This is a genomic window from Corallococcus sp. NCSPR001, from assembly GCF_017309135.1.
Lineage (GTDB): Bacteria > Myxococcota > Myxococcia > Myxococcales > Myxococcaceae > Corallococcus.
In genome coordinates this window covers 224,959-281,484 of sequence record NZ_JAFIMS010000001.1, presented here as the reverse complement: position 1 = coordinate 281,484, position 56,526 = coordinate 224,959, and the positions used below count along the sequence as shown (strand labels likewise).

Annotated in this window: 47 protein-coding genes and 1 tRNA gene (2 of these 48 cut by a window edge); 20 read left to right on the top strand and 28 right to left on the bottom strand. The window is 71.3% G+C overall.

The features are described 5' to 3' along the window. Positions 1-2,305, bottom strand: the 5' portion of a protein-coding gene (locus JYJ93_RS01205; RefSeq protein WP_206785922.1) for a hypothetical protein. 644 nt of this gene lie to the left of the window's left edge; the window shows 2,305 of its 2,949 coding nt (coding positions 1-2,305); the start codon lies at positions 2,303-2,305; its stop codon lies beyond the left edge, outside the window. A 199-nt stretch (positions 2,306-2,504) separates the two neighbouring features. Between JYJ93_RS01205 and JYJ93_RS01200 the strand changes: the two genes are divergently transcribed. From JYJ93_RS01200 to JYJ93_RS01190, 3 genes are all read left to right on the top strand, one after another. Beyond that, positions 2,505-3,041, top strand: a complete 537-nt coding sequence (locus tag JYJ93_RS01200; protein WP_206785920.1) for a hypothetical protein — start codon at positions 2,505-2,507, stop codon at positions 3,039-3,041. A 129-nt stretch (positions 3,042-3,170) separates the two neighbouring features. Continuing rightward, positions 3,171-3,479, top strand: coding sequence for a CBS domain-containing protein (locus JYJ93_RS01195; RefSeq protein ID WP_206786100.1), 309 nt, complete (start codon positions 3,171-3,173; stop codon positions 3,477-3,479). A 228-nt stretch (positions 3,480-3,707) separates the two neighbouring features. Beyond that, entirely contained in the window at positions 3,708-4,397 is a 690-nt protein-coding gene (locus JYJ93_RS01190; RefSeq protein WP_206785918.1) for an NTP transferase domain-containing protein, read from the top strand. 83 nt (positions 4,398-4,480) lie between these two features. Here JYJ93_RS01190 and JYJ93_RS01185 read toward each other — a convergent pair whose 3' ends face one another. The 4 genes from JYJ93_RS01185 to JYJ93_RS01170 all read right to left on the bottom strand — a co-directional run bounded on the left by JYJ93_RS01185 (position 4,481) and on the right by JYJ93_RS01170 (position 9,960). Further along, on the bottom strand, positions 4,481-5,314 hold the full coding sequence (locus JYJ93_RS01185; RefSeq protein WP_206785916.1) for a hypothetical protein: 834 nt from the start codon (positions 5,312-5,314) through the stop codon (positions 4,481-4,483). 164 nt (positions 5,315-5,478) lie between these two features. Beyond that, positions 5,479-6,345, bottom strand: a complete 867-nt coding sequence (locus JYJ93_RS01180; RefSeq protein WP_206785914.1) for a hypothetical protein — start codon at positions 6,343-6,345, stop codon at positions 5,479-5,481. A gap of 81 nt (positions 6,346-6,426) precedes the next feature. Next, complete coding sequence (locus JYJ93_RS01175; RefSeq protein ID WP_206785912.1) at positions 6,427-7,293, bottom strand: OmpA family protein; 867 nt, start codon at positions 7,291-7,293, stop codon at positions 6,427-6,429. A gap of 84 nt (positions 7,294-7,377) precedes the next feature. Continuing rightward, complete coding sequence (locus JYJ93_RS01170) at positions 7,378-9,960, bottom strand: PAS domain-containing protein (RefSeq protein WP_206785910.1); 2,583 nt, start codon at positions 9,958-9,960, stop codon at positions 7,378-7,380. Between the two features lie 217 nt (positions 9,961-10,177). On the opposite strand from JYJ93_RS01170, the gene JYJ93_RS01165 reads away from it, so the two are divergent. After that, positions 10,178-11,026, top strand: coding sequence for an HAD family hydrolase (locus JYJ93_RS01165; protein ID WP_206785909.1), 849 nt, complete (start codon positions 10,178-10,180; stop codon positions 11,024-11,026). Between the two features lie 78 nt (positions 11,027-11,104). Here JYJ93_RS01165 and atpA read toward each other — a convergent pair whose 3' ends face one another. The 3 genes from atpA to atpH all read right to left on the bottom strand — a co-directional run bounded on the left by atpA (position 11,105) and on the right by atpH (position 15,074). Next, the gene (gene atpA / locus JYJ93_RS01160) at positions 11,105-12,652 is read right to left on the bottom strand and encodes a F0F1 ATP synthase subunit alpha (protein WP_206785908.1); all 1,548 of its coding nucleotides are present in this window, start codon (positions 12,650-12,652) and stop codon (positions 11,105-11,107) included. Between the two features lie 246 nt (positions 12,653-12,898). Continuing rightward, positions 12,899-14,383 carry a PAS domain S-box protein gene (locus tag JYJ93_RS01155; protein ID WP_206785907.1) on the bottom strand — a complete coding sequence of 495 codons (1,485 nt, stop codon included), beginning with the start codon at positions 14,381-14,383 and terminating at the stop codon, positions 12,899-12,901. Positions 14,384-14,531: 148 nt separating this feature from the next. Continuing rightward, positions 14,532-15,074 carry an ATP synthase F1 subunit delta gene (gene atpH / locus JYJ93_RS01150; RefSeq protein WP_206785906.1) on the bottom strand — a complete coding sequence of 181 codons (543 nt, stop codon included), beginning with the start codon at positions 15,072-15,074 and terminating at the stop codon, positions 14,532-14,534. A 272-nt stretch (positions 15,075-15,346) separates the two neighbouring features. On the opposite strand from atpH, the gene JYJ93_RS01145 reads away from it, so the two are divergent. From JYJ93_RS01145 to JYJ93_RS01125, 5 genes are all read left to right on the top strand, one after another. Continuing rightward, on the top strand, positions 15,347-17,173 hold the full coding sequence (locus tag JYJ93_RS01145; RefSeq protein ID WP_206785905.1) for an Hsp70 family protein: 1,827 nt from the start codon (positions 15,347-15,349) through the stop codon (positions 17,171-17,173). Between the two features lie 93 nt (positions 17,174-17,266). Beyond that, positions 17,267-18,439 carry a TIGR02266 family protein gene (locus JYJ93_RS01140; protein ID WP_206785904.1) on the top strand — a complete coding sequence of 391 codons (1,173 nt, stop codon included), beginning with the start codon at positions 17,267-17,269 and terminating at the stop codon, positions 18,437-18,439. A 126-nt stretch (positions 18,440-18,565) separates the two neighbouring features. After that, the gene (locus tag JYJ93_RS01135; protein WP_206785903.1) at positions 18,566-20,698 is read left to right on the top strand and encodes a beta-propeller domain-containing protein; all 2,133 of its coding nucleotides are present in this window, start codon (positions 18,566-18,568) and stop codon (positions 20,696-20,698) included. 84 nt (positions 20,699-20,782) lie between these two features. Further along, complete coding sequence (locus JYJ93_RS01130) at positions 20,783-22,189, top strand: MATE family efflux transporter (RefSeq protein WP_206785902.1); 1,407 nt, start codon at positions 20,783-20,785, stop codon at positions 22,187-22,189. 103 nt (positions 22,190-22,292) lie between these two features. Further along, positions 22,293-22,931: a LysM peptidoglycan-binding domain-containing protein gene (locus JYJ93_RS01125; RefSeq protein WP_206785900.1), complete on the top strand. Its 639-nt coding sequence runs from the start codon at positions 22,293-22,295 to the stop codon at positions 22,929-22,931. Between the two features lie 85 nt (positions 22,932-23,016). On the opposite strand, the gene JYJ93_RS01120 is transcribed toward JYJ93_RS01125, so the two are convergent. The 3 genes from JYJ93_RS01120 to JYJ93_RS01110 form a co-directional block, all read right to left on the bottom strand. Further along, positions 23,017-23,730: an alpha/beta hydrolase-fold protein gene (locus JYJ93_RS01120; RefSeq protein ID WP_206785899.1), complete on the bottom strand. Its 714-nt coding sequence runs from the start codon at positions 23,728-23,730 to the stop codon at positions 23,017-23,019. A 62-nt stretch (positions 23,731-23,792) separates the two neighbouring features. Further along, on the bottom strand, positions 23,793-24,506 hold the full coding sequence (locus JYJ93_RS01115) for a YqiA/YcfP family alpha/beta fold hydrolase (RefSeq protein ID WP_206785897.1): 714 nt from the start codon (positions 24,504-24,506) through the stop codon (positions 23,793-23,795). A gap of 20 nt (positions 24,507-24,526) precedes the next feature. Beyond that, a complete protein-coding gene (locus JYJ93_RS01110; RefSeq protein ID WP_206785895.1) occupies positions 24,527-25,147 on the bottom strand; it encodes a hypothetical protein in 621 nt (206 codons plus the stop codon). Between the two features lie 45 nt (positions 25,148-25,192). Between JYJ93_RS01110 and JYJ93_RS01105 the strand changes: the two genes are divergently transcribed. From JYJ93_RS01105 to JYJ93_RS01095, 3 genes are all read left to right on the top strand, one after another. Continuing rightward, positions 25,193-26,350: an AAA family ATPase gene (locus JYJ93_RS01105; RefSeq protein WP_206785893.1), complete on the top strand. Its 1,158-nt coding sequence runs from the start codon at positions 25,193-25,195 to the stop codon at positions 26,348-26,350. Between the two features lie 131 nt (positions 26,351-26,481). Beyond that, positions 26,482-27,081, top strand: coding sequence for a hypothetical protein (locus tag JYJ93_RS01100; protein ID WP_206785891.1), 600 nt, complete (start codon positions 26,482-26,484; stop codon positions 27,079-27,081). Positions 27,082-27,101: 20 nt separating this feature from the next. Next, entirely contained in the window at positions 27,102-27,857 is a 756-nt protein-coding gene (locus JYJ93_RS01095) for a hypothetical protein (RefSeq protein WP_206785889.1), read from the top strand. Here JYJ93_RS01095 and JYJ93_RS01090 read toward each other — a convergent pair. Then, on the bottom strand, positions 27,849-28,319 hold the full coding sequence (locus tag JYJ93_RS01090) for an SRPBCC family protein (protein WP_242543557.1): 471 nt from the start codon (positions 28,317-28,319) through the stop codon (positions 27,849-27,851). The two genes, JYJ93_RS01095 and JYJ93_RS01090, sit on opposite strands and share 9 nt — an antisense overlap. A gap of 97 nt (positions 28,320-28,416) precedes the next feature. Between JYJ93_RS01090 and JYJ93_RS01085 the strand changes: the two genes are divergently transcribed. Genes JYJ93_RS01085 through JYJ93_RS01075 form a run of 3 tightly spaced genes read left to right on the top strand, consistent with a single transcriptional unit; the run spans position 28,417 to position 33,565 of the window. Then, the gene (locus JYJ93_RS01085; protein ID WP_206785886.1) at positions 28,417-28,878 is read left to right on the top strand and encodes a hypothetical protein; all 462 of its coding nucleotides are present in this window, start codon (positions 28,417-28,419) and stop codon (positions 28,876-28,878) included. Further along, on the top strand, positions 28,875-30,695 hold the full coding sequence (locus tag JYJ93_RS01080) for an LpqB family beta-propeller domain-containing protein (RefSeq protein ID WP_206785885.1): 1,821 nt from the start codon (positions 28,875-28,877) through the stop codon (positions 30,693-30,695). Before JYJ93_RS01085 ends, JYJ93_RS01080 begins: the two co-directional genes overlap by 4 nt. After that, on the top strand, positions 30,692-33,565 hold the full coding sequence (locus JYJ93_RS01075; RefSeq protein WP_206785884.1) for a bpX6 domain-containing protein: 2,874 nt from the start codon (positions 30,692-30,694) through the stop codon (positions 33,563-33,565). Before JYJ93_RS01080 ends, JYJ93_RS01075 begins: the two co-directional genes overlap by 4 nt. On the opposite strand, the gene JYJ93_RS01070 is transcribed toward JYJ93_RS01075, so the two are convergent. Further along, positions 33,566-34,252, bottom strand: a complete 687-nt coding sequence (locus JYJ93_RS01070) for a response regulator (protein ID WP_242543555.1) — start codon at positions 34,250-34,252, stop codon at positions 33,566-33,568. Positions 34,253-34,441: 189 nt separating this feature from the next. On the opposite strand from JYJ93_RS01070, the gene JYJ93_RS01065 reads away from it, so the two are divergent. Then, the gene (locus tag JYJ93_RS01065) at positions 34,442-34,702 is read left to right on the top strand and encodes a hypothetical protein (protein ID WP_206785882.1); all 261 of its coding nucleotides are present in this window, start codon (positions 34,442-34,444) and stop codon (positions 34,700-34,702) included. Between the two features lie 123 nt (positions 34,703-34,825). After that, the gene (locus JYJ93_RS01060) at positions 34,826-36,745 is read left to right on the top strand and encodes a PAS domain-containing sensor histidine kinase (RefSeq protein ID WP_269012938.1); all 1,920 of its coding nucleotides are present in this window, start codon (positions 34,826-34,828) and stop codon (positions 36,743-36,745) included. On the opposite strand, the gene JYJ93_RS01055 is transcribed toward JYJ93_RS01060, so the two are convergent. The 3 genes from JYJ93_RS01055 to JYJ93_RS01045 all read right to left on the bottom strand — a co-directional run bounded on the left by JYJ93_RS01055 (position 36,739) and on the right by JYJ93_RS01045 (position 38,616). Then, positions 36,739-37,125 (bottom strand): response regulator, encoded by a 387-nt coding sequence (locus tag JYJ93_RS01055; RefSeq protein WP_206785880.1) that lies wholly within the window; start codon positions 37,123-37,125, stop codon positions 36,739-36,741. The two genes, JYJ93_RS01060 and JYJ93_RS01055, sit on opposite strands and share 7 nt — an antisense overlap. Positions 37,126-37,358: 233 nt before the next feature. Then, on the bottom strand, positions 37,359-38,063 hold the full coding sequence (locus JYJ93_RS01050) for a LysM peptidoglycan-binding domain-containing protein (protein WP_206785878.1): 705 nt from the start codon (positions 38,061-38,063) through the stop codon (positions 37,359-37,361). Between the two features lie 238 nt (positions 38,064-38,301). Beyond that, entirely contained in the window at positions 38,302-38,616 is a 315-nt protein-coding gene (locus tag JYJ93_RS01045) for a hypothetical protein (RefSeq protein ID WP_206785877.1), read from the bottom strand. A gap of 206 nt (positions 38,617-38,822) precedes the next feature. Here JYJ93_RS01045 and JYJ93_RS01040 point away from each other — a divergent pair, with 206 nt between their 5' ends. Beyond that, positions 38,823-39,914 (top strand): hypothetical protein, encoded by a 1,092-nt coding sequence (locus tag JYJ93_RS01040; protein WP_206785876.1) that lies wholly within the window; start codon positions 38,823-38,825, stop codon positions 39,912-39,914. On the opposite strand, the gene JYJ93_RS01035 is transcribed toward JYJ93_RS01040, so the two are convergent. Continuing rightward, positions 39,905-41,575 carry a hypothetical protein gene (locus JYJ93_RS01035; protein WP_206785875.1) on the bottom strand — a complete coding sequence of 557 codons (1,671 nt, stop codon included), beginning with the start codon at positions 41,573-41,575 and terminating at the stop codon, positions 39,905-39,907. The two genes, JYJ93_RS01040 and JYJ93_RS01035, sit on opposite strands and share 10 nt — an antisense overlap. Before the next feature lie 155 nt (positions 41,576-41,730). Here JYJ93_RS01035 and JYJ93_RS01030 point away from each other — a divergent pair, with 155 nt between their 5' ends. Then, positions 41,731-42,573, top strand: a complete 843-nt coding sequence (locus tag JYJ93_RS01030; protein ID WP_206785874.1) for a hypothetical protein — start codon at positions 41,731-41,733, stop codon at positions 42,571-42,573. Between the two features lie 8 nt (positions 42,574-42,581). On the opposite strand, the gene JYJ93_RS01025 is transcribed toward JYJ93_RS01030, so the two are convergent. The 8 genes from JYJ93_RS01025 to JYJ93_RS00990 form a co-directional block, all read right to left on the bottom strand. After that, positions 42,582-43,244: a glutathione S-transferase family protein gene (locus JYJ93_RS01025; RefSeq protein ID WP_206785873.1), complete on the bottom strand. Its 663-nt coding sequence runs from the start codon at positions 43,242-43,244 to the stop codon at positions 42,582-42,584. A 71-nt stretch (positions 43,245-43,315) separates the two neighbouring features. Beyond that, on the bottom strand, positions 43,316-45,130 hold the full coding sequence (locus tag JYJ93_RS01020; RefSeq protein WP_206785872.1) for an acyl-CoA dehydrogenase: 1,815 nt from the start codon (positions 45,128-45,130) through the stop codon (positions 43,316-43,318). 101 nt (positions 45,131-45,231) lie between these two features. Next, positions 45,232-47,733 (bottom strand): VIT domain-containing protein, encoded by a 2,502-nt coding sequence (locus JYJ93_RS01015; RefSeq protein WP_206785871.1) that lies wholly within the window; start codon positions 47,731-47,733, stop codon positions 45,232-45,234. A gap of 112 nt (positions 47,734-47,845) precedes the next feature. Beyond that, complete coding sequence (locus JYJ93_RS01010; RefSeq protein WP_206785870.1) at positions 47,846-48,970, bottom strand: slipin family protein; 1,125 nt, start codon at positions 48,968-48,970, stop codon at positions 47,846-47,848. 269 nt (positions 48,971-49,239) lie between these two features. Further along, positions 49,240-49,309, bottom strand: a tRNA-Asp gene (locus JYJ93_RS01005). Positions 49,310-49,890: 581 nt separating this feature from the next. Next, positions 49,891-50,556, bottom strand: coding sequence for a class I SAM-dependent methyltransferase (locus JYJ93_RS01000; RefSeq protein WP_206785868.1), 666 nt, complete (start codon positions 50,554-50,556; stop codon positions 49,891-49,893). 36 nt (positions 50,557-50,592) lie between these two features. Further along, on the bottom strand, positions 50,593-52,737 hold the full coding sequence (glgX, locus tag JYJ93_RS00995; protein WP_206785867.1) for a glycogen debranching protein GlgX: 2,145 nt from the start codon (positions 52,735-52,737) through the stop codon (positions 50,593-50,595). A 137-nt stretch (positions 52,738-52,874) separates the two neighbouring features. Beyond that, a complete protein-coding gene (locus JYJ93_RS00990; protein ID WP_206785866.1) occupies positions 52,875-54,143 on the bottom strand; it encodes a hypothetical protein in 1,269 nt (422 codons plus the stop codon). A gap of 181 nt (positions 54,144-54,324) precedes the next feature. On the opposite strand from JYJ93_RS00990, the gene JYJ93_RS00985 reads away from it, so the two are divergent. Then, positions 54,325-54,537: a hypothetical protein gene (locus JYJ93_RS00985; RefSeq protein ID WP_206785865.1), complete on the top strand. Its 213-nt coding sequence runs from the start codon at positions 54,325-54,327 to the stop codon at positions 54,535-54,537. A gap of 149 nt (positions 54,538-54,686) precedes the next feature. Here the strand turns inward: JYJ93_RS00985 and JYJ93_RS00980 are convergent, their stop codons facing one another. From JYJ93_RS00980 to JYJ93_RS00970, 3 genes are all read right to left on the bottom strand, one after another. Then, positions 54,687-55,265 (bottom strand): hypothetical protein, encoded by a 579-nt coding sequence (locus JYJ93_RS00980; RefSeq protein WP_206785864.1) that lies wholly within the window; start codon positions 55,263-55,265, stop codon positions 54,687-54,689. 223 nt (positions 55,266-55,488) lie between these two features. Continuing rightward, entirely contained in the window at positions 55,489-56,160 is a 672-nt protein-coding gene (locus JYJ93_RS00975; protein WP_206785863.1) for a hypothetical protein, read from the bottom strand. 80 nt (positions 56,161-56,240) lie between these two features. Continuing rightward, positions 56,241-56,526 carry the 3' portion of an MMPL family transporter gene (locus JYJ93_RS00970; protein ID WP_242543606.1) on the bottom strand. The gene runs 2,162 nt beyond the window's last position, so only the last 286 of its 2,448 coding nucleotides appear in the window; the start codon falls outside the window, past its right edge; the stop codon is at positions 56,241-56,243.

Below are 56,526 nucleotides of genomic sequence, written 5' to 3'. Positions count from 1 at the left end.
CCACGTGGTGGCGGAAGTTGTCGCGCGTGGTGAACAGGTTGCCCAGGTTCAGGAAGTTCCAGCCGGAGATGGCCGGGACGCCCTGGGCGTTGCGCAGGAAGTCGCCGCCCTCGCACTTGTTGTCCGCCATGCACTGGCCCTGGTTGGCGATGTTGGAGCAGTACACCTGGCCGTTGGGCACGCCCTGCGGCAGCGACTCGGCGCTGCAGTCCGCGCGGGCGGCTTCCGTGCGCGCCACGCAGCGGCCGTAGGACAGGCTGGCCGGGTTGTTCTCACAGCGCTGGGTCTGGGGGTTGGCGCACGCGGCGTCATCGCCCACCGGGTTCGGCGTGGGGAGCACCGCGGCGGCGCCCACGCAGCTGGTGCGCTCACCGTGGTAGACGGCGTCCATCGCGGCGACCGCGTAGCCCGCGCCGGTCAGCTTGTTGGCCACGCCGAGCACCGCGGTGCGGTTGCTGGTCAGGCCGTGGCCGAACACCACCACCGGCCAGCCGCCCGTGGGCGCCTCGGTGGCGGGGGTGAACAGCATGAACGGGTAGCGCGTGGGACGGGGCTCGGTGGGGTTCAGCGTGCCGAAGGGGCCCGTGAGCAGCCACGGCGTGTTGGCCCGCACCTCGTAGACCGCGCCGACGTTGGTGGACGCGAAGCCGGCACCGGCCATCGCGGACTTCACCTGCGACGTGATGGGGAAGATGGACGTGGGCGCCGTGGGCGTCCCGTACACGCCGCCCGGCAGCGTGTAGAGCTGCTGCAGGATGGACGTGGTGCTCTGGGTGGTGAACGCCCAGCCCAGCGCGACCTTGGAGCGCGGCAGGCCGGCCTTGGCCAGCGCGTCGAAGAACGGCTTGTGGGCCGCGCGCACCGGCTCCAGCACCTGCGCCAGCTCGTTCGGCACGGAGGAGATGGTGCTCTTGCCGTTGACGAACACCGGGTTGGCCAGGCGCAGCAGCGCGAAGGCCGTGGCCGGAGCGACGTTGCGGCCACGGGTGTCCTTCAGGTCCGTGGTCAGCACCGCGCCGTACTGGGTGGCGCCATCCAGCGGCGCCTTCGGGACGATCTGCAGCTGCTGCGGGACGTCGACGATGCCCGCCGTGCCCACGCTGGTGCCGCAGTCACCGGTCTTCTCCACCAGGCAGGGCACCACGTCCGGCTGGGTGCCCTTGTCCAGGTTGGACAGCTTGAAGAACTTCACGCCCGCGGCCAGCGAGTCCTTGTCCACGCGGGGGGCCGGACCGTCCGCCGCCTCGCGGAACTGGGTGCCGTCCAGCACGCCCTGCGCGTCGCCGTTCTCCGACACGAGCGCGCCCGTGGTGGAGAAGCCGTCCAGCGTGTTCAGGCCCGTGAACAGGTCCTGCTGCAGGCCCGGCGTCGTGGGGACGGGGAAGTTCAGGTGCGCCGCCGCGGTGGCCGTGGCCGGCACGCGCAGCAGGTCGTTGGGGAAGGGGATGATGGTGGGGACGCGCGCGTTGCCCGCCAGGTTGATGGTGGCCTCCGGCTGGTCGACGATGCTGAAGGTCCAGATGAGGACGATGTCCTCACGCTTGAACCCCTGCGGCGCCAGGGCCTTGTCGAAGACCTGCTTGTAGCCCAGGCGCAGCTGCTCCAGCTGCAGGGACTTGGCGGTCTGGTCCGCCAGGCGCTTGGCCGGATCCGTCTCCGTGGAGGGGATGAGCTCCGTGGCCGGGCCGCAGTCCGGCGAGGTCAGGTCCTCGCAGGTGACCAGCGACTTGTCGGAGTTGATGAAGGCCCACGTGGCCGAACCGATGATGGACTGGCCCGAGTTCGTCTTCAGGCCGTTCTCACCGCCGACCAGCGCCACCGCGTAGCGCGAGCCCTTCGGCCACGCCGGCAGGCCCGTGTTCGGATCCACCGGGGGGATGATGTTGAGGAGGTCCGTGTCCTCGTTGTACGCGAGCGTCGGCGTCACCGGCTTCGTCGCCAGCGGCGTGCCCGCGTACATGTCGATGAAGATGACCGTCTTCGGGCTCACCGTGCGCGGATCAAGGTCCTTGATCTTGGTGTTCGCGATGGCGGACGTGGGGAAGCCGTTGAGCGAGTTCAGGTAGTCGCGCGTGAACTCCTGCTCCGCCGCGGACGCCGCCGGGTTGATGGGCGCGTTCACCCGCTTCGTCTGCGGGTCGATGGTGATGATGGCCAGGTCGTTGGGGGAGGGGACCACGGCGGGAGACGCCGAAGGGTCGAACTCCGCGAGGCCGACGTTCAGGTTCGGAGCGTCCTGCGCAATCTCCGGCGTGCAGGCGACGGCTCCCAGGGCCATGGCCCCGAGGAACAACTGTTTCTTCATGGTGGGAATCCCCTCCAGCCCAAGGTGAACTGCTGGAAACAATGCAGTGAGTAGCACGCCGTCCCCCGGTCACAAAGTGAGAGGGATTGACGCGCCGAGTCAGGCATGGGGCCCGCGCGTGCACGTGAGTGGACGTCTCACGCGGCGTGCGCGGTCGCGAGGGCGTGACGCGCGGAGGAACGCGGATACGCTGCCGTCCATGAAACGACTGCTGACTGTGTTGGCGATGACCGTGGCGATGAGCGCGAGCGCGGAGGAGGCCGGAGGGCTGACGTGGAGCGCGCCGCCGGAGTGGGCCGCCCAGCCTCCCCGTCCGATGCGCGCCGCGACGTACAAGGTGCCCGCCGCGAAGGGAGACGCGGAAGACGCGGAACTGGCTGTCTTCTACTTCGGGCAGGGGCAGGGCGGCGCGGTGGACGCGAACGTGAAGCGCTGGGTGGCGCAGTTCCAGAAGCCCGACGGCAAGCCCCTGGAGGACAAGGACGCGAAGACGAAGCAGGAGAAGGTGAACGGGCTGCCCGTCACCACGGTGGAGGTGAAGGGCACGTACGCGGGCGGCGGTCCCATGATGGGGCCCTCCACGCCCAAGCCGCACTTCAAGCTGCGCGGCGCCATCGTGGAGGGGCCGGAGGGCGCCCTCTTCTACAAGCTCACCGGGCCGGAGAAGACGGTGAGCGGCGCGGAGAAGGGCTTCCGCAAGATGGTGGAGTCCGTGAAGCCCGCGCCCAAGAAGTAGGGCGGGCAGGCGGATCCGCGGGGGCCCTGGAGAAGCTCCGGGCCCCTTCGCGGGACGTCGGCAAGCGGATTGCTAAGGCCTCCCGGCACACGGCGCCCGAACGCCGAGCACCGGAGGCCTCACGTGTCGATGTGCCGCAGCCCTGAGTTCCAGAACCTCGTCTCCCGCGCCATCACCCTGTTCCCGGAGGACACCGTCCTGGGAGCGCTCCAGCAGATGTACCGCCACGGCGTGCACGTGCTGCCGGTGGTGGAGGGGCGTGGGGGCGACCTGTTGGGCGAGGTGACGGAGGACGAACTGCACCGCGTGGCCCGCCGCCGCCCGCTGGCCCGGCTGGCTGAAATTCTGACCGTGAAGGCGCTGGCGGTGCCGGAAGAAACGACCGTGGAGACGGCCGCCCCGCTGCGGCTGGCGGCCTCCAGCGGCTGGCTGCACTGAAAGGCCCGCGGGTGCCCATCCGGCGCGGGGGAGGGGAAGCCCTGGGGCCCACCCGTCTGAGCGCTGGTGGACACCCGGCCTTGCCCAAAGGGCTGGCAGCGAACACCTCCTCGTGTGACTGGCGGCTGTCTGACGACTCGTACTGGCGGGCGGGCTGCAATCCCGGAAGGAGGTCAACAGCCTGTTGGCGGTGCCCCCGGCTTTTCGTCGAGGGCGAGGAGGCGGGTCATGAAGGCAGTGGCGATCATCCTTGCGGCGGGCAAGGCCCGGCGGATGTCCCACCCCAAGGCGCTCATCGAGCATGAAGGGGGCAAGAGCTTCCTCCAGTCGCTGGCGTCCACCTTCGGAAAGGCGGGGTGCGGGGTGCTGGGTGTGGTGGGCAGCGACGAGGCCGCGGTGCGCGAGCAGCACCCGAGCCTGGAGCTGGTGACGAATCCGAACTGGGAGCGCAGCCTGCTCTCGTCGGTGAAGGCCGGGTTGGAGGCGGCCATGGCCGAGGACGCGGACGTGGTGCTGCTGCATCCGGTGGACATGCCCGCGCTGCGGGTCACCACCGTGAAGTCCATGCTCAAGGACATGGAGCGCGGCGGCTCCGACGGCGTCATGGCGCTCAGGCCGGAGTACGACAACGCCACGGGCTGGCCGGTGGTGCTGTCCAAGGGCGCGGCGCGCAAGCTCCTGGAGGCCGAGGGCGAGGACCTGGAGGCGGCGCTCAAGGTCATCAACCCGCGCCGCCTGAACGTGAAGGACCCCGGCGTCATCGTGAACATCAACACGCCTGAAATCTACGGGCGCGTCTTCAGCATGGAGCCCAAGCTGGCCCCGCCGCCCAAGCGGCGCATGAAGCGCGCGGGCGCGTCCAACGGCTCCGGGGCGGAGACCACCCCGGCGTCCTACGCGGCGTCGTCGGAGGAGTAGCCCCGGCGCGAAGACTCCCGGGGCCCGCACGGTGCGCGGCAACCCCGGGAGTTTTTACTTCAGGCTTCCAGGCCTTCGGTTCCTCAGAACGACAGGCCCAGGCCCAGGTAGGGGCCGGTGAAGCTGTCCGCGTGCACCACGCCGTCCAGGTGGCCGCCGTCGCTGAGGTACAGCGTGCGCCAGCCGCCGCGCAGGTTGAGGGCGCCCAGGTGCAGCGCCAGGCCGGCCTGCATGTCCACCTGGCGGTGCGGGAAGGGCACCACCTGGATGCGCGCCTCCACGTCGAAGGGCGACGGGCCGATGCACGCCTCCAGCGACGCGGCGAAGCTGGGGCCCACGAAGATGGCGTCCGGCGCGTGCGCGCTGGCGATGCCGGCCTCCATGCGGAAGCGGCCGCGCTCGGTGGACCAGGGCGAGATGGTGAGGTGCGCGTCCAGCAGCGTCAGCCGGTCCGTGTCCGGCGAGCCGTCATCCGCCTCCAGGGCGATGCCGCTCACGCGCGCGTCCATGCCCCAGCGCTGGCCGTCCAGGGCCATGAAGAGGTCCAGCGCGCCGCCCACGTCGCCAAAGCTGTTGCCCTGGAGGTTCAGGTGCACGAGCGGCGCGGGCCGGGGCGCGCGCTGGCCGCGGGGCGCCTCCGCGCGAGCGCGGCGGTGGTAGCTGGCCGGGCCCGAGATGAAGAGGACGTCGAACCAGCCGAGGCCCACGCCGGACGAGCGCACGCTGGAGCGCACCGGCGCGTCCGAGGCGCGGCCCACCGGCGTGGCGCGGTGCTCGTGCTTGCCGTCCTTGTCGTCGGAGTCCTTGGCGTCGGAGGTGTTCGGCTTGGAGCGCTTGCCGAAGCGGGCCTCGGCGGGGGCGGACCCCAGCAGGACAGCGACAGCGAGCGCGGCACACAGCGTCTTCCAGAAGCCCACGGCGACCCCTCCTCTTCTTCATGGGCCCACGGGATGGGCCGCGGCATGTGGACGCCTGCTCGCCCGGAATATTCAACCCTCATCACCCCCGGTGGAACCAGGGCCCCGGGGACGGGGGCCGCTGTCCGGAAGGGCGCATGTGCACCCCCGGACATGCGGGGGCTTCAGAAGGCCAGGCCGACGCCCGCGTAGGGGCCCACGAAGCTGTCGATGTGCTGGATGCCGTCCACCTGGCCCGCGTCGTCCAGAACGAGGCCGCGCACGCCGCCGCGCACGTTGAGGGCGCCCAGGTGCAGCGCTAGGCCGGCGCTCGCGTCCAGCTGCCGGTAGGTGCCGGCGGTGCCCTGCACGCGCGCCTCCAGGTCCAGCGGGCCCGCCACGCAGACCTCCAGGGACGTGGCGAGGCTGGGGCCCACGAAGAAGACGTCCGGCGCGTGGGCGGTGGAGAGGCCGCCCTCCAGCCGCCAGCGCACGCGCTCCGTGGACACGGGCGCCCAGGTGAGGTGCATCGTCGCCAGGCGGAGGTCGTCCGTGCCGGGCGAGCCGTCGTCGGTGGGCAGCACCAGCTGCGTGCCCTGCACGGCGATGCCCAGCGCCTCGCCCTCGATGCCCAGGAACGCGTCCCCGGCGACGCCGCCGCCCATGGCGCCCGCGTTGAGGCCCACGCGCAGGTTGAGCGGCTGGACCGCGCGCTGCTCGCGGACGGCCATGGAGGGCCCCGGGTCGGAGGTCTCCGCGACGACGGCCAGCACCTCCGCGGCCGCCACGATGGCGTCACCGTAGAGGTGGGCGGAGTACGAGGGCCGCTCGCGCGGGGGCGAGCGGTAGGAGCGGGATTCGCTCCGCGAGCTGGAGCGGATGGGCGTGGCGGCGTGCACCTTCGAGCTTCGGTCGTCGTCGCGCTTCGCGTCGTCCTTCTTGTTCTCGGACGTGTCCGGGGACTTCTTGCCGAAGCGGGCCTCCGCGGGAGACGCGGCCAGGAGCAGGCCGGCGGCGAAGGTGGCGCACAGCGCGGGGCGGAAGGCGGACACGGGAGGCTCCGAGGCGGGGCGGGGTGAAACCCCCTGCACCCCTGGACGGACCGCCAGGCGTTCTATTCACCTGCGCGTGCGTCAGCGCTGCGCCGTCTTCTTCGCCTTGGCCTTCGCCTGGCGCTTCATGGGCCGCGGCGGCGGCTCCGTGCGCGCCACGGCCGCGCTCTCCGGCGTCACCGGCGTGGGGGACACCCGCAGCGTGATGCGCCGGTTGCTGGCGCGGTGGGGCGGGCTGTCGTTGGGCACCCGCGGCCGGTACGCGGCGTGGCCCGTGGCGCTCAGCCGCTCCGGAGCCAGCCCCTCGCGCTCACCCAGCCGCCGCACCACCACCACGGCCCGCGCGGCGGACAGCTCCCACGCGGTGGTGGCCGGAGCGCCGGGCGCGGCGGGGAGGACTTCATCGGTGTGGGCCTCCACCGCCACGCGGTGGTCCGCGAGCGGGCCCCGGAGCACCGCCGCGGCCTGCTTCAACACGCCAGCGCCCTCCGGCGTGAGCGACGTGGTGGCGGGAGCGAAGAGGAGCCGCTCGGACACCTCCACGCTCAGGGCGTCGTCCTCCAGCGCCACGGTCACGTCGCCCGCCTTGAGCGCGTCCTGAAGCGTCCTGCCCAGCGTCTCGAGCGCCGCCTCGCGCTTCGTGCGCTGCGCCTCCGCGCTCTTCGCCTGGAGCTCCGCCGCCGCGCCGCCCCACTCCTGCGCCTGCTGCTCACGCTCCAGCGCGCGCAGCCGCCGCTCCATGGCCTGCCGCAGCGTCTGCAACTGCGCGACGTGGGCCTCCGACTCGGCGGCTTCGCGCTCCAACTGCGCGCTCCGGGTCTCCAGCGCGTGGAGCGAGCGCGAGCCCAGCCACGCGCCCGTGGAGGCCACCGCCACCGCGACGGCCAGCAGCCCCCAGGGCAGCCACCGCCAGCGTCCGAGCGCTGCTGTCGTCCGCGCGTCGTCCATGGCCCTGAAGGGTAATGGCCCCCGGGGTGTGGGCGGCAAGGTGGCGCCGTGCGACATGTGCCCGCCTGCTTCAGCCGGGGCCGCTCAGGACGGTTTCTTCCACCGGGGCAGGTGCAGCACGAAGCGCGAGCCGGGCCCGCCCTCCGGCGGCGTCTCCACGAGCAGGTCGCCGCCGTGCGCGCGGGCGAGCTGCCGGGAGATGTAGAGGCCCAGGCCCAGGCTCGCTCTCGCGTGCTCGCCGGTGTTGCGCGCGAAGCGCTCGAAGACGCGCTCGCGCGCCTCCGGGGGGATGCCGGGGCCCCAGTCGCGCACGGCGATGATGGCCTTCTCCGCGTCGCGCTCCACGTACAGCTCCACCGGCAGGCCCGGCGCGTACTTCATCGCGTTGGTGAGCAGGTTCATCAGCACCTGCTCCACGCGCGGCCGGTCCGCCAGCGCCACCACCGGCTGGTCCGCGTGCACCACCGCCACGCAGCCCGCGGTGGCCAGCGCCTCCTCCATCCGCGCCACCAGCGCGTGCACCAGCGAGGACAGCTCCACCGCGCCCAGCTCCAGCGCCATCTGCCCCGTGCCCAGCCGGGCCACGTCGAACAGGTGCGCCACCAGCCGCGTCAGCCGGTCCGCCTGCCGCAGCGCCCCTGACAGCCCCTGGCCCAGCCGCTCGGATTCCTCCGACGCGAGCTTGTCCACCGTGCGCTGCAGCGACGACAGCTGCAGGTGCAGCGCGGACAGGGGCGTGCGCAGCTCGTGCGTCGCCACCGCCACGAACTCGTCGCGCGCGGCCACGGCCTGCTCCGCCTGCCGGTACAGCCGCGCGTTGTCCACGGCCAGCGCCGCGCGCCAGGCCAGGTCCTCCAGCTGTGACAGGTCCCGCGTGCTGAAGCGCCGCGTGGCGGAACATGTCGCCGCGCTCACGATGCCCAGCGTGCGCCCGCGCGCCATCAGCGGGACGATCATCACCGAGCGAGGGCTCAGCCCCTCCAGCACCTCCCGGTGCACGTCGTTGACGGAGAAGGCGCGCATGGCGGTTTCGTCCACCTCCGCCACCAGCTCCGAGCGCCCCGTCTCCAGCACCTTGCGCAGCAGGGTGGTGGCGCCGGGTTGCGGCGCGTAGGGCATGGACTTCTCCAACTGGGCCTGGAGCCTGTCATTCCGGGCGCGGCGCTCCACGCGCTCCAGGTGCTGGCCGTCCTCGCCCAGCATGTCCACCAGGCAGTAGTCCGCCATCTGCGCCACCACCAGCTCCGCCACGTTGCGCACGGTGGTGCGCCAGTCCAGGGACGTGGCCAGCCGGGTGGTGGCGTCCGTGAGGAAGCGCAGGTGCGTCTCCATGCGGCGCTGCTCGGTGATTTCGCGCACCACCCCGCCCACGCCCAGCAGGTCCGTGCCGGAGCGCACGGGGAAGTACGTGGCCAGGAAGGTGCGCGGCTCCGGGCCGGCGACGTACTCCACCGGGTCGTCCACCACGGCCGCCTCCGACTCCAGCACCTGGCGCAGCAGGTCCTCGATGGGGCCTCCCGCCGGGCCCATCAGCTCGCGAGGCGTGAAGCCCAGGTGCTTCTCCAGGGGGATGCCGTTGTTCTCCGCGATGACCTTGTTGAGCCGCACGTAGCGCAGGTCCTGGTTCACGAAGCCCATGCCCACCGGCGACGCGGCGAAGAAGGACTCCAGCATGGCCGCGGACGCGTCCCGCTCACGCAGGGCCTCGCGGGCCTCTCGGTACAGCCGCGCGCTCTCCACCGCCAGGGCGGCGCGGCGCGCGAACTCCGTGGCGTAGCCCAGCTCCCGCTTCGTGTAGCGGCGCGCGGGCGACGCGGAGACCAGGTTGATGATGCCGAAGCGCCGGCGCCCCACCGCCAGAGGCAGCAGCATGGACGAGCGCGGCGCCAGCGCCTCCAGCAACTGGCGGTGCTCGCTCGAGCGGGAGACCTGATCCAACCAGTCGGGCGTGATGTCCGCGATGAGCACGGGCTTGCCGCGCGCGAACGCCCGGCCCAGCGGCGTGTCCGAGCCGGCCTCCGGCGGAAAGGGCAGCGTCTGGTCCAGCAGCGACTGCTTGCGCGGGTCCTTCGCGCTGAGCGCCAACCGGTGCAGCGCGCCGTCCGGCCCCAGCACGTCCACCATGCAGTAGTCCGCCCACTCCAGCGTGGCCAGCCGCGCCACGGCCTTGAGCGTGGTCTCCCAGTCCAGGGACTCGGCGAGCAGCCGGCTCGCCTCGCTGACGAAGAACTCCGCGCGCTCGGTGGCCTTGCGCTCGGTGATGTCCACGTTGATGTTCACCGCGCCCACCAGCCCGCTCTCCGCCGAGTACAGCGGCGCCGAGGAGTTGAGGATGGTGCGGCGCGCGCCGTCCTTCCCGACGATGTCCACCTCCTCGTTGGAGACGGTCTGCCGGGTGCGCAGCGTGCGCGCCACGGCCCACTCCTCGCCGCGCAGGCGCCGGCCCGTGCCGGGCCAGTACGCCTCGAAGGTGCCGAAGTGCTCCAACTGCATCCGCGCCAGCGCGTCCTGGCCCCACAGCGCGCTCGCGGCGGCGTTGGCCGCGAGCAGGCGGCCCGCCGTGTCCACGATGACCACGCCCACCGGCAAGAGGTGCAGCACCGTGCGCAGCCACTCCTGCGGCACGGGTGTGGACTCCGCCAGAAAGGTGCCAGTCGGCTCGGACATGGGCGCGGAGCCCCCCTCCCCCGCGGGAGGCTCTACGGTGGGGGTGAGGGGGGCGTGGGACCACCCGACCCGGGTTCCATCCGGCTTTCCGGGAGTTGGCACTCGACTCCGCCCGGAGGCAGGGCAGGGGGCTTGATTCGGAGCGGCCAACGGGGCGTCATTCGGGGCTTTCGTTCACGGCCGCGCTTCCATGCGGCCGGGCTGCAAGGACAGGTGGATGGGAATCGCGTGCGTGGTGCTGGACTTCGATGGGACCTTCACGGACGTGCTGGCGGAGGGCGAGCCCTTCCTCAAGCACTTCCAGGACGCGCTGTACGGGGTGCTGGGGCAGGACGCGTCCCAGGCGTGGGCGGAGGAGGTCGCCGCGCTGCATGAGGGCGTGGACCAGTACGGCTGGGAGGTGGCGGGGCGCATCGTGGCGCCGGCCACCGCGGACCCCTACCTGACGGCCACCTGCACCGCGCACCGGCTGCTCAAGCGCTTTGGCAAGGGCGACGACGAGGCGCTGCGCACGGACACGGTGCAGACGCTGTACCGCGAGGCGTACCGGCACTCGGCCACGGCCTTCAAGGCGGAGGCGAAGGAGGTGCTGGAGGCGCTGCTCGCCACGGGCCTGCCCGTGTCCGTGGTGACCAACGCGCACACGGAGCTGGTGGAGGCGAAGCTGGACAAGCTGGCCCCCAAGGGCCGCGAGCGGCTGAAGGTCTTCGGCGACGCGCGCAAGTTCCAGCTGGAGGACACGGAGCCCAGGGACGCGCGCTTCGACGCGCTTCCGGAGGCGCTCCACCTGGACGGCGTGCTGGGCCGGCCGGTGTACCTCAAGCGCGGGCGCTACTTCTCCGCGCTCAGGCGCATCTGGGACGCCACGCACACGGGCCCGGAGTCCACGCTCGTCGCGGGCGACATCTTCGAGCTGGACCTGGCCATGCCCGCCGCGCTGGGCGCGCACGTGCAACTGGTGGAGCGCGCCAACGTGATGCCCTACGAGCGCGCCGCCGTGCAGCGCCTGGGCACGCGGGGCAGCGCGGACAAGAGCCTGCGCGCCATCCTGCCCCGGCTGCGCTGAAGGCAAACGAAAAGCCCCGCCTCCCGGTGAAGGGAGGGCGGGGCCGTCGTTACCGCAACCGCGCGTGGGGCGCGAAGACTAGACCTTGGCGCCCGGGGTCGCCTGGAACAGGTCGTTGAACTCCGTGAGCGCCTTGTTGATGTTCGCCTTGATGTCGGCGGTCAGCTCGCGCTTGGTGACCAGGTCGGAGACAATGTTCGGGTACTTGCTGTCCACGAACTCCAGCATCTCCTTCATCCAGCGGACCACGTCACCCACCGGCACGTTGCGGATCCACCCGCGCTTGCCCGCGTCGTCCTTGTTGGTGGCGGCGTAGATCTGGATGACCTGACGCTCGACGGAGAGCGGCTCGTACTGGCCCTGCTTGAGCAGCTCCACCATGCGGGCGCCGCGCGCCAGCGTCTCCTGCGTGGCCTTGTCCAGGTCGGAGCCGAACTGGGCGAAGGCGGCCAGCTCGCGGTACTGCGCCAGCTCCAGCTTCATGGAGCCCGCGACCTGCTTCATGGCCTTGATCTGCGCCGCGGAACCCACGCGCGACACGGAGAGGCCCACGTTGATGGCCGGGCGGACGCCGGAGAAGAACAGGTCCGTCTCCAGGAAGATCTGCCCGTCGGTGATGGAGATGACGTTCGTCGGGATGTAGGCGGACACGTCACCCGCCTGCGTCTCGATGATGGGGAGCGCCGTGAGGGAGCCCGCGCCCTCCTCGTCGGACAGCTTGGCGGCGCGCTCCAGCAGGCGGCTGTGGATGTAGAACACGTCGCCCGGGTACGCCTCGCGGCCCGGCGGGCGGCGCAGGAGCAGGGACAGCTGGCGGTACGCCACGGCCTGCTTGGAGAGGTCGTCGTACACGATGAGGCCGTGCATCTTGTTGTCGCGGAAGTACTCGCCGATGGCGACGCCCGCGTACGGCGCGAAGTACTGCATGGGCGCCGGGTCGGACGCGTTCGCCGCGACGACCGTCGTGTACTCCATGGCGCCGTGCTTGGTCAGCTTCTCCACCACCTGCGCGACGGTGGACTGCTTCTGCCCGATGGCGACGTAGATGCAGTAAACGCCCAGGCCCTTCTGGTTGATGATGGCGTCGATGGCGACGGCCGTCTTGCCCGTCTGGCGGTCACCGATGATGAGCTCGCGCTGACCGCGGCCCACCGGCACCAGCGCGTCCAGCGCCTTGATGCCCGTCTGCAGGGGCTCGTGCACGGACTTGCGCTTCACGATGCCGGGCGCCTTCACCTCCAGGCGGCGGTGTTCGGTGGCCTCGACGGGGCCCTTGCCGTCCACCGGCTGGCCCAGCGCGTTCACCACGCGGCCCAGCAGGCCCTTGCCCACCGGCACGGAGGCGATCTGCCCGGTGCGCTTCACGGCGTCACCCTCGCGGATGTCCTTGAACTCGCCCATGATGGCGACGCCGACGTTGTCCTCTTCCAGGTTGAGGACCAGGCCCTGCACGCCGTTGTTGAACTCCACCAGCTCGCCGGCGAGCGCGCCCTCCAGGCCGTACACGCGGGCGATACCGTCGCCCACGGTCAGCACGGTGCCGGTCTCGGCGACGGTGACCTTCTTGCCGTAGTCCTTGATCTGCTCCCGGATGATTTTGCTGATCTCGTCGGCGCGGATTTCCATGGGCGTCTAGCGTCCTTGCGGAGGGGGCGGCCTTGAGGAAACGGGGATGGCCGCCGCGAAACTGGATGTACCGGGTGGCCCCCTATCACGGGCACCGGGACTCTCGCAACGCGCCACGCGCCAGGGACTTCCCCCAACCCCGCCCCCCTTTATCGCGCACGTAAGCCGGCGGCCCGGACGTGGGGGGCCCCGCCCGGCCGGAAGCCCGGGGAGCGCCCGGCGTCCGCACCCGGCGCCGGGCCGTCCTCAGACGCCGGAAAGGGAGGGGCCGTCCTCGCGGGGCAGCCACACGATGAAGCGGGTGCCGTCCGCCGCCCCCGACTCCACGGAGATGCGCCCGCCGTGGGCCAGGGCGATCTGCCGCACGATGAAGAGCGACAGCCCCAGCCCGTCATCCGCGGAGCACAGGGCGCGGTGCTTGAACGGCTCGAAGAGGGTGCCCTGGTACTCCGGCGGCACCCGGCAGTCCGGGTCGTGCACCTGCACCGTGACGCCGTCGAAGCGCCCCGTCAGTTGGAGCACCACGGAAGAGGACACCGGGCCGTGGTGCAGGGCGTTGCCCACCAGGGAGTCCATCAACTGGAAGAGCCGCTCGCCGTCCCAGGTGCCCCGCAGGTCGCCGCTGGCGACGAGCCGCAGGTCGCGGTCCGGGTGGGCCCGCTGCCGGTCCGCCAGCACGCGCTCCGCCAGCTGTCCCAGGTGGACGGAGGAGGGGTGCACGGGCAGGCCGTTGGACAGCCGGGCGCGGGTGAAGTCCAGGAGCTGGCGGATCAGCCGCTCCACCCGCCGCACGCCCGCGCCCACCCGGCCTACCTGCTCGGTCAGGCCCTCCGGCATCGCCGGAGCGTGTTGGAGGGCGAGCACGTCGCACTGGAGCGACTGGAGCGGGGCCTTGAAGCCGTCCCCCGCCGCGTCCAGGAACTGGTCGCGGAAGTGCTCCATCCGCATCAGGCGCTCCTCGGCGGCCTTGCGGATGCTCACGTCCCACACCGCGCCCATGCGCACGGAGCGGCCCTGGAACGTCGCCGGCCGGCCCATGACCTCCACGGGGATGCGGCGGCCGTCGCGGTGGAGCACGGCCAGTTCGTAGGGCGCCTCCACGCCGCGCTCCATCACGTCGCGCGCGGGGGCGCGGAACTCCGGCGCCACGACCTCCAGGATGTTCCGGCCGATCAGCTCCGCCGTCTCGTAATAGCCCAGCAGGCGCCCCAGGCCGGGGCTGATCTCCAGGAACTGCCCGCGGTCGTGGAAGAAGTACCCGTCGCAGGAGATCTCCACGATGGAGCGCATGTGCTCCTCGCGCGCGCGCAGCGCCGCCTCCTCGCGCAGGCGCGCGGACGAGTCCCGCAGCAGGAGCAGCACGCCCACCCCGGGGCCCGCCGGCATGGCGCTCACGGTCAGGTGGCGCAGCGTGCCCACCTCGCCGAAGCGGCCGGACACCAGCTCCTCCGCCACGCGCTCACCGGACTGCGCCCGCGCGAGCAGCGGTGACAGCGGCGGCGCCAGGCCGGGCCACGACTCCGAGAGGAAGCGCCCCACGCACAGCTGCGCCGGACGGCCGCACAGCGAAGCCAGCAGGTCGTTCATCCAGACGAGGCGGGAGTCCCCGTCCACCAGCGCCACCCCCCAACCCGGCGCGTTGAGCAACGCACCCAGGAAGGGCAGGGTCTCCTCGGGAACCCCCGGGGTCGGAAGGGCTCCGGGAAGCCGTTGGAACACAGGCTGCGGCATGGGCGGGTCGTCTCGGAAAACGCGGCCTTGTCCGCGTTGCCCAGAAGTATACCCATTCCCCACGCCGACGGGAAATACAGGTTTGACTAGGACTGCGGGGCAACCCTGACAACCCGGCACGTCCGCCGCACCGGGAGTGAGGTTCGGGTTACTTCAGCTCGCGGCGCATCTGCTCCAGCTGGGTGCGCAGGGAGCCGTCGTAGAGGGTGCCACCGACCTGGGCGGCCACGCCGCCGAGCAGCGCGGGGTCCACCTTGGTCTCCAGCACGACGTTGCGCTGGGTGAGCTGCGTGAGCGACTGCTGGAGCTGGGCGACGGCGGCCGCGGAGAGCGGCACGGCGCTGGTGACCTGGCCCCGGACGCGGCCCGCGCGGGCGTCCGCCATGTCGCGGTAGAGCCGGGCGATGTCGGGCAGGTAGCCCAGGCGGTTGCGGTCCACCAGCAGGCGCAGCGCGTTGGCCAGCGCGGGCTCCGCGGGGGAGGGCATGGCCTGGAGCAGGGCCTCCACCACGCGGTTGCGCTGGGCGCGGCTGTAGGCGGGGTTGAGCAGCACGTCCGACAGCTCGGGGCTCTGGCCCACGACGGCGGCGAAGGCGTTGAGCTGCTCGGCGACGGCGTCGGTGCGGTTGCCTTCCGCTGCGACGTCGAGGATGGCGCGGGCGTAGCGGCGGGCGATGGAGACGTTCACCATGACGCTGGCGCCCTTAGCATGGGGCGTCCCTGGCGGCAATGCCGCCGGCGCCGCGCGGTGGATCGCCGTGGCCGGCCGGGGCCTCCCGGGGTCTTGGAAGAGAGCGGGCGGGGAAGCGTCTCCCGGTGGGCGCTCCGGGTGTGTGGTGGTGGCCGTCCTTGGAGTCCCAGGGGGCCCCCCGAGGCAGGCCGGCGCCCGGCAATGGACGGCCTGGGTGCGACAGGACTTGGCGGAAGTGGGCGCTTACCCGTAGCGTGGGCCCCACCCTCGCCATGCAAGAACCTGTCATCGGCATCGACCTGGGCACCACCAACAGCGTCGTCGCGACCGTGGAAGACGGCCGTCCGCGCCTCATCCCCTCGCGCTCGGGAGGACGCCTCACGCCCTCGGTGGTGGGCCTCACCCGGGCGGGCGACCGCCTGGTGGGGCAGCCGGCCCAGGCGCTGGGGGAGGAGCACCCGGACGCGGTGGTGTGGGCCACCAAGCGCTTCCTGGGACGCCGCTACACGCCGGAGCTGGTGCAGCAGGCGAAGGCGGTGGTGCCGTATCCCCTGGTGGCCGGCCCCACCGGCGACGTGCGCGTGAAGCTGTCCGGCCGCGTGCTGCCCGCGACGCAGGTGTCCGCCTTCATCCTGGGCGAGCTGCGCCTGGACGCGCAGGCGCACTTCGGGCGCGACGTGCGCAAGTGCGTCATCACCGTCCCCGCGAACTTCGACGACAACCAGCGCCAGGCCACCCGCGAGGCGGCGGCCATCGCGGGGTTGGAGGTGGTGCGGCTGGTCAACGAGCCCACCGCGGCGGCGCTGGCGTACGGCCTGTCGCGCGGCTTCGAGGGCAGCGCGCTGGTGTTCGATTTGGGCGGCGGCACCTTCGACGTGTCCATCCTGGACGTGAAGGCGGGGGTCTTCGAGGTGAAGGCCACGGGCGGCGACCACGCGCTGGGCGGCGAGGACTTCGATCAGCGCATCGTCCAGTGGCTGCTGGCGCAGGTGGAGGACCCCTTCCAGGAGGCGGTCTCCAAGGACGCGCAGTCGCTCCGGCGCCTGAAGGTGGCGGCGGAGGCGGCCAAGCGCGAACTCACCGAATCGGAAGAGGCCACCATCTCCGTGTCCGGCCTGGGCGACCACACGGCGGGCGTGAAGCGCTTCACCGAAATCAACACCGCGCTCACGCGCAGCTTCTTCGAGACGCTCTCCGAGCCGCTGTCGCGCCGCTGCCTGGAGGTCTGCAAGAGCGTGATGGCGGAGGCGCGGATGGATCCGCGCTCGGTGGACGTGGTGCTGCTGGTGGGCGGGATGACCCGCGTGCCGCTGGTGCGCCGGCTGGTGGCGGACTTCTTCGGCCGCGCGCCCTCCACGGACGTGCACCCGGACGAGGCCGTGGCGCTGGGCGCCGCGGTGCAGGCGGACGAGCTGGTCCGCCAGGCGGGCCAGGCGCTGCTCTTGGACGTGGCCAGCCAGAGCCTGGGCGTGGGCGTGATGGGCGGCCGGGTGAAGCGGCTCATCCCCAAGAACACGGGCGTGCCGGTGGTGGCGCGCGACATCTTCTTCCCGGGCACCTCCGGCCAGTCCGAGGCGCGCATCCCCGTGTACCAGGGGGAGAGCGAGTTCCAGGACGAGAACCACAAGCTGGGCGAGGTGGTCCTCAAGAACCTGCACGTCGCCAGCCGCGGGGAGACGCCGCTGGAGGTCGTCTTCGAGCTGTCCGGCGAGGGCATCCTCTCGGTGAAGGCCACCGACCTGACCTCCGGCAACATGGAGCTGGTGCGCCTGGAGGCCCGGGCCGGCCTGCCGCAGGGCGAGGCGGAGAAGCTGGGCCAGGAGCAGTCCCACTACGCCCAGGCGCAAGGGGTGGTGGACGCGCGCAAGGCGGAGGAGACCTTCCGCAAGCTCCTGGAGCGCGGGGAGAAGCTCGCCCGCCTGCTCCAGCAGAGCGCCCGGGAGAACCCCAGCCCGGAGGCCGAGTCCGCGGTGGGCACCGTGCAGCAACTGCTGGTGGGCGGCAAGGACGCGCTGGCCGCCGGTGACGCCGCGCAGTGCGCCCAGATTGCCCGTCAGCTCACGAAGCTGCTGTCCGGCCGCGCGGAGCCCCGCGGCTGACGTCCCGCGGCGCACGCAACGGGCGTCCACCAGCGCACGTTGTGGCGCCGGGTCCGTGGTGCCTTCCCTGGAGTCCGCGTATCTCCGGGAGTCATGACGACCCCCGGCTTTTCTCCTCGCCCGAGAGATCTGGTCTTCGTGGTGGACGACTCGCGGACGGCGCGGGACGTGATGCGGCTGCACCTGTCGCGCATGGGCTGCGACGCGGTGGTGCTGGAGGGCGCGGATGCGTGCCTGGCGGAGCTGGCGCAGCGGACGCCGGCGCTCATCCTGATGGACCTGCACCTGGAGAAGCTCCAAGGGGACGAGGCCTGCCGTCTGGTCAAGGCGCACCCGGCGGGGCGCAATGTCCCGGTGGTGATGTTCACCGCGGCGGACGAGCCCCATGAGGTCATGCACTGCGGGCGCGCGGGCGCGGACGACTTCCTGCCCAAGCCGGTGAGCCAGGAGGCGCTGGCGGCGAAGGTGGCCGCGGTGCGCCTGTCGCGCGAGCGCGCCTGGACGGGCCCTCCGCGCGGGCGGGGCGTGCTGCTGGTGGAGGGCGGCCGGTTCCTGCACACCTTCCTGGGCGGAGCGCTGGAGCACGAGGGGCTGCACGTGCTCTACGCCAAGGACCTGGACGACGCGGCGGCGCAGGCCACGGCCCATGGAGACCGGCTGGACGGCTTCGTGGTGGACGTGTCGCGGCTGCCTCGCGAGGCCCTGTCGCTGGCCACGCGCCTGCGCGAGCAGTTCGCGCGCAAGCCGCTGGTCCTGATGTCGCGGGTGGAGGAGGCGCCGGACGTGCTGGACCGCGCGCTGGAGCTGAGCGGCGCGCCGCTGCTGCTCAAGCGGCAATTGGGCGCGGACGAGCTGTTGACGATGGTGCTCTCGCGCCTGTCTCCGGGCACGGTGCCGCTGAGGGCCGCGGAGCGGGTGCCCTTCTTCACCGTGGTGGAGTTCAACACGCCGGGCGGCCCCACCCTCAGCGGCTTCAGCCATGACGCCAGCCCCCAGGGCCTCTTCGTGCGCACGCTCACGCCCGCGCGCGAGGGCTCGAGGCTGTCCCTGCGCCTGGTGATGGCCGGCCAGCGCACGCCCTGCGAGGCGCAGGCGGTGGTGGCGTGGTGCAACCCGCCCGGGATGGGGAGCACGTTCCGCTCGCAGACGGGCATGGGCTTGAGGCTGGAGGGCATGGACGCGCAGCTGCAGCAGCGCTTCGTGCGCTTCGTGCCCCAGTCCCTCGGTTTTCCCACCGCGGGGCCGGTGCGCGCCTCAGGTTTCTGAGAGCGGCGGGCCCCCCCGCGCGCGTCCCAACCCCCCGCAATCACAGACAGACGCGACGGGATTCTCCCCTGGCATGGGCGTGGCAGAGCGCCTGGCCCCACGAGGCTTTCGAGGGAGGATTCACGCATGCGCTTCAGTCTTTTCGGAACGGTGGGGCTCACGCTCCTGGCGGTGGGGTGTGGTGACGGGGGCAAGGCCCCGGAGGGGCTGGACAACGAGCCCGTGCAGCAGTCGCTGAAGCTCACGACCTTCGACGACTGCTCGGCGCTGGAGCGGTACATCGAGGACACCGCGACGAAGCAGATGCGCGCGAGCCTGGAGCAGCAGAAGCCCGGGTACTGGGAGCGCTTCGGCCGGCGGGGCGGCATCATCTTCGGGCCCATGCCCGCGGAGGACTCGGCGGGGGGCGGCGTGACGTCCGGCTCCGGCAATCAGGCGCCGCAGGACTCCACCGGCACCAACAACCAGGTGGAGGGCGTGCACGAGTCGGACTTCGTGCAGAACGACGGCACGCGCATCTTCGTGCTGTCGGGCAACCGGCTGTACGCGCACCGCTCGTGGCCCGCGGAGCAGCTCACGCTGGCGGCGACGCTGGAGGTGGAGGGCTGGCCCCGGGAGATGCTGCTCGACGAGCAGAACCGGCTGGTCATCGTCTCGCAGGTGGCGCAGTCGCTGCCGGGCACCCCGGCGAAGGGCGGGGGCGCGGGCGGCGGCATGGTGCCCGCCGTGGACATGGCCTGCTACGGCTTTGGCTGCGGCTACTACAACGCCGACAGCACCAAGGTGACCACGGTGGACGTGTCGGACGTGGCGCACCCCACGGTGGTGGACCAGGTCTACCTGCCCGGCATCTTCAACCAGGCGCGCCGCGTGGACGGCAACGTGCGGCTGGTGCTGTCGGACGCGTTCCGCTGGCCGGAGGACGTGAAGTTCTGGGTGGACTACTCGGAGGACCTCTACAAGGACGAGGGCAAGCTCACCAAGACCATCGACGCGCTCATCGCCGAGAACGAGAAGCGCATCCGCGCGAATACGCTGGACCAGTGGCTGCCCTCGGGCAGGCACGTGGACGCGGCGGGCGTGGAGACGTCCCTGCCCACGTCCTGCGGTGACTTCTACCGGAGCAACGCGCCGTCCGCGCTGGGCTTCGTGACGGTGGCCTCGCTGGACCTGGACGCGCGCACCGCGGCGCCGGGGCGCACCAGCCTGGTGGCGGAGCCGGGCACGGTGTACGCGTCCAGGGAGTCGCTGTACCTGGCGCACCCGCATTACTGGTGGTGGCCGCTGCCGGGGCAGAAGGACTTCACCTACCTGCACAAGTTCGACCTGACCCAGCCGGGCCGCGCGGTGTACGCGGGCTCCGGCACGGTGGAGGGCACGCCCATCAACCAGTTCGCCCTGGATGAGTACGAGGGCGTGCTGCGCATGGCCACCACGGTCACCACGCGCCTCCCGGAGCCAGAGCACGACGACTGGTGGTGGGGCCGCACCACGACGGCCAGCCGCGTGACGACGCTGGGCCTGAAGAACGGGCACCTGGCGGAGCTGGGCCGCAGCGAGGACCTGGCCGAGGGCGAGCGCATCTTCAGCGCGCGCTTCGTGGGCAATCGCGGCTACGTGGTCACCTTCCTCCAGGTGGATCCGCTCTTCACCTTCGACCTGAGCGACCCCGCGAACCCGCACAAGGTGGGTGAGCTGAAGGTGCCGGGCTTCTCCACGTACATGCACCCGGTGGGCGACCACCACCTGCTGACCCTGGGCATCCACACGGATCCGAATGGTGGCTGCTGCGGGACGCGCGCGCTGAAGCTGTCCCTCTTCGACGTGGACGACCTGGCGAACCCGAAGGAGGTCTCCACGCAGCTGGTGGGCGAGGCCTACGGCTGGAGCGAGGCGCTCTACGAGCACAAGGCCTTCAACTACTTCGCGGCCAAGGGGCTGGTGGCCATCCCGTTCACGGACTACTCGAGGTCCTACGGGTCCTACGAAGACTACTGGAGCGGCTTCCGCACGGACCTGCGCGTGTTCCGCGTGGACCTGGCGGCGGGCATCTCCCCGGTGGGCTCGGTGCCCATGTCGGACCTGTACAAGCGCGCGGGCATGCCGCAGTGGAGCTACTACTACACGCCGGAGGTGCGCCGCAGCGTGATGGCGGATGACTACGTCTATGCCATCAGTGACGCGGGGATGCGCGTGTCGAAGGTGCAGAGCCTCCAGACGCCGCTCGTCACGGTGCCGTTCCCGGCCAGCACGCCCTGACGCAGGCGGGCGGGCGGCCAGTCAGACGGGGTGGGGGGATTGCGTCGCTTGCACCGGCGCACTCCCTTCCCTATAGGCCCCGTCATGCCGCCCGAAGCCGCCGAGCCCTCCGTATCGTCCTCCCCCCCGGCCGGAGGCACGAAGGGGGAGCTGCGCGCCCTGCTGCGGCTGGCGATTCCCCTGTGCATCGCGCAGGCGGGCCAGTCCCTGATGAGCGTGACAGACACCTTCATCGTCGGCCGGGCTGGCACGTCCGCCCTGGCGGCGGTGGGCCTGAGCCACGCCCTCTTCTTCGCCGTCAGCAGCTTCGGCATGGGGCTGATGATGGGCGTGGACCCGCTGGTGTCCCAGGCCATTGGCGCCGGCAACCCGCGCCGCGCGCGGGACGTGCTCTGGCAGGGCGTGTGGCTGTCCGCCTTCGTGGGCGTGGTGCTGTGGGCGGTGCTCATCACCGTGCCCAGCGGTCTGCCGTGGGTGGGCGTGGCGGAGGAGCAGATCGTCCAGGTGCGCGCCTTCCTGCACTTCCGCGCGCCCAGCCTGCCCCTGATGCTCATCTTCCTCACGGTGCGCGCGTACCTGCAGGCCATCGGGACGCCCCGGCCGCTGGTGGTGTCCGCCGTGCTGGCCAACATCATCAACGTGATGCTGGTGCCGCTGTTCGTCTTCGGCGGCGCGTCGTTGCCCGCGTGGGCGGGGCCGCTCACCCACGTGCCGGCCATGGGCGCGGCGGGCGCGGCGCTGTCCACGCTGTTGTGCACGGCCCTGGAGGTGCTCATCGTCGCGCGGGCGGTGCAGGCCATCCCGGTGCCGGGCACGCCGTCGCGCAAGCCGGTGAAGGCGGATCAGCTGCGAGCGTTCCGGGTGGGGCTGCCCATCGGCCTGCACATCGCGGCGGAGGTGGGCGTCTTCGCGCTGGCGGGCGTGCTGTCCGCGAAGCTGGGGCCGGAGAGCGTGGGCGCGCATCAAATCGCCATCTCCTTCGCCAGCCTCACCTTCACCATGGCGCTGGGCATCGGCAACGCGGGCAGCGTGCGCGTGGGCTGGGCCGTGGGCGCGCACGACACGCCCCAGGCCCGCCGGAGCGGGCTGATGGCCTTCGCCCTCGGCGCGGTGGTCATGTCGCTCGGCGGGCTCGTGTTCGCGCTCTTCCCCCGGGGCCTGGCGAGGCTGGCCGGGGCTCCGGAGGACGTGCTGCCGCTCCTGCTGCCCCTGCTGATGGTGAGCGCCATCTTCCAGATCTTCGACGGCGTGCAGGGCGTGGGCGCGGGCGTGCTGCGCGGCGCCGGCCAGACGCGCTTCACCTTCCTGGCCAACATCGTGGGCCACTACGCCGTGGGCCTGCCCCTGACCCTGCTCCTGGGGTTCCACCTGGGCATGGGCGTGCTGGGCATCTGGTGGGGCCTGTGCGCGGGCCTCATCTCCGTGGCCGCCGCCGTGCTGTGGCGCTTCTGGCGCGTCAGCGCGGGCACCCTCCGCCCCTTGGAGGGCTGAGGGGATTTGGCTGTAAAGTTGCAGCCCGGACGGAAACTCCAAGAATCTGGGAATCGGACGCAACCTGGATCGGGAAGACCCGACAATTGTCCCAGGAGCCTACATGTCCAACTACCGCATCCGCCCCGGCGACACCCTCTCTGGCCTGGCCGCTCGTTTCGGCACCTCCGTGCAGAAGCTGGCGCGCGACAACAACATCTCGAACCCGGACCTCATCATCTCGGGTCGGACGCTGCGCATCGGCCACTCCGGCCGTGACAGCTTCGACGCCGGTGGCCGTCAGGGCATCCGGGGCGGGCGTGGCGTGGGTGGCGGCGCGGACGTGGGCGGCCCCATGGGCGTGGCCCCCACCGGCGGAACGGCCACGGGGCGCCGGCTGGCGGAGGCGGCGCGCGCGGCGGCCATGGGCATGGGCGGCTACAACAGCCAGGGCCTGTGCGCCACGGGCGTGAGCCGGGCCATCCGCAACTCCATGGGCATCGGCGTGTCCGGCAACGGCAACCAGATCGACAACAACCTGCCGCGCGACAAGTTCCGCCAGGTGGACATGTCCCTGGAGGACGCGCTGAAGATTCCGGGCCTCGTGCTCACCTGGGAGAGCACCTCCACGCGCCTGGGCAGCATCTACGGCCACACGGCGGTGACGCTGGGCGACGGCCACTCGTCCGCCAGCGACTTCATCGAGCGCAACACCACGAACAGCGGCCGCTCGGGCTTCAAGGTGTTCATGCCCATCGAGTAGCCCTTCCGGCTGCTCGAGGATGGCGCATCACGAAAGCCTCCGGGTCCTACCGACCGGAGGCTTTGTCGTGTCCGGAGCCCGGCGCTCAGGCCGGCAGGTACTGGCGGATCATCCGCCGCCACACGGGCCAGTCGTGGGTGCCGCCGTCCCAGATGGACAGGTCGTTGCGGATGTCCTTCTGCCAGAGGAGCTTGGAGAGGTTCTCGTTGGAGGGGCGGCAGAAGTCGTGCTCGCCCACGGCCAGGGTCATCTCCACGCGGCGCAGGGCGGACAGGCGCCCGGGGTCGTTCAGGCCCGGCAGCCACTGCGGCGCGGTGTGGAAGTACACCTGTTCGTCGTGGTGGCCGTCGAGGAAGTCCTCCGTCTCGAACTTGCCGCCCATGGAGATGAGGCGCTGGAAGACGTCCGGGTGGCGCAGGCCCACGTTGTACGTGTGGAAGCCGCCCAGGCTGCACCCGGCGAGCGTGAGGCGGCCTCCGGTGGAGCGGCCCCTCGCGAGCGGCACCACCTCATGCAGCAGGTAGTCCTCCCACTGGGCATGGCGGGCCACGCGCGCGGCGGGGACGACGCCCTTGTTGTACCAGGACTCCTCATCCACCGAGTCCACGCACACCACGACGTAGCGGCCCGCGGCGATGCAGTCCGAGATGGCGCCGATGAGGCCGAAGTCCTCGGCCTGGAAGAAGCGGCCCTTGCTCGTGGGCACCAGGATGACGGGTTCGCCCGAGTGCCCGTACAGCAGCACTTCCATGTCCCGGTTCAGCCGCGGGCTGTGCCAGCGGTGGTATTCGCGGTTCATGGCCGCCACATTAACCAACGCATTCAAGGCGCGAGCGGGGCGGCCACACGGACGCGTCCGGCTCAGCCGCCAGTGAACACCTGCCGCGTTTGCTCCACACCTCGCCACGGCGTGAGAAAGGCATCCGCCTCCTTCGCGATGAGCTCCAACGAAGCGGTCAGCTCATGGCCGTCGTCCACCTCCACCAGCCGGACGTGGCGTTTGCCTTTGGACCATTCGCGCGAATAGCGCACGTCGCAGGTGTCGTCCTGGCGGCCGTGGATGATGAGGGTGGGCACGCGCACGTCTGGCCAGGGGCCGCGCTTCGCGTCCATGAGCGCGGCCTCCTCCATGATGCCGTGGTGCACGCGCGTGCGGCGCTTCTCCGCGTGGTCGTCCGTCTCCAGGTAGCCCGTGCGCTTCCACTCCGTCCAGTTGTTGGGGCCCAGGCGGCGCTGGAGCTGCTCCACGAAGTGGAAGGCCGGGGCCAGCAGCACCAGCGCGCCCACGCGGGCGTCCTGTTCCGCGGTGCGAGCGGCGACGTACCCGCCCATGCTGGAGCCGATGAGGACGGCGCGGTCGTTGGGGGCGCCCAGCGCGTCCCGCACGGTGTCCAGCATGGCGTGCAGGCTCAGGTGCTCCAGCGACGGCACGCGCAGGTTGAGGCGCTCCAGGGGGATGCCCTGCTTCGCCCAGTACGCGTCCAGCCAGACGCCCTTGGCGGAGAGGGGGCCGGAGGCGAAGCCGTGCAGGTAGAGCCAGCGGGGACCGGAGGTGGGGGGCGGCGGCGCGTTCATGGGCGCGCACTGTACCCGCGCTAGAAGCGCAGCACGGGCCCGGCGACGATGCTCTGGAGCGGTTTGGCGCACATGTTCACGCTGACGCCCGCGCTGGCGCTGGTGTCGTCCGTGGCCTTGGTGAACTTCACGTCGCAGAACTGGATGGCGGTGGCGAGCGAGATGCCCCATCGGTCGGAGATCCACCCGTCCAGGCCCACGCGGAAGGCCATGCTGGTGACGTCGAAGTCCTCGCGGCGCAGCTGGCCCAGGCTGTCCGGGGTGAAGGGCTGCGACCAGCTCTTGGCCAGGCGCGCGCCCACCCACGGGGTCACCGGCTTGTCTCCGAGGAAGCGCAGGCGGGCCTCCAGGCCCACGGCGGTGTAGTCCAACTGCACGCGGCTCATCTCGGACGGGTTCTGGGCTTCGGCGAACTGCTGGCCCCAGGTCTGGGTGGTCTCGAAGACGACGCCCAGGGACAGGCCGGGTGGCGTTTCCAATCCGAGCCAGGCCTGGAGGGCGGGGCCCTTGGCGCGCCAGTCGCTGAAATGATCCAGGGTGATGCCCGCGCCCAGGGAGGCATAGCCATGCCACCCGTCCGCGACCGCTGGCCCCGCGCCCAGGACGCCGGCCAGGGTCAGCCACTTCCACTTCGTATCCATGCCGCCACTGTATGCCGGACCGGGGGCGAGGCTAGGCTCGCGGGCATGTCCGTATCTTTCGAAGTCGCGGCGGCCGAGGTCCGCGACGCGCTCACCGACGCGAGCCGGGGGCTGGTCGAGCGCGAGGCGATGGTGGAGCTGGTGGCGTTGTCGGCGGTGGCGGGCGAGCACCTGCTCGTGGTGGGCCCGCCGGGGACGGCGAAGAGTGAAGCCGTGCGCAGGACGGCGCGCGGCCTGGGCGGTTCGTACTTCGAGTACCTGCTGGGGCGCTTCACGGAGCCGTCTGAAATCTTCGGGCCGGTGGACCTGCGCAAGCTGCGCGAGGGGCTGGTGGAGACGGAGACGGCGGGCATGTTGCCGGAGGCGGAGGTGGCCTTCCTGGACGAGGTGTTCCTGGGCTCCACCGCCATCCTCAACACGCTCTTGGGCCTGCTCAACGAGCGGACGTTCCGGCGGGGCCACACGCGCATGCAGTGTCCGCTGCGGGTGTGCGTGGGCGCGTCCAACGCGCTGCCGGAGGATGACGCGCTGGCCGCGTTCGCGGACCGGTTCCTCGCGCGCATCTTCGTGGAGCCGGTGCCGGATCCGCGGCTGGAGGAGCTGCTGGAGGGCGGCGCGTCGCTGTGGGTGGACGCGGCGCCGCGAGTGGCGTCGCTCCAGTCCCTGGACGTGGTGGCCCAGGCGGCGAGGCGCGCGGACCTGGGGCCGGTGAGGCCGCACCTGGCGCAGGCGCTGCGGACGCTGCGGGCGGCGGGCATCGCGCTGTCGGACCGGCGCGCGGTGAAGGTGCAGCGGCTGGTGGCCGCCGCCTCGGCGCTGGCGGGGCGGACGACGCCGGGCGTGGCGGACCTGTGGCCGCTCGTCTACGCGGTGCCCACGAAGGAGGCGCAGGCGCTGGCGCGCGACGTGCTGCGTGACGTGCTGTCCGCGTCGGAGAACCTGGCGCTGCCGGCCGCGGCGCTGGAGGCGAGCGCGGGGCCGCTGGCCCGGGCCCAGCGCATCGCGCAGGCGGGGCAGGTGCTGCTGGAGTCGCGGCCCGTGGAGGGGGACGTTGACGCCGTGGCCGCGTGGCGGCTCAAGCTGGAGGGCGTGGCGCGCGAGATGGACGCGGGCTTCGCGCCGGAAGCGCTGCCGGAGACGCTGCGTGCGTTGCGCGGCGCGGTGGCGGCGGTGCTGGCGGAGGCGAGCACCCGCGCGGCGTGACATCGTCCGAAAGTCCTTCCTGAAATCCGATGGAATCCAATGGATGCGGGGCCCCGTATGGGTTGCTGCCAGCGGAACGGCGGCGCTGGGAGCGCCGTGCCGAAGGCATTTCATCCACGGGAGGACACTTCATGCGAAACACCTTCGCGGCGCTGGCTCTTGCCTCGGCGGCCCTGCTGGCGGGCTGTGGCGACGATGATGACAACAACAACATGCCGGACGCGGGCACGGGCTACATGCCCACGGGCAAGGGCCCGGGCACGGCGCTGCGCTGCACGAGCAGCAGCAAGAACGCGTGGGACACGTTCGGCGCGAACGCGTTCGTCGCGGTGAACAAGTCCATCGTCGCGAAGACGCTGGCGGAGCTGCAGGGCCCCAACGGCACGACGAACCTGGGCGAGTCCTTCACCCATATCGGTGACGCGAGCCAGGGCCCGGCGTATGCGGACGACGCGGCCACCTTCGAGGGCAAGCTGGCGGCGTTCCTCGTCTATGCCTACGGCGGTCCGGAGTCCATCCAGTACACGGATGGCAAGACGTACGCGGGCCCGCAGGACATGGCGGCGGCGCACCTGGGCATGGCCATCACCAACTCCCAGTACGACTACTTCATCGCGAACATGGTGGTGCCGGCGCTCACGGACAACGGCGTGACGTCCGCGGACGTGTCCTCCTGCTTCGCTCCCATCGTGACGGACGCCGCGTTCAAGGCGTCCATCGTCGGCAAGTAGTCACCGCTTCCGAGGGCTCCATGACTCGCATCGTTCTCCCGCGCGCCTTGCGCCGTGTGCTGGTCTCCACCGTGGGGGTGGGCGTGCTGTTCACGGCGGTGATGGGCTTTGCCCATACGCCGTCCGGCCGGCCGCTCCTGAAGTGGATGGGGATGTCCATGCCCCAGGCCGCGTCCGCGGCGGGGTGTCCGCTGGGGTACGACGTGAAGCAGAGCCCCGAGCAGAAGGAGGCCGCGAGGATGCGGTTCGCGGCCTCCTACCGGGGAGAGAGTCCCGCGCTGGCCCGGCCCGCGCTGGGGTTCGACCTGGAGCAGACGACGCGCGAGTCGCTGCTCGCGTGGGCCCAGGCGCACGGGGTGAAGTGCTCGGTGCCGCGCAGCCAGGGGGACCTGGATTGTGAAGAGGTGCCGGCGGCGCTGTTCCCGGGGTTGAATCGGCAGGCGGCCATCCGGAACCTGTGGGTGACGTTCGGCGCGGACGACCGGCTGGTGTCGCTGGTGGCCGTGAGCCGCGCGGTGGATCCGGTCCCCATCAGCGCGACGTTCCTCGCGGCGAACGCGACGCTCGCGACCCTGGCGGGGCCGCCCATGAAGCAGGACGGGGAGGGCAGCGTGGAGGAGCTGCGGCAGGGGCTCCTGCGGCAGGCGAGCGCGGAGTACCGCTTCCAGGACTTCTACGCGCTCACCCGCGTCACCAACATGGGGGACGGCTTCGTGCTAACGGAGGAGTACCGCGCCCTGCCGAAGGTCGCGGCGCGAGAGCTGCCGTCACGTTGAGGCGGGGGACTCCACGTACTTCGCGAGCTTCTCCAGGGACATCCGCCAGCCGAGCTCGTTGTCTTCAGGCGGCACGCCGGGCGGGAGTCCTTCGTGCACGGCGTCGACGTCGGTGCCTCCGTCCGGTGCGTCGCTGAGCGTGAACGTGATGCGCATCTCGCCTTGGAGCGCGGGGTCGGAGGTCTCGAACCCGGTGGTTTCGATGACCTGTTCGTCCGGCACGAGCTTCACGAAGCGGCCGTGGTGCGTGTCCGTGTGCGCGGTCGTCTTTCCGGTCTGCGTGGGCGCGTCGTAGGTGAGGGAGATCCGGAACGCTCCGCCCTCGCGGGGTTCGAAGATGTGCACCTGGCTCGTCATGCCGTCGGGCACCATCCACGTCTGGACCGCCCGGGCGTCAATCAGGGCGCTGTAGACGCGCGAGCGGGGGGCCTTCACGTGGTGGCGGATCCGGGTCGTGCTCATGCTCGGGAGCATGGGCAGGGCTCCGGACGCTGTACAGCGAGATGCCCTGTTGGCGCTCACGCCCCTTCGTTAGAGTGCGGGGGTGCGCAACGGTGTGATGAGGCCGCCATCGGAGCCCGCTGTCGCGGGGCTTCCTGTTCGCTGGCGCCCCCGGGCCCTGCCCCTGGAGCCCGTGGCCGTGGCCGGTATCGGTCCCGTGGCGCTCGCGCTGGGACACCGCGCTTCACGGGCGGAGGACGCGGTGCTCGCATCGTGGAACGGTGTCGCGGGGTCGGACGTGCTCGTGCTGCTGGGGGGTGCCGCTTCGCTGCCCTGGGTGGATGGCGCGGTGTACCTGGGCCGTGACCCGCTGGCGCCCGCGCTGCTGCTGCCCTGCGCGCTGGAGCCGGAGGTGGCGCCTTCGCTGCTGGAGCGCGCGCTGCTCGCGGGGCAGGGCGATGCGCCGCTCGCGGTGCTGCCCGCATCCGGGATGCTCGTCTCCGTCGCGGCGGCCAGGTCTGTCGCGCGCGTCTCGCTGCGCGCGTGGCTGTCCGCCATGGCCCTGGAGGCCGCTTCGTGACGACCGCGCTGCCTCCCGCGCTGCGCCCCTGGGCGGCGCAGCTGTCCCTGTTCCCGGAGGACCTGGCGCGGCACCTGGGGCCTCATGTGGCTCGGCTGTCCGCGGCGGTCGGGACACTGCGGCCTCGCGGTGAGGCTGAGGGCGGTGAGCCTCAAGGCTACGACGGGCTCTCCCGGCGGGGGCCTTTCGACCGGCTGCTCGTCAGTGAGTGGCTCTGGGCGCTGGAGGCGCCGGACGAGCTGGTGCGCCGCGCGGCGTTCGGTGAGCTGTCATTCCTCAAGCCTGCGTTCCGGCAGCCTCGGGGGGCTCGGCGCACCGTGGTGCTGCTGGACGTGGGGCCTGATCAACTGGGCCTGCCGCGCATCGCGCACCTCGCGTTGCTCGTGGTGCTCGCGCGCCGTGCGGAGGCCGTGGGCGCGGCGTTCACCTGGGGCGCGCTCCAGACCGAGCCCGCGCACGTCACCCATGAGGGCCTGAGAGGCACGTCGCTGCTCGCGTGGCTCCACGCCCGCTCCACCACGCCCGCCTCCGCACGGCACCTGTCCGCGTGGCGCGAGGCCCTGGACCTCTCACGCGCACCCGAGGACGTGTGGCTCGTGGGCTCCTCGCGCCTGGGACGAATGGCGGGCGCGGAGGGGATGTCCCGCGTGGAGGTCTCCGAGCCGATGGAGCCCGGCGCGCACCGGCTCACCGTGGACGTGCGGCCCGCGGCGCGGGTGCCCCGCTCGGTGGTGCTGGAGCTGCCGCCTCCGGAGGATTGCGTGCGCCTGCTGCGCAATCCCATTGCTTCCCAGCCGCAGGCTTCCGGGTGGATGCCGCGCAAGGCCGGCCAGCGCATCGCGGGCTTCTCCTTCTGCGCGGATGGCACGCGCGTGCTGCTGTTCTCCGTGAACGGCGCCGTCGAGGCCCTGGCGGTGCCGCATTCTCCTCGTTCGACCGTGCCCAAGCCCCGGCGCGTCCAGGTGCCTCCGGGGCAGCGGGTGATCGCGGCGGGATGGCGCTCCTCGGGCGGCCTGCTCGTGCTCGCGCGCCAGGAGGACATCTACGTGATGCACGGGAATCTGCAGGTGCCCGTGGGCTTCCGGAAGGGGCGCTATCACTATCACGCGGCGGATGACTCCTTGCGGCCGGACCCCGCGCCGGGCGCGCTCCCGCTGACCCTCTTGAGCTGGAGCTGGGGAGGGCGGCGCGAGTATGAGCGCCTCTGGTTGAAGGACGGCAAGGGCCGGCTGTTCTCGCTGCCACATCCCTCCTCGAGGACCGAGACGCTCGAGGTGGAGGAGGAGGGCGTCTCCGCGATGGCGGAGGTGAAGGCGCGCCCGGTCTGGGTGCTGCGCCCCCAGGGGGAGGGAGGCGCGGTCATCTCGCGGTTGCGAGCGATGCGCGGGGGGCTGCCCAACCTCACCCCGCTCAACGCGCGCCACGGAGAGGCGTACTTCGGCCATTCGCCGTCGAAAGCGCATCCCGACGCGGGGCTGCTGGCGGTGCGTGACAGTGAGCTGGACTGGCGGCTGTTCCTGGACACCGGCGCGTCGGTCATCACCGTGCCAGAGACGCATCGCGTGGTGGGCGTGGTGCAGCCGCCTGCTCCGTCCCTGCCCGGACTGGTCGCGTTGCATCTGGATCAACGCACCTTCTCCTTCTTCTCGACCGAGGAGTCCCGGACGCTCGTGGTGGCCAGTGGCCCCGTGGTGCAGGCCGCGGCGAGCCACGGGCAGCCGGTGTTGGGATGGCTGACGCGGGCGGGGGAGTTCGTGTTGTGGGACCTGATGGCGCAGGCGGTGCTGTACCGCTCCGTCCCGGAGGCCACGCCGTGAGCACCGCGGCCGGAGTCGTGCGTCCTCGCGCCCAGGTGCACCGGGGCACCGTGGTGGCGGCGGCCTGGTGGTTCCATCCCGGGCTGCTGGGAGAGGCCGAGGCGCGCCGCCGCGTGCTGGCGGCCTGGAGGCCCGGCGCCACGGTCTGGGCGCTGGCGGGAGGCCACCTGCTGAAGCTGGCGGCACCGTGCAGGAGCGCGGTGGAGGCCGCGCCCGGACTGCCGCTGGTGCTGGATGCCGGAGTGCTCACCAGCGCGCCGCTGAGCCCGAAGGATCGCGAGCGATTGGAGCCACCCTTGGGCGCCGTCGTGCTGGTGCAGGAGGGCGTCGCTCGCGTGTACAAGCCCTGGGACCTGCGTCAGGTGGATCCGGGGACGTGGCTGGACGTCTCGGAGTGGCGACGCGTGCGGGTGAAGGGCTTGGGCGCGCCGCCTCCGCCTCTCAAGAGCGCGCTGGAGCCGCTGCCTCCGCCCACGCGCGCGGCGTTCGGACCGAAGGTGCCCGCGCTCGCGCCCGAAGCGGAGCGCATGCTGGCGCGCATGGCGGGGCAGGAGGTCCCGGTCGTGCGAGAGGGCTTCTTCGAGCGGCTGCGAAAGGCTTTCTCGCGGAGGCCCGGCGACGCAGTGCTGACCGTCCGTCGTGAAGGCGTGTTCGCGCGGCTGCGCCGGGCATTCCGTTCGCGGCCAGAAGGAGCGCGGGAGGGCGCGGTGACCGTGCGGCGTGAGGGCTTCTTCTCTCGCTTGCGCCGTTCCTTTCGCGCGGAGACGCAAAGCGCGCCGGGCACCGGGGCACGGGATGGTGGGGCCAACCCAGGCACGCGTCCCGCCGAACCCGAAGGTCCGGACGCGCTCGAGCAGCTCAAGGAGTGGATGCTCCGGAACACGCTCCTGGGGCAGCTCGTGGGACAGCGCAAGGGCGACTACCTGCGCCACCTCTTCGAGCTCTTCGAACAGGGCAACCTCGACGAAGCCCTGCGCCACGCCATCCCCCTGGGCAAGGACATGGACGAGCGCGCGAAGCTCGCGCTCGGTGTGCCCGGCCCGCGTGAGAACCTGCGCATCCAACCCCAGGGCCGGAGCGGGGCCGCGCAGTCGTTCGGCGGAGGCCCCGCCGTGTTCGATGCGCTGCGGGAGCGCTACCGCGAGACCTTCCGCCGCCTGGAGCGCGAAGGCCGCATCGACGAGGCCGCCTTCGTCCTCGCGGAGCTGCTGGAGGCGACCGAGGAGGCCGTGTCCTTCCTGGAGCGCCACGGCCGCTTCCAGCTCGCGGCGGAGCTCGCGGAAGGGCGCGGCCTTCCGCCGGGCCTCGTGGTGCGCCAGTGGTTCCTCGCGAAGGACGTGGAGCGCGCGGTGGCCATCGCTCGGCGCTCGGGCGTGTTCGCGGACGCCGTGCTGCGCCTGGAGAAGACCCATCCCGCCGAAGCGCAGGCCCTGCGCCTCTTGTGGGCGGAGTCGCTCGCGGAGGCCGGGGACTGGTCGCGCGCGGTGGACGCCGTGTGGCCCGTGGCGTCCGCGCGCCACCTCGCGCGCGCCTGGGTGGAGCGGGGCATCCAGGCCGGAGGCACGGGCAGCGCGAAGCTCCTGGCGCGCCTCGCGCTCGAGTTCCCGGACGGCTTCGGCGCCGCGCGCGAGGACATCCAGACCCTGCTGTCGGACGAAACGCCGGCGCGCGCTCCGGAGCGCCTGGCCTTCGCCACGGAGTTGCTGCGCGCGGACACCTCCGATGCCCGGAGCGCGCTCGTCATCCCCACCGTGCGCGCGCTGATGCGGGACGAGGCGGTGGAGGAGCTCCCCTCCAACGCGAAGCTCCTCCAGCAACTGCACGCGCTCAAGGACCCGGCGCTGGCCGCGCTGCGCGCGGACCTGCCGACGCCGCGGGCCTCCCAACGGCGCCCCTGGGCCGAAACGCACGACCTGCCGCACGTGCGCGTGTGGATGGACCGCGGCCACGCGGGCGCCCACGCCGTGCATGACGCCGTGGTGCTGCCGGGCCAGCGCGTGCTGCTCGCGCTGGGCGAAGCGGGCGCGCGGCTGGTGGGCCCGGACGGACGCACGCTCGCGGGCTTCGACGTGCCGGCGTTCTCCCTGGTCCTGTCCTCGCAGGGAGACCGCGCGCTCGCGCTCGCGCGCCGGGGCGACCTGTGGCGCGTGTCGCGGCTGGACCTGGTGGAGCGCCGGGCCACGCGCTGGTGCGACCTGGAGCTGGACGCGTGGGCCCCCACCTACGACGGGGAGCGGTGGTTCACCGCCACGCGCGACACCGTGAGCATGGTGGACACGCTGGCCTCGGAGCCGCGCTCGCTGTGGCGCGTATCGGAGGTGGGCGGCACCGTGCTCCGGATGGCCGTGGACGCGAAGCACCTGTCGTTCCTCGTCCTGCACCTCACGCCGGAGCAGGGCTTCGAACGGCTGGAGCGCTGGGCCTACGAACTGGCGGGAGGCCCCGTGCTGCGCGGGCGCGCGGACATGAAGGACCTGCGGGGGCCGCCGGACGCGCTCTCGCTCACGCCCGACGGCGAGGCGATGGGCGTGCGCATCGCGGTCCCCGAAGGCGAGGAGCCCGGACCCTGGCCCTACTATGTGGCCCCCATCATCTCGCGGCGCTTCCACCGCCCGGCCCGGCCGGACGCGGAGCGCGCGGGCGAGGTGCTCGCGCACTCCTGGCGCGTGACGCGCTTCCAGAAGGGCGAGCTGCACACGGCCGTCCTGCGCACCGTCGCCGACCACCCCCGCGCGACGGTGGAGTTCTCCGGTACCCCGCCTCAAGTCGTGCGGCTCACGGAGGACTGGTGCGCCGTCCACGACCTGCACGGGCGCGTGGTGTGGCTGGACCTGCACTCCGGCGAGGTCCACCGCGTGCCGGTGGTGTGATCAGGCGCAGCGCAGGTGGCTGGGCACGATGACGATGCTCGCCGTCAGCGCGCAGGCGGCGTCGTCCACCTCCAGCACCACGCGCACGCCCTCCACCGTCACCAGCAGCGACGGCTGCTCGCTGTGCAGCGCCATCAACCACGATGACGCCAGGGGCAGCTCCGACGCGGCCAGCTCCGCGGCGCGCAGCAGGTGCACGCGCACCGCGTGGCGGACCGGGCCCGGCAGGGCGTGCAGCGCGTAGAGCGACTCGTCCGTCAGCCGCAGCGAGTACGGCACGCGCGGTGGTTCCTTCGGACGCTCGGGCAGCTCGCGCAGCCGTTCCGCCAGCGACCGCACCAGCGCCTCCGGCTGCGACGGCTTCTGCAGGAAGCCCACCACGCCGTGCAGCGGCACGTCCGGCGTCCCACTCGCCGAGGACACCAGCATCACCGTCAGGTGCCGCAGCCTCGCGTCCGTGCGCAGCTGGCCGTACAGCTCCCATCCATCCACCCGGGGCATCACCAGGTCCAGGAGGATGAGGTCCGGGTGCTGCGCGCGCGGGCGATGACGCAGCCAGTCCAACGCCTCCGCGCCGTCCGCCACGGACGACACCAGGAAGCCCGCTTCACGCGCTGCGCGGCCCACACCCTCTCGCCATGTCCGATCGTCCTCGACGAGCAGCAGGTGATGGACGCCCAGGGCCATCCCCCGATTCGACCTGTTTTTCCTCGGGTTCTTGAAGCGCACCCGGGGCCGACGGGAGCCCCAGCGTCACCTGTCCGACAGTGGTCCCCGGCCACTGTTTCCCCCAGACGCCCGGCGCCTGACCGTTCGCATCACCGTGTCACTGTCATCTTGCAGTTGGGCTGTAGATGCACACCCTTGGCGGCGCTCATGGCCTACCGCTGCCAATTGGAACCCCCGGTGGTGCGCGCGCTCACGGCGTGTACGCCCGCGGTGCGTGAGCGGCTCCAGGCGGAGCTGGGGGCGCTCGCCAGCCGGATGCCGGGCCTGCCGGTGCCTCCGTCCGGGCGGGAGGGAGCGACGGTGCTCGCCTGCGGCTTCCAGGTCCGCTACCGCGTGGAGCCGGGCGCGGGGCTCCTGCGGTTGACCGCCTTGTGGCCGCTGGGGCTGGTCCGTTCGCCTTCCTCCTGACACGTCGCCAGGCGGTCCTTAGACGGTCCTTGTCGCATGGGAAGCAGGAGCCTAAGTCGGAAGGAGACCTCCTCTTCTTCCCGGACGCACCCCAGGTCCCCTTCGCCCCGCGAGCCGCGCACCGTGTCCCTGCCCCTGGCCGACTTCCTCTTCCAGTCCCGCGACATCCTGCAGGACGCGTGGCTCCACGAAGCCCCGGGCTCTGGCGACACCTTCACACGCGGGCTGTTCGCGGTGGCGGCCCGGATGTCCAACCCGGACGCGCGCGTCTCCGACGCCCTGGCGCGCGAGCTGTCGCTGCTGGTGCAGGGCTCCGACGGGCACCCCACGACGACGAACTTCCGGCGCCTGCGCGACACGGTGCTGCGGCTGTGGCGTGAGCAGAGCGCCAGCGGCCCGGACGACGAGGAACAGGTGGAGCGCTTCCACGACGCCGTGGACGCGGTGGAGGCCTCGGCGCTGGAGGCCCACGTCCAGGCGCGGATGCTCGCGTCGCGCGAGGCGGCGGAGGCGGCGCGCGAGCAGGGCGCCCCGGACGCGTCCGGCCCCCAGCGCTGGGAGGACATCTTCACGCACCTGGGCGTGGGCGTGGCGGTGATGGGCGCGGACGACAGCACGTTCGTGGCGGCGAACCCCGCGCTCGCGCGCATGCACGGGCAGCCCGCGGAGGCGCTCAAGGGCCTGCGGCTGGAGGACCTGGTCGCGCCCGAGTCGCGCGGCGCGCTGCCCCGGCACATGGCCGCCGCCAGCTCCAAGCCCTTCCACGAATACGAAGCGCTGCACCTGCGCCGCGACGGCAGCCGCTTCCCCGCGTTCGTGCACGTGACGTCCCTGCGGGATGCCACCGGCCGCCGCGTGGGCCGCGCCGCCACGGTGCTGGACATCACCCAGCGCCGTCAGGCGGAGACGGAGCGGCAGCGCCTGCTGGCCACCATTGAAGCGGAGCGCGCGCGGCTGGCGGCGGTGTTGGATCAGCTCCCCGCGGGCGTGCTCATCGCGGAGGCGCCCAGCGGCCGGCTGCTGTTGGGCAACCGCGCGCTGGAGTCGCTGTTGGGCCAGCCGTTCCGCCCTTCCTCCAGCCTGGCGGACTACGAGGCGTCGCATCAGATGTTCACCGCGGACAACCAGCCGCTCGCGGACGACGCGTGGCCCATGGCCCGCGCGCTGCGCACCGGTGAGACGCGGCAGGCGGAGCCGCTCCAGGTGCGCCGGCCGGACGGCACCACCGCGCACCTGCTGGGCTCCAGCGCGCCCGTGCGCGACCGGGACGACCACATCGTCGCGGGCGTCGTCACGCTGGTGGACGTCACCGAGCGCCGCCGCGCGGAGGAGGCGGCGCGCGAGGCGGCGCAGTTCGGCGAGCGGCTCATCGCCATCGTCAGCCACGACCTGCGAAACCCCCTCAACGCCATCCAGCTGTCCGTCACCAAGCTGCTGCACGGCGACGCGCTCCAGGAGCGCGACCGCAAGGCGGTGTCCCGCATCGCGCGCTCCAGCGAGCGCATGGCGCGGATGATTTCGGAGCTGCTCGACTTCACCCGCAGCCGGCTGGGCGGCGGCATCCCCATCGAGCGCGTGCCCGGCGACGTGCGCGCGGTGGTGCGCCAGGCGGTGGAGGAGCTGGAGGCGGCGTGGCCGGAGCGCTCGCTGACGTTGAACGTGGGCCCGGGCCGCTACGACGGCGTCTGGGACGCGGGCCGGCTGCTCCAGGTGGTGAGCAACCTGGGCGGCAACGCGCTCCAGTACAGCCCGCCGGAGTCCCCCGTGCGCTTCACGCTGTCGGACGCGGACGCGCACGTGGTGCTGGAGGTGCAGAACGGCGGAGACCCCATCGCGCCGGACATGCTGCCCCGCCTGTTCGACCCCTTCCGGCGCGGCGCGGGCGGCAACACGCACGGCGGCCTGGGGCTGGGGCTCTACATCGTCGAACAGGTGGTGAAGGGCCACGGGGGCCGCATCGAGGTGCGCTCGCGCGCGTCGGAGGGCACCGTCTTCCGCGTGCTGCTGCCGCGTGAGCCGGCGCAGCCCGCCGCGGCTCAGTAGGCGGCGGCTAATTGCGACTGCGGGGAGGAGCGGAACGGCTCCAGCGCGCGCATCAGGTCGTCCAGGTCCAGCGGCTTGGGGATGGACGCCCGGATGCCCTGGGGCACGGGGCGGGTGGCGCCCGCGCCCGACACGACGATGACGGGCAGGTTCTTCAGGCGCGGCTCCTTCTGCACGCGCTCCATCAGTTCCCAGCCGCTCATCACCGGCATCATCAGGTCCAGCAGCATCACATCCGGCATGGTGCCCTTCCTCAGGCGCTCCCAGGCGTGCAGGCCGTTGCCGGCGACCTCCACGGCGAACCCTTCCAGCGTGAGGAATTCCTCCAGCATCTCACGGCTGTCGACATGGTCTTCCACGAGGAGGATGAGGCTTCGCATGGCACCCGGGAGCCTCCCCCCGTCCGGCTCCGTCCGAAAGACCCCGTGTCCAGGGAACGTCCAACCCTGGACGATAGGCCATGGGCACTGTGCGGCCCGCGCCACTCCGGGGGCCCTGGAGGGCAGGCGGCCAGGGCCATCCCCTCGAAAAGACGGATGGGGCCTCCCCCTTCCAGGCGCCAGGGGCGCGGGAAGGCGAAGGCCCCATCGGGGACCCACGACTACAGGTCTGTTCAGCCCCGGTACTGGTGCACGGACATGATGGGGTAGTTCATCGACGTGTAGCTGATGCGCTGCGAGCCGTCCGAGTTGATGTTGTTGGAGCCGATGAACTGGGGCTTGCCGTCCTTCCAGCCCGCGAACATCACCACGTGCTGGCCGCTGCCCACCTTCATGGAGACGACGTCGCCGGGCTTGGCGTCCTTCAGGCTGACGCGCTGGAAGTTCGGGTCGCGGTCCAGGTTCGCCTGGAGCGTCATCACGGACGCGCTGTGCTGGCTGTCCTTGATCTGCCCGGCCTGCTCCAGGCACGCGGAGACGAAGTTGGCGCAGTTCACGTTGTTGGGGACCCAGTCCTCCATGTCCGCGCCCACGCCGCTGCCCTCGAGCTTCAGCGAGCCGGCGTTCTTGCCCAGGTGCGACACCGCGATGTCGAACGGGCTGCCGCCGGGGCCGCGCGTGGCCGGACCCGCGCCGCCCGGAGGCGCCGACACGTCACCCGCGCCGCTGTTGTTGCCGCCGGAGCCGCCGCCGCGCACGCCCTGGCTGCCGGACTCGAAGCTGTCGCGCGAGCCGGGGATGTTCAGCGTCTTGCCCGTGTAGATGAGATCCTTGTTGGTGATCTGCGGGTTGGCCTTCATCAGCGAGTCCACGGACGTGCCGTAGCGCTGGGCCAGAGCGGACAGGGTGTCACCAGACTGGATGCGGTAGCTGCTCATGGGGGGGCTCCGAAGGGGAGCAGTGACCCGGAGGTGGTCACCGGCTGCGATTGTTTCCATTCTCGCCATTCAAGAACCGGTGTTGCGTCCCCCACCTGCTTTTCACTCCAGGCGCGCACATGTGTGCGAAGGGCCGCACCCGGAGCGGAATCCCGGCCACGAAAGCGTCGCACTGGCGACAGGGCCCCCGGGGGGCCGCCCGGGAAGGCCCTTGTCGCGGTGCGTAATTTCCGGGGCTTTAGCGGCTCTGGGCGTCGTGCTTCTGGCGGGCGATGCGGCGGCTGAGGGCGTCCTGCTTCGCGTCGATGCGGGCGCGCTCGGCGGCGTCCAGGTGGCCGTCGTCCCGGCGGTCCTGGCGGATTTCGCGGTTGAGGGCGCGGTGCTGGCGCTCCAGGCGCGCGGCCTCGCGGCCCGTGAGCTCACCGCTCTTCACGCCTTGGTTGATGCGCTGCTGCTGGTTCACCTGGCGTTTGTCGGCCTCCGCGGCCACGGCCGGCAGCGCCACCGTCAGACCCAGCACCGCCGCGAGCATCCCCAGTCCATTGCGCTTCATGGTGATTCCTCCTCGATGGGCGCGGGCGTCCAGTGCCAGCGCGTCGTCCTTGAGGAAATGAACCCGGGATTCGCGCGGCGGTTGCGGGGGAAGTGTTTGACGGGGTGCGTCCAGGTGGGTGGCCCTTATGAAAGGGGAAACAATCCGAGGGGATGGCGATGCGCGGCGTCCTTGAATGGGTGGGAGCGCCCGCGCATGGTGGCGGGGTGACGACCATTGCTCATCCCGACTTCGCGGCGGCGCGGTTCAGCGGTTCCCCCGACGCGCGCTTCACCCCGGCTCCGGCGGACGGCGTGCTGCCGGAGGGCTTCTTCACCACGACGAACCTGCCCACGTACGTGAGGCTGGGCGGGAAGTGGCGGATGCCGCGCGAGCCGCGCATGGACGGCGCGCTGGTGCTGGACGCGCAGGGCGAGCTCTGGGTGCGCGAGGGCCGCCGGGTGCGCGCGGGCGAGCAGGTGGTGGTGGGCAAGGCGGAGGACGGCAGCGAAGGCGTCTACGTGAACATGGCCTACCTGGCGGAGGGCGGGGAGGGCGAGTTCAAGTTCATGACGAGCGAGGTGTCGCGCGAGAAGCCCATCGACTACGCGCACATGGCGCGGCTGCTGGTGGAGGAGCGCGAGCGGGGCGGCTATCCCATCTGGGTGACGGGGCCGGCGCTGGTGCACTCGCGGGCGCGCGCGGACATGACGTGGTTCGTGGAGAACGGCTTCGTGGGGGCGCTGCTCGCGGGCAACGCGGTGGCGGTGCACGACATCGAGGCGTCCATCTACGGCACGACGCTGGGGATGAGCGGCGCGGGCGAGGCGACGTCGGGCGGGCACGGGCTGCACATGCGCGCCATCAACCGGGTGCGGCAGGCGGGCTCCATCGCGAAGGCGGTGGAGGCGGGCGTCATCACCAACGGCATCATGCACGCGTGCGTGAAGCACGGGGTGCCGTTCGTGCTGACGGGCTCCATCCGGGATGACGGGCCGCTGCCGGACGTGGTGACGGACAACCTGGCGGCGCAGGACGCGATGCGCCGGCACGCGGTGAAGGCGACCATGGCGGTGCTCGTGGCCACGGCGCTGCACGCCATCGCGACGGGGAACATGCTGCCCGCGTTCGTGACGGAGCAGGACGGCTCCTTGAGGGAGCTGCCCACCATCTGCGTGGACTCGTCCGAGTTCGTGGTCAGCAAGCTGAAGGACCGGGGCACGCACCAGGCCTTCGGCGTGGTGACGAACGCGCAGGACTTCATGCACATCCTGCGGCTCTACGTGGAGCGCGAGCTGACCGCGCGGTCTCAGCGCTGACTGAGGGCCGGAGCCGAGACGGCCTTCCACGCCGCGCTCGACAGTCCGCCCTCGGTGCCGAAGAGGGCGGAGTCACCGTCGGGGAGCACGGCGTACACGCGCGGGTCGGCCAGCTTCGGCAGGGCGCGTGTCTCTCCCGTGGCCGCGTCGAAGTACGAAGCGCCGAGCAGCGTGCCCACCAGCGCGCCACCGGGCACGAGCGCGGCGGAGACGATGGCGGAGGAGGGCAGACCGGGCGCGGCGCGCACGCGGGTCCACTTCGCGCCGTCGAAGTAGCTGAAGCCATCCTGGCAGGTGCCCGCGACGGCGCGCCCCTGCGCGTCGGTGGACAGGGCGGTGATCCAGTTGTCGGTGAGGTCGCGGCCGTCGTGGAAGCGCTGCCACTTCGCGCCGTCCCAGCGCAGCAGGCCCCGGTCCTCGCTGCCCATCCACAGGAAGCGGCCCGAGGCTTCACCCACGGAGGGGTGCTTGCTCCACTCCTTCGGCAACGGCAGCCGCTTCACGAGCGACAGGGGCGCGGTGCCGGGAGCGACCAGGGACACGCCCCGGCCGTCCACCAGCGCGACACCGTCATCCATCCGGGACACATTGAGCACGGACAGCTTCCCCAGCTTCACGGGGTTGCGAGCCCCGTACGCGACTTGCGTCCACGTCTTCCCGTCATGGAAGCCCAGTCCATACGTGGTGGCGACGTAGAGGTTCGGTCCGTCGCTGCTGATGCCCAGCACCTGGTCGCTGGGAAGAGAGGGCGCGCGGACGGTCTGCCACCGGCCGTCCTCGCGCTGGATGCATGCGCCCCGGTCGAACGTGCCCACCACCAGCCGCCCCTGATGCCGGGCGAGCGCGGTGATGTGATTGCCGCAGAGCTGCCCCGTGGGCGTGACGCGGCGCCACCCCTTGGGGCCGAGCTTGAACACGCCGGAGGTCCGCGTGCCCGCCCATTCCGTGTTCAACACGGTGGCGCCCTTGGGAACGCTCACGGCCTGGAGCGGCACGGACTCCGTCTCCCACGCGTGCACCTCGCCGTGACTGCCCACGATGCGCACGCCCTGCTCCGTCACGGTGAAGGACAGCGGCCCGGTGGGCACGTCGCGCAGCGCGGAGAGCCGGCCACTGGCGCTGATGGAGAACGCGCCCTCGGTGGTGCCCACGTCCACGCCGTCACGCGTGTCGGAGATGAAGCGCACCGGCCCCGGCAGGGACCACGCGCGCTGGGTGCCCAGCTCGAACAGCCGCCCCTCCGCCGTGCCCGCGAAGCGCGGAGAGAACGCCGTGTACGTGGCATTGGGCGTCAGCACCGAGGCCAGTGACTCCAGCCGGCTCACGTAGTCCGGCGAACTCGCGTCCTCGGAGGGAGGCAGGGCCTGCCAGCGCACGTCCAGCACGGGCGTCACCTGGAAGCGGGCATCCAGCGACACGAGTCCTTCATCCGTGGCGACGAAGAGCCGGTCGCCCGTGGACTCCAGCGCGCGGCAGGAATGGCTGGGGAGCCCGTCCTCCACCGTGAGCACGCGCACCGGACGGCCGGAGGGCGTGAACAGCTCCAGGCCGCCTTCGGTGCACGCGACGACGTGGCCGCCGAACGGCTTCAGGTCGTGCACGGTCTCGGTGTTGGTGACGGTGGCGGCCAGGGTCAGGGCGGTGAGGGTGGAGAGCATCATGCTGCACCCCTATTGCGAACCCCGGGCCAGCCCGGCGTGTGTCCCCCGGGCCGCACCCGAGGCCCCGGGTCAAGCGGACCCGTTGACCCTGTCGCCTTTCACGAACGATGGTCGCGCGGGGGGATTGGGGCCGGGCCTCCGTGGGAGTCCAAGACATGCTGCGTTCTGCTTCTTCCCTGGCGATGGCGCTCGCGCTCGCCCTTCTCTGCGCCTGTGATTCCGACCCGTGCGAGGACGCCGACTGCGCTCCGGTGCGGAACGTGCGCGAGGGGGATGACCACGGGGACTCTCTCGAGGCCGCGACCCCCTTGGAGCCCATGGAGCCCTTCCACTGGGTGAATGCGAACCTGGACAACCCCAAGGACGTGGACCTGTTCTCGTTCCACGTCAAGGCCGGCCGCATCTACCGATTTGGCTGCCATGGCTTTGGTTCTGGCTACAGGCCGAGCTGCAGTGTCGAGCTCCTCGGCGCGGACGGGCTCACGTTGCCGGGCTCGATGGCGACGGTGGGGGTCACAAACCATCAGTCGTCCGTACTCGCCACGCAGGAGGGCACCGTTTACGCCCGCGTGAAGAGCTTCTCCCCCGAATCCGGTTTCGTTCCCTACTATGAATACTCGCTGCTCGACCGGGGGCCGGACGAACTCGCGAACACCCTCGCGGAAGCCACTCCGGTGTCCGTTGGCACCACCGTCTCGGGGACCATCGAGCCCGCCGGCGAAGCCGACATCGCCGCGCTGGACGCTGTCGCGGGCCGCACCTATCGGTTGAGTTGCAGCGGTTTCGCCAACTCCCACAACTGCGGCATGCGCGTACGCAGCCCTGAGGGTGAGCTGCTGTACGAGTCGAAGTTCAACAGCAGAGATACGATCGAAACGTTCGACCTCCAGGTGCCGCGGGGTGGCCGTTATACGGTCGAGCTATTCGTCATTGTGGTGAGCAGCCTCTACACCGGCGTGAGTAACTACGTCCTCTCGATCGTCGACCTGGAACCCTGAGCGCGCGGCTAGCGAGCAGTGCCCGCCGGGATCCCGAGGCGCTGCTCATAGGCCTCCAGCGTCCGCTTCCATGCGGGCCGCGCCTCACAGCGCTCGCGATAGGCGCAGACGCGGGGGAAGCCTTCGAGCACGCCCCCGTTGCGCACCTCGCGCAGCACCGTGGTCATCAGGATGTCCGCCACGGTGAACGCCTCGCCGGTGAGATACGGACGCTCCCGCAGCCAGTCCTCGAGCGCGGTCAGGTGGTGCTCGGCGTACTTCACCAGTCCGGGACGCCGCTGCGCCCCGGTGGCGTCGGCGTCGCCGAGCAGGTCGATCATGATGATCTGCGACAGCGGGAGCTCCACGGTGGTGAGCGCGGCGAAGCACCAGCGCGTCACCTGGGCGCGGCCCTGGAAGTCCGTGGGCATCAACTGGCCCGTCTTCTCCGCCAGGTACAACAGGATGGCGCCCGTCTCGGTGAGCACGAAGCCGTCGTCATCGAGCACCGGGACCTGACGGAACGGGTTCAGCCGCTGGTACGCCTCTCCGCGGGTCTCTCCGGCGGGATGATCCACGCCGTGCACCCGGTAGGGCACGCCCAGCTCCTCGAGCATCCACAGGACGCGCAAATCGCGCGTGAGTCCCACGACCTTCGAATGGACGCGGCCAAAGCCATACAGGGTGATCATCCCGGCATTGTCGATGCATGCCCGCCCGCTGTCGAGGCGCTTGTCCCAGCCAGCGGGCGGCGGATGTGCCGCTAGAACGCCTCTTCGGCCAGGTCCATCAGGTCCAGGTTGCCGTTCTCCACCATGCGCGCCGCGTGCGCGATGCCGGGCAGCACCTCATGGCAGTACCAGCGCGCGCTGGCCACCTTGCCGGCGTAGAACGCCTTGTCGCCCGGGTTGGACTTCATCCGCTCCAGCGCCACGGCCGCGTGGCGCACCAGCAGCCAGCCGATGATGACCTCCGCCACGGCGAACAGCACGCGGTTGCCCTGGAAGCCCACGTGGTAGACGGACTCGCCCAGCTTGCCCATCAGCGTGCCGAGCAGCGTCTGCAACTGGCCCACCGCCTCACCCAGCGCGGCGCGCTCGGTCTTCAGTTCGGGGCCGCCCTCGTCGCCGTCCGCCGTCGCGCGCACGCGCTCCAAGAGCCCCATCAGCGTCGCGCCGCCGTCGCGCGCCACCTTGCGCATCAGCAGGTCCAGCGCCTGGATGTGCGTGGTGCCCTCGTAGAGCGAGTCGATCTTCTGGTCGCGGATGTACTGCTCCACCGGGTAGTCCGTGAGGAAGCCCGAACCGCCGTGCACCTGGAGTGACAGGGACAAGAGCTCGTACGCCTTCTCCGAGCTGTACCCCTTCACCAGCGGCAGCAGCATGTCGTTGAGCACGTCCGCCTCGCCCGCCGCGGTGGAGCGGTGGCCGCCCTGGAGCTCCACCTGGTCCTGCACGGACGCGGTGAACAGCGCCAGCGCGCGCAGGCCCTCCGCGTGCGCCTTCTGCGCCATCAGCATGCGGCGCACGTCCGGGTGCTGGAGGATGTTCACGCGCGGCGCCGTCTTGTCGCGCGCCTTGCCCAGGTCGCTGCCCTGCACGCGGTCCTTCGCGAACGACAGCGCGCGGAAGTAGCCCGCGGACAGCGCGGCCATGGACTTGAGGCCCACCGCCATGCGCGCGTTCTCGATGATGTGGAACATCTGCCGGATGCCGTCGTGCACGTCACCCAGCAACAGGCCGCGCGTGGGCTTGCCGTCGCCGAACGTCAGCTCGCACGTGACGGACCCCTTCAGGCCCATCTTCTTCTCCAGCTTGGTGCACACGACGTTGTTGTGCTCGCCCAGGCTGCCGTCCTCGTTCACCCAGTACTTGGGCACCACGAACAGCGACAGGCCCTTGGTGCCCGGCGCGGCGCCTTCCGGACGCGCGAGCACCATGTGGATGATGTTCTCCGCGATGTCCGACTCGCCGTTGGTGATGAAGCGCTTGACGCCTTCAATCTCCCAGACGTCGCCGCCCACCTGACGGGCCTTGGTGCGCGCGGCGCCCACGTCGCTGCCCGCGTCCGGCTCCGTCAGCACCATGGACCCGCTCCAGCGCTTGTCCAGGATGTGCGGCAGGAAGCGCTGCTTCTGCGAGTCCGTGCCCAGCTTGTCGATGACGCGCGCGAGCAGGTTGCCCAGCGTGAAGAACGCCAGCGCGGGGTTGGAGCCCAAGAGCAGCTCGAACGCGGCCCAGCCCAGCGACGGCGGCGCGCCCAGGCCGCCCAGGTGCGGGGGCGTCTCCAACAGGTGCATGCCCGCGTCGTAGTAGGCGCCCATCGCGGCCTTGAGGCCGGGGGGCAGCTTCACCTCGCCGTTCTCCAGCTTCGGCGGGTTGTGCTCGGACTCGTCGAAGCTCTTCGCCAGCTCCTGCGTGCACAGCTGCGCGAACGTCTGCAGCGTCTGCCGGGCCGCCGTCTCGTCCAGGTCTCCGAAGGGCGCCTTGCCCAGCGACGTGTGGCCGATGTCCAGGAACTCGAAGAGGTTGAACTCAATATCGCGGAGGTTGGGCGTGTAGTGCAGGGACGACGACATCGAAGGACTCCTCGCGGCCGGGTGCGAAAGCAACCAGCCCCGCGCCAGTGAAGGCGCGGGGCCGAAACGGACCGCCAGGGTATCCGAGATTGATTCGCGGGTCAGTCACGCCGAGCGTGGATGACGCGCAGCGTCTCCCGGCGCTCGAAGCGGTTGCCGGCGGCGTCGCGGGCGACGAACACCAGCTCGTAGGAACCGGCGGGCGTGCCCTCCGGGATGACGAGCGAGGTGTTGAAGCGCAGGCCGTCCGTCGAGTCGAAGAGGTGCTGGTCCTCGCCGAAGAGGTCGCCGTACACGCTGACCTCCTGCGTGGCCTCCACCGCGTCCACGTCCAGCGTCAGCGTGTCACCGGGGGCGAGCTCCTTCTGGGAGAGGACGACGTCGAAGTCGTTGCCCTTCGAGTCCAGGCGGTAGCGCACCTCGCTGCGCTCCACGCGGCCGTCCGCCAGCTCCGCGATGATGAACACGGTGTAGTAGCCATCCGCGACACCCAGCGGCACGAGGAACCGGCCGCGCCACGAACGGGTGAGGGTGTCGAACGTGAGCGGCTTCACCAGGCCGAAGGGGAAGTAGGCGGTGACGCGGCGGGCGTTGCGCGGGGCGCGCACGGAGATGATGGGGTCGCCGGGGGGAATCTCCTCGCGGCTGAGGGCGCCCGCGACCATGCCGTCGGGGAGCTGCACGGGGACCGTCTCGCGGACCGTCTCGCCGTCGGGGTTCGTGCGGGCCACCTGCTCCACCGCGACGAAGGACGTGTAGCGGCTCATCAGGTGGTACTGGAGCGCGGTGTCGGTGATGCCCTGGACGACCTCGGGCGTCTCGCCACGGTAGCCCTCCACGGTGAGCTCCTCGATGCGCTGGCGGGCCCAGAGGCTCTTGAGCGAGTCGTGCTCCGGGGCGACTTCCGGGAAGTGCACGGGCACGTCGAAGTGGCGGACCTGGCCACGCACGCGGCCGGAGATGCGGAGGACGCCGTCACCGGTGCCGGTGAACTTGCCCACGAGGAACAGCGGCTGGCCGGCGAAGAGGTCCGGCACGGACTTCGGGTACACGTCGCTGACGGGCAGGCCGTCCGTGTCCACGTTGACGGAGGTGAGGACGGGGCCGCGCATGCGCTGCTCGAACTCGCGGGCGACGTCCTCCTCCGGGCGGTTGAGGTTGACGAGGGTGGAGGCGCCGCGGCCCAGCTCGCCCATCTTGGTGATGAGGTAGCGGTTGGTGCTGGAGCCCACGCCGGCGGAGAAGATGCGCGTCTCTTCACGCAGGTGCTCCTGGAGCGTGGAGAGGACCTGCTCGTCTCCGCCGATGAGGCCGTCCGTCATGAAGAGCACCATGCGCAGGCGGGCGGGGTCGTTCGGAGGGACCATGGCCTCCTGGGCGGCGATGCGCACGTCGGTGCCGCCACCGCCCCAGAAGTTGGCAACGTAGGGCAGGGCGTTCTGGATGTTCTCCGGCGTGGCGGGGACGGCGGTGGGCGCGAACTTGGTCACCTGCGTGTCGAAGTTGAGGACCTGGAAGGTGTCCTCGGGCATCAGGTGGTTGAGCACCTCCTTCGTGATGGCCTTGGACTTCTCGATGGCCAGGCCGGACTGCGAGCAGGACGTGTCGAGCACCATGTAGAGCTCGCGCGGGACGACTTCCCGCTGGGTGGGGGACAGCTGCGGGTTGAGCATCACCAGGAAGTAGCCGTGGTCCGCGCCGGGCTCGCGGTGCATGAGGACGGCGGGGCGGATGAGGGCGTCGGCGACGACGTACTCCAGGACGAAGTCCTTGTTGGGGATGCGGTCATCGCGGCCCAGGCTGACGGTGGCGCGGGACTGGCCGTCGCGCTTCACGTCCACGCGGTGGGTGGTGGAGCGCAGCGAGTGGACCGGGAGGCCCGCGTCCAGGCGCACGGTGAGCTGGATGTCATGGCCGCTGCGCGTGTCGGTGAGGACCGGAGGCGTGATGCGGCTCGCGTCGGGGACGGTGGTGGTGTCGGGCTCCACGCCCTCGCCCTGGCGGGTGGGCAGCGGCGTGCCGCCGATGAAGCGGGGGGCGACGACCATGGGGAAGCTGAAGCGGTAGGTGCCGGCGTCGTAGGTGAGGCGCTCCACGTAGTGGATCCGCACGCGGATGGTTTCGCCGGGGAGGATGTTGGCGACGGACTGGGTGAAGATGTTGGGCCGCTCCTGGTCGAGCAGCGCGGCCGTCTTGCCCTCGGCCTTGGCGCGCTCGTAGGTGTCGCGGGCCTGCTCACGGGTCTGGATGACGCCGGTGATGACGCGCTCGCCGATGTGCATCTCCATGCCATCCACGGCGGCCAGCTCCGGCAGCGGGAAGACGTAGAGCGCTTCGAGGGGAGCGGAGTAGGGGTTCTCGAACACCTGCGTCACGGTGACGGAAGCGAGGAACCCGCTGACCTCCGCGTCCACCTGCGTCTGCTTGAGGCTGAAGGTGCGCGGCTCCGTGTCCGGGCACGCGGCGTCGGGCTGCGCACGGAAGCGGGCCACCAGGGTGCCCTGGGCGACGCCCGCGGTGGGCGAAGCGGCCGGGGGACAATCTTGAGCGGAGGCCGGGGCGGCCAGAAGACAGACGAAGAGCGTGGCGAGCAGGACTCGCATGGTCGGGAACCTTGGTTTCAGGGTGTGCCCGGGGACATTGCAGCCCCCGGGCCAACCCCGGTTCCCCTCTGAAAGGGCAGGCCGTGTGGCTGTGAAGCCACACGGCCGTGTGTCAGCCGCCCTTGAGCTGGAGCGTGGGCACCGCGCCCTCACCGAGCACCAGGTGCACCTGACCCACCTTCGCGGCCAGGTCCTTGTACGCCTCCAGCTCCTTGAGGCGCACGAGCAGCGGGTTCTCCGCGAGCACCTTCGCCGTCTGTGCCATGGAGCGCGTGGCCGCCGTCTCCTCGCGCCGCAGGATGACGTTGGCCTCCGCCTCCTTCTGCGCCTGGATGACCCGGTTGAGCAGGTCCTTCATCTCCTTCGGCAGCACCACGTCCTTGATGCCGAAGCGCAGCAGCTCCAGACCCACGCCCTCCGCCCCCGACTTCACCTGCGCGTACAGCTCCGTGGACACGGCCTCGCGCGCGGCCAGCAGCTCGTCCAGCGTGCGCGTGGACACGGCCTCGCGCGCAGCGAGCTGCATCGCCAGGTAGAGGATTTCATCCGGCGCCCGCGCCACCACCGCCAGCCGCCGCGCGTCCACCACCCGGTACGCCGCGGACAGGTTGAGCCGCAGCGTCACGCGGTCCCGGGTCATCACCTCCTGGCCGGTGACGTGGAGCAGCTTCTCGCGCAGGTCGATGACCGCGAACTGCACCTTGTTCGCGACCGTCCACGCCGCGTGACGGCCCGGCGGCAGCACGGCATCCAGCACGCCGTTCACGTACCGCAGCGCCACCGTGCCCTCCGTGGCCGTGGTCTCCACGTAGTCGCTGGCCGGAATCAGCGAGCGCACCTCGTCCCGCGGGGGCTCCGTCGCCACCCCGGACACGTCCACGCGCTCCACCCGCACCGTGGGCGTCTCCGGCCGACCGGTACGACCGGGCAGCCGCTGCGCCGTCCACACCTGGTGCTGACCCCGCCCCAGCCACCGCACCGGCTGGCCGTGATGGAAGACCACCGCGCGCTCGTCCGCGCCCAGCTCCACCACCTGGAGGTCCTTCTCCGGCACCAACGCGAGCTTCGCTTCATCCAGCCGGGTGACGGGCGGCTCCAGCGGCACGCGCTCGAAGCGGACGGTCTGGAACGGACGCACCACCCAGTGCCGGCCCGGCCCCAGGTACTGCTCCGCCTTCCCGTTCACCACCACGAACAGCCGCTCGTTCTGCGCCACTTCCACCCGACCAATGCCCATGACACGTCACCTCGACGACAAGAAAAGGAGTGCAGCCCGGCTGCTGGGAAAAGGACCCCGCCGCCCCACGGGCGCGTCACGCGAACAGGCCGTCCGGATCCGCGTTCAGCCTCCCGGGCTTCCGCACCGGATACCGGTCACGGACGGCGACCGGAGCGCTTCCGCGAACAGCACGGAAGCCTCCAGAGGCCCTGGCGACCAGCCAGTGTGCGGAGTGGGGAGGAGGACGCGGTGGACTCGCGTTGGCACCAGCGGAAACGACGGGGTCCCGATGAACGAAGGAATCGAACCTTCAAATGCGAGAGTGACCGTCTCGTGCTCTACCGTTGAGCTAGTTCAGGTTGTGCCCAGCCAAGGGCCTCAATGCGCGCCTCACGGTATGGCGTGCGACCGGTGCGGCCTTCGATATGAAAGGAACCTCGGGCGGTGATGGCCGTGAGGAACGTCCGAACCCCATGCCTGGGCCCAAAGAGCCACCGCATGGAGCCGGACGCCTCGGGACAACCCCGTGCGCCCCCCTGAAGCTGCCGACGGGGCCACTGGACGCGGCCGTGCGGAAATCCTGACGCCCGCATGCGGATTCGATGACGAAGCGAATCCCCGGGGACCGATAGTTTCAACCGCGTCGGGTGGACCCGGAGGCGGAGCGTGAAGCGCTGGAGCTTGGTGGTGGGGATGCTGGGGATGACGATGTCATCCGCGTGCGGACGGCACCGACTCGAATCATGCACCACCGATTCGCAGTGCCGAGGAGACCTGACCTGCTTCCAATGGGAGGACCGTCCCAGCTGTCAGTACGTCTGCGACCTGTCCAAGCGCGGAACCGCAGAAGACACATGTCCTGAAGGTTTTGTCTGCGGAGAGGCCAAGGGAACAAACGCAGGCGTGTGCATGGTCACCCATACCTGACGCCGCCTCGCTCAGCCGCGCGTCACGTCCCACCAGCCGAACCACATCACGCGCTCCTCGGCCATCAGCTCCCAGCCCGGCCCGTGCGCGTAGTCGCGGACCCGCAGGCCCGCGGCCTCCACCGCGCGCGCCGTCTCCTCCGCGCTGTACAGGTGCAGCGTCACGTCCGTGTCCGCCGTGCGCACCCGCCGCGTGGACGCTTCGTGCGCCTCCAGCCCGGCCCTGCGCTCCAGCACCGTGAACAACATCCGGCCGCCCGGCTTCAGCACCCGGCCCAGGTGCTCCATCACGCGCAGCAGGTTGTCACAGAAGTCCAGGCATCCAATCACCAGCACGACATCGAACGTGCCCAGGTCGTCCGGCACCGGATCCATGTAGCTGTGCACGCGCCACATTCCTGACGGCCTGGAGCGCTTCGCCAGCTCCAGCATCTCCGGCGCCAGGTCCAGGCCCACCACGTCCACGGACGCGTCCAGCCCGCGCGTGTGCAGCGCCGGGCCACAGCCCACGTCCAGCACGCGCATCTCCGGCTTCACCACGTCCGCGAGGAAGCGCTCCACCCGGTCGCCGTAGCGGTGCAGCGCGGGGTAGAGCACCTCGTAGGCGGAGGCGATCTCCCCGTACACCCGCGCGACGGCGGCCTCTTCCCTCCTGCCGCCGTCGACCTCGTCCGCCATTGTCGTGCGCTCCTGCTCAACCGCGCGGGCACCGTATCACGGCGTGTTGTTGCTCCCCGGCTTGCGGAACACCGCGAGCGACCGGCCGGCCATCTCGAACCTGCCGGGCTTCATCTCTTCATCCCCGCGCTTGTCGTCCGCCGTGTACAGCTCCAGCCGCCACGCGCCGCCTTCGCCCGGCGGCGGCACCGTGAAGGTCACCGGCTCATGGTGCGCGTTGAGCAGCACCAGCAGCGAATCCCCGCTGACGCGCTGGCCCCGCTCGTCCGGCGTGGGGATGGCGTCGCCGCCCAGGAGGAACGCCAGCGAACGCACGAAGGGCTTCTGCCAGTCCTCCGCGCCCATCTCCGTGCCGTCAGGCTGGAACCACGCCAGGTCCTTGTGCTCGGACTCCCACAGGTGCTCGCCCTGGAAGAAGCGGCGGCGCTGCAGCACCGGCTGCCCGTGGCGGAACTGGATGAGCTTGCGCGTGAACTCCAGGAGGTCCTGGCGCGTCGTGTCCAGGTTCCAGTCCACCCACGACAGCTCGTTGTCCTGGCAGTAGGCGTTGTTGTTGCCCTGCTGCGTGCGGCCCATCTCGTCGCCCGCGACAATCATGGGCACGCCCGTGGACAGGAACAGCGACGCCAGCAGGTTGCGCTTCTGGCGCTCACGCAGGGAGATGATGCTCGTGTCGTCCGTCTCTCCCTCCACGCCGCAGTTCCACGCCTGGTTGTCATCCGCGCCGTCGCGGTTGTGCTCGCCGTTGGCCTCGTTGTGCTTGCTGCTGTACGTGACCAGGTCGTGCAGCGTGAAGCCGTCATGCGCGGTGACGAAGTTGATGGACGCCTGCGGACGCCGGCGCGCCGCCGCGAACAGGTCCGCGCTGCCCGTGAGCCGGTAGCCCACCTCCGCGGCCTGGTTCTCGTCGCCCTTCCAGTACTTGCGCAGCGCGTCCCGGTACTTGCCGTTCCACTCGTGCCACGGCGCCGGGAAGCCGCCCACCTGGTAGCCGCCCAGGCCCACGTCCCACGGCTCCGCGATGAGCTTCACGCGGCCCAGCACCGGGTCCTGGTTGATGATCTGGAAGATGGGCGCGTTCGGGTCGTAGCCACCCTTGCCGCTGCGGCCCAGCACCGTGGCCAGGTCGAAGCGGAACCCGTCCACGTGCATCTCCTCCACCCAGTAGCGCAAGGAGTCCACGATGAAGCGCGCCGTCTGCGGGTTGGAGGCGTTGAGGCTGTTGCCGCACCCGGTGAAGTCCAGGTAGTGCCGCGCCTCCGGCATGGTCCAGTAGTACGACGCGTTGTCGATGCCCTTGAACGACAGCGTGGGCCCCAGGTGGTTGCCCTCGCACGTGTGGTTGTACACGACGTCGAGGATGACCTCGATGCCCGCCGCGTGCAGCGACTTCACCATCGACTTGAACTCGGCCACCGCGCCGCCCGGCGTCTTGCGGCTGGCGTAGCGCTGCTCCGGGGAGAAGTAGTTCAGCGTGCTGTAGCCCCAGTAGTTCGACAGGCCCTTGTCGTTGAGGAACGAGTCGTCCGCGAACTCCTGCACCGGCAACAGCTCCACCGCGGTGACGCCCAGCTTCTGCAGGTGCTCGATGATGGCCGGCGAGCCCAGGCCCGCGTACGTGCCGCGCTGGTGCTCCGGCACGCCCGGGTGGCGCATGGTGAGGCCGCGCACGTGGGCCTCGTAGATGACCGTCTTGCGCCACGGGATGTCCAGGCGCCGGTCGTTGCCCCAGTCGAAGAAGTCGCTCACCACCACGCCCTTGGGCATGCCGGGCGCGCTGTCGCGCTCGTCGCGCATCAGGTCCTTCTTCGGATGCTCCAGGGGGTAGCCGAACACCGGCTGCTTCCAGTCCACCTCGCCGTAGAGCGCCTTGGCGTAGGGGTCGACCAGCAGCTTGTGCGGGTTGCAGCGGTGCCCCTTCTCTGGCTCGTAGGGCCCGTGCACGCGCAGGCCGTACAGCGTCCCGGGCTCCAGGTCCGGCACGTAGCCGTGCCAGACGAACTCGGTGCTCATCGGCAGGTCGAAGCGTTCAATCTCCCGGGACGGGTCCGCCCGGTCGAAGAGACACACCTCCACGCGTGTGGCCACCTGCGAGTAGACCGCGAAGTTGGTGCCAGAGCCGTCGAAGGTCGCGCCCCGCGGCCAGGGCTTGCCCGGCCAGACTTCCCGCTTGCTGCTCATGCGTCTCACTCGATTCCGTGGGGAAACTGCCGACGGAATGTGGGTGCGACTGCGCCATGCGGCAAGACGTCCGGGTGCGCTGACTGTCCACCGGGCAGCGCTTTGGCAAGTGGTCGGTGCTGAAACGAATGGCCCCGTCAGGCGGCGACGGCGTGGTCCAGTGAACGCCAGGTGCCCAGGGCCCAGTCCTGCTCGTCCGGATCATCGAAGCTGACCACGCAGAGGGCGCGGCGGTTGCCGGAGCGGCACAGGGCCGTCAGCCGGCACTCGCCGGGGCCCATGTGCAGGGACGCGCGGCCGCTGACGCGGGCGCCGTGGTGCTCCAGCTCCAGGGCCTTGCGCTCCGGGCTGGTGGGCGCCAGTTGCTCCTCCGCGGAGTCCTCCAGCGGCACCACGCGCACGGTGCGGCGGTGGTCGCGGGCCACCCAGCTCCCGTCGCCCAGGCGCGCCTCCGCCAGGGAGCCGGGGATGCGAATCTCCCAGCCCTCGGGGAGCGCCACCTGCACGGAGCCCCGCCGGTAGCCGATGGACGGCCCCACGCCGGGCGACTCCAGGGCGCGGCGGTGGACCTCTTCCGCCACCGTCCCGCCCATGCCCAGGTAGCCGAGCACCTCCTGCCACTCGCGCCACGGGTAGGGGAGCGTGGGGTCCTCGCGCCAGGCCTGCTCCAAGAGCCGGGTCACGTCGCGCAGGCGCTGGCGCTCCTCGTCCAGGAGCGGCGGGCGCCAGACGACGTCCGTCCACAGCCGGCACAGGGCGCGCGCGAAGCGCTCGCGGGCGTCCACGCCGGGGTTCCACCAGGGGAACACGTCCGTGCCCTGGCGCGGGTCTTCATGCACGGTGCGCAGCCAGCGCTCGTCGCGAGGCCCCATGGGCGTGAGCAGCGCGCCCGGGTGCTGGAAGGTGTGGCCGAAGCGCATGGAAAGCGCGAAGCCGGAGTTGCCCAGGTCGCGCATGCGCAGCACCTGACCCACCGAGTGCTGGAGCCAGCCCAGGAAGTGCTTCTCCACCATGTCCACGTCGCCGCCATGGAAGTAGCCCGTGGCGTCGCCCACGCCCGCGTCCTCGTCGGGCGGGGCCCAGGAGATGCCGTGCAGGTCGCCCAGCCCCTTGAGCAGGTCCACCAGATAGCGGTGGTAGCCGGGCCCCGCGGAGCTGGTCTCCGCGGAGACCACGACGCGCTCCTGGGTCGTCGCGAGCAGCATGACCTCCGGCGCGGCCGGGTGCAGGCGCAGGTGCAGCACGGGCGCCCCCTGGGGGCCCTCCTCGATGTGGCTGCCCTCCAGCACGCCTTCGGCCACCTGCTGGAACCACGCCTCCACGCGCTGAAGCCAGGGCAGGGACGCCTCCGGGGGGGCGAACAGCGGATCGCTTGCTCCTCGTCGGCCTGCCAGCAACAGCTTCATGCGTTGGACGCTTTCGGTGGTGGGTGCGCGCTGCCTGGACCTCTTTGGATAAGCCCCCGGCCGCTCCCTGTCATCCAGGAGAAGCACATTCCGGAGGCCGGGGGGCATGCGGGCGGGGGGGCCCCTGGTGGCACAAAGCCCCCGCCCACCCCAACCTCAGAGGGGAAAGGAGGCGTTCGTCATGAGCAAGAACAAGAAAGACGTGCTGCACATCCCCTTGGAGGACCTGCCTCCAGCGCGCGAAGCCGGGACGGAAGAGGAACGGCGTGAGCGCCACGTGCCGTCCACCTTCGACCCGGGGGGCGGTCCCGGCAATGGCCCGGGGGACAACGGGAGCCCGCGCATCATCGAACCGGTGGGCCAGCCGTACTCACCCGGCGTCAAGGTGACCTGATCATCCAGGTCCCGCTGTCTTCATGACCCCGCTGACGCCCTTGAGCGTCGGCGGGGTCTTGTCGTTCGCGTGAAGCGCCGGCCGCGGAAACGGCGAAGCGCCCGCGACCGTGAAGGCCGCGGGCGCTTTGCGTTCATCCCAGGGAGGGACTAGCGCGTGGTGCCGTTGTTGGGCGCCATCGTGCCGGTGGAGTCCGGCACCGGCGTGGTCATGTTGCCCTTGGCGCCCGAGCTGTTCGGGTCGAGCGTGGAGTCATTGGGCAGGCTGCTGTCGTCCGGGATGGCGCTGTCGTCCGTGTCCATGCCGGAGCCGCCCGTGCCTGGCTCGGTCATCTCGCCGTCGTGCACGCCGGGCTCGGCCTCACCGGTGCCCGCGCCGCCCGTGCCCGGGTCCAGGGTGCCGTCGTTGGTGGCGGGCGGCAGCGTGGAGTCATCCGTCGTGCCGGAGCCGCCCGTGTCCATGTCCGACGGAGGCATCGTCGAGTCCTGCGACGTACTGCCTGTGTCGTAGCCGGAGCCGCCGCTGCTGGGCGGCGGCGTGGTGGTGGTGCCGGAGCCGGACGTGTCCGTGCCCATGCCGCTGGAGTCCGTGGGCATGGTGGAGTCGGAGGCCGGCGTCGGCTCGGTGCCGCGCGTCGCGGACTGGTCCGACTTACAGCCCGTGCCGAGTGCGAGCGCGCCCGCGAGAACCGCCGCCACCGTCAGCTGGGTCTTCAGGAACTTCTTCATGTGGATTCCCCCGAGTAGGAGTCTGACTGCTTGAAAGGTCCTGGCTGCCTGCACGACCGAAGGTGAGCAGGCCCCGGGGTGTGTGCAGGGGTGGCTCATCCGCCTGCCTGCTCGGGGGACGGCAGGGGCGGACGCGAGGGGTGGGTTGCGCGGAAGGGGGTTGTCCTGCGCGCGCCAGGCCCGCTGGCCGGGAGTGCGAGCCAGTGAGCCGGGTGGCAAGGGCTCAGGGGTTCGGGGGCTGGGTCACGTTGCCGCCTCCGAGCGGCGCCACCGAGTTGCTGGACGTGTTGCTGTCCGGCGTCAGCGTGGAGGGCTGCGAGCCCGTGATGGTTGGCGGCGTCATGTCCGTGGTCGGCGGAGGCAGCACCGCGCCCGTGCTGGACATGGTGCCCGTGGGCGTCCCCGGCGTGACGGTGCTGGTGGAGGCGCCCGGCGCCAGGGTGCCGGGCGTCGTCGTGGCGGGCGGCATCAGCGCGCCCGTGGTGGCGGTGGAGCCCGTGGAGCCCGCCACGGTGGTGCTGGTGCCGGGGGCCAGCACCGCGCCGGTGCCCGTCACGGTGGTGGCCGAACCGGGCGCCACCACGGTGCCCGCGCCCGTCACGGTGGTGGCATTGCCGGGGCTCGGCGGCAGGGGGCTGTACGGCTGCGGAATCACCGCGCCCGTGGACGTGCCGCCGCCACCCGTCCCCGTGTTCGCGCCGGTGAGGTCGCCAATGGGCTGCGTCACCGGACTGGCCGACACGCCATTGATGGGGGCGGGGGTCCCCGGCGCGGCCCCCGGGTTCGGCTGGCTGGTGGTGATGGCGCCCGCGGAGTTCGGATCCTCCTGCGCGTGCGCGGAGCCCAGCGCCAGGGTGCACGCCGCCACGCTCATCCAGATCCATTGCTGAGACATCGCTTTCACTCCTCGCGGGTGTGGGGCCAGACGGACGACGCCTCGGCCTGATGGGTGGGCGTGGGCCGCTGGAGGACCCTTCAGCCATCCCTCATGAGTTGCTCACCCATGGGGCGCGGGGGAACCGCACGGTGGCGCCGCTTGCGCTCGGAGAGCACCAGCAACAGCGCCGGGAAGGTCACCAGCATGATGAGCAGGTTCATCCCGAACCCCACGTTGGCCAGGGCGCCAATCGAGTTGAGGCCCGGGTGGTCCGCGAGCAGCAGCGCGCCGAAGCCCACCGCGCTCGTGAGCAGGCCGCCGCAGATGGCCTTCCCCGTCTCCGAATACACCCGCACGAAGTCGCTGCGCGGCGACGCGAGCCGC

Excerpts from the sequence above, each read along its gene's own strand:
- JYJ93_RS01175 (WP_206785912.1), bottom strand. The coding sequence starts at position 7,293 with ATGGACGACGCGCGGACGACAGCAGCGCTCGGACGCTGGCGGTGGCTG.
- JYJ93_RS01115 (WP_206785897.1), bottom strand. The coding sequence starts at position 24,506 with ATGAACGCGCCGCCGCCCCCCACCTCCGGTCCCCGCTGGCTCTACCTG.
- JYJ93_RS00975 (WP_206785863.1), bottom strand. The coding sequence starts at position 56,160 with ATGTCTCAGCAATGGATCTGGATGAGCGTGGCGGCGTGCACCCTGGCG.
- JYJ93_RS01045 (WP_206785877.1), bottom strand. The coding sequence starts at position 38,616 with ATGAAGCGCAATGGACTGGGGATGCTCGCGGCGGTGCTGGGTCTGACG.
- JYJ93_RS01140 (WP_206785904.1), top strand. The coding sequence starts at position 17,267 with ATGACGACCCCCGGCTTTTCTCCTCGCCCGAGAGATCTGGTCTTCGTG.
- JYJ93_RS01170 (WP_206785910.1), bottom strand. The coding sequence starts at position 9,960 with ATGTCCGAGCCGACTGGCACCTTTCTGGCGGAGTCCACACCCGTGCCG.
- JYJ93_RS01125 (WP_206785900.1), top strand. The coding sequence starts at position 22,293 with ATGTCCAACTACCGCATCCGCCCCGGCGACACCCTCTCTGGCCTGGCC.
- atpH (WP_206785906.1), bottom strand. The coding sequence starts at position 15,074 with ATGGTGAACGTCTCCATCGCCCGCCGCTACGCCCGCGCCATCCTCGAC.
- JYJ93_RS01155 (WP_206785907.1), bottom strand. The coding sequence starts at position 14,383 with ATGCCGCAGCCTGTGTTCCAACGGCTTCCCGGAGCCCTTCCGACCCCG.
- JYJ93_RS01025 (WP_206785873.1), bottom strand. The coding sequence starts at position 43,244 with ATGATCACCCTGTATGGCTTTGGCCGCGTCCATTCGAAGGTCGTGGGA.
- JYJ93_RS01135 (WP_206785903.1), top strand. The coding sequence starts at position 18,566 with ATGCGCTTCAGTCTTTTCGGAACGGTGGGGCTCACGCTCCTGGCGGTG.
- atpA (WP_206785908.1), bottom strand. The coding sequence starts at position 12,652 with ATGGAAATCCGCGCCGACGAGATCAGCAAAATCATCCGGGAGCAGATC.
- JYJ93_RS01015 (WP_206785871.1), bottom strand. The coding sequence starts at position 47,733 with ATGCGAGTCCTGCTCGCCACGCTCTTCGTCTGTCTTCTGGCCGCCCCG.
- JYJ93_RS01120 (WP_206785899.1), bottom strand. The coding sequence starts at position 23,730 with ATGAACCGCGAATACCACCGCTGGCACAGCCCGCGGCTGAACCGGGAC.
- JYJ93_RS01165 (WP_206785909.1), top strand. The coding sequence starts at position 10,178 with ATGGGAATCGCGTGCGTGGTGCTGGACTTCGATGGGACCTTCACGGAC.
- JYJ93_RS00990 (WP_206785866.1), bottom strand. The coding sequence starts at position 54,143 with ATGAAGCTGTTGCTGGCAGGCCGACGAGGAGCAAGCGATCCGCTGTTC.
- JYJ93_RS01070 (WP_242543555.1), bottom strand. The coding sequence starts at position 34,252 with ATGGCCCTGGGCGTCCATCACCTGCTGCTCGTCGAGGACGATCGGACA.
- JYJ93_RS01105 (WP_206785893.1), top strand. The coding sequence starts at position 25,193 with ATGTCCGTATCTTTCGAAGTCGCGGCGGCCGAGGTCCGCGACGCGCTC.
- JYJ93_RS01010 (WP_206785870.1), bottom strand. The coding sequence starts at position 48,970 with ATGGGCATTGGTCGGGTGGAAGTGGCGCAGAACGAGCGGCTGTTCGTG.
- JYJ93_RS01035 (WP_206785875.1), bottom strand. The coding sequence starts at position 41,575 with ATGATGCTCTCCACCCTCACCGCCCTGACCCTGGCCGCCACCGTCACC.
- JYJ93_RS01030 (WP_206785874.1), top strand. The coding sequence starts at position 41,731 with ATGCTGCGTTCTGCTTCTTCCCTGGCGATGGCGCTCGCGCTCGCCCTT.
- JYJ93_RS01050 (WP_206785878.1), bottom strand. The coding sequence starts at position 38,063 with ATGAGCAGCTACCGCATCCAGTCTGGTGACACCCTGTCCGCTCTGGCC.
- JYJ93_RS01130 (WP_206785902.1), top strand. The coding sequence starts at position 20,783 with ATGCCGCCCGAAGCCGCCGAGCCCTCCGTATCGTCCTCCCCCCCGGCC.
- JYJ93_RS01065 (WP_206785882.1), top strand. The coding sequence starts at position 34,442 with ATGGCCTACCGCTGCCAATTGGAACCCCCGGTGGTGCGCGCGCTCACG.
- JYJ93_RS00985 (WP_206785865.1), top strand. The coding sequence starts at position 54,325 with ATGAGCAAGAACAAGAAAGACGTGCTGCACATCCCCTTGGAGGACCTG.
- JYJ93_RS01085 (WP_206785886.1), top strand. The coding sequence starts at position 28,417 with ATGAGGCCGCCATCGGAGCCCGCTGTCGCGGGGCTTCCTGTTCGCTGG.
- JYJ93_RS01020 (WP_206785872.1), bottom strand. The coding sequence starts at position 45,130 with ATGTCGTCGTCCCTGCACTACACGCCCAACCTCCGCGATATTGAGTTC.
- JYJ93_RS00980 (WP_206785864.1), bottom strand. The coding sequence starts at position 55,265 with ATGAAGAAGTTCCTGAAGACCCAGCTGACGGTGGCGGCGGTTCTCGCG.
- glgX (WP_206785867.1), bottom strand. The coding sequence starts at position 52,737 with ATGAGCAGCAAGCGGGAAGTCTGGCCGGGCAAGCCCTGGCCGCGGGGC.
- JYJ93_RS01090 (WP_242543557.1), bottom strand. The coding sequence starts at position 28,319 with ATGAGCACGACCCGGATCCGCCACCACGTGAAGGCCCCCCGCTCGCGC.
- JYJ93_RS01095 (WP_206785889.1), top strand. The coding sequence starts at position 27,102 with ATGACTCGCATCGTTCTCCCGCGCGCCTTGCGCCGTGTGCTGGTCTCC.
- JYJ93_RS01055 (WP_206785880.1), bottom strand. The coding sequence starts at position 37,125 with ATGCGAAGCCTCATCCTCCTCGTGGAAGACCATGTCGACAGCCGTGAG.
- JYJ93_RS01195 (WP_206786100.1), top strand. The coding sequence starts at position 3,171 with ATGTGCCGCAGCCCTGAGTTCCAGAACCTCGTCTCCCGCGCCATCACC.
- JYJ93_RS01145 (WP_206785905.1), top strand. The coding sequence starts at position 15,347 with ATGCAAGAACCTGTCATCGGCATCGACCTGGGCACCACCAACAGCGTC.
- JYJ93_RS01110 (WP_206785895.1), bottom strand. The coding sequence starts at position 25,147 with ATGGATACGAAGTGGAAGTGGCTGACCCTGGCCGGCGTCCTGGGCGCG.
- JYJ93_RS01190 (WP_206785918.1), top strand. The coding sequence starts at position 3,708 with ATGAAGGCAGTGGCGATCATCCTTGCGGCGGGCAAGGCCCGGCGGATG.
- JYJ93_RS01200 (WP_206785920.1), top strand. The coding sequence starts at position 2,505 with ATGAAACGACTGCTGACTGTGTTGGCGATGACCGTGGCGATGAGCGCG.
- JYJ93_RS01100 (WP_206785891.1), top strand. The coding sequence starts at position 26,482 with ATGCGAAACACCTTCGCGGCGCTGGCTCTTGCCTCGGCGGCCCTGCTG.
- JYJ93_RS01000 (WP_206785868.1), bottom strand. The coding sequence starts at position 50,556 with ATGGCGGACGAGGTCGACGGCGGCAGGAGGGAAGAGGCCGCCGTCGCG.